At 32.4% G+C, this 55,289-nt stretch carries 50 protein-coding genes, 1 tRNA gene and 1 pseudogene; 29 read left to right on the plus strand and 23 right to left on the minus strand.

Going from position 1 to position 55,289, the window contains the following annotated elements; genetic code table 11:
- From AC2A1C_RS11150 to AC2A1C_RS11165, 4 genes are all read left to right on the plus strand, one after another.
- Positions 1 to 675: DUF6973 domain-containing protein (locus AC2A1C_RS11150; protein WP_484025791.1), on the plus strand; the 675-nt coding region annotated here is incomplete at its 5' end.
- 1 nt (position 676) lies between these two features.
- A complete protein-coding gene (locus tag AC2A1C_RS11155) occupies positions 677 to 1,597 on the plus strand; it encodes a hypothetical protein (protein WP_484025792.1) in 921 nt (306 codons plus the stop codon).
- Positions 1,598 to 1,795: 198 nt separating this feature from the next.
- Positions 1,796 to 2,221, plus strand: coding sequence for a hypothetical protein (locus tag AC2A1C_RS11160; protein WP_484025793.1), 426 nt, complete (start codon positions 1,796 to 1,798; stop codon positions 2,219 to 2,221).
- A gap of 39 nt (positions 2,222 to 2,260) precedes the next feature.
- Entirely contained in the window at positions 2,261 to 2,572 is a 312-nt protein-coding gene (locus AC2A1C_RS11165) for a hypothetical protein (protein ID WP_484025794.1), read from the plus strand.
- Between the two features lie 75 nt (positions 2,573 to 2,647).
- On the opposite strand, the gene AC2A1C_RS11170 is transcribed toward AC2A1C_RS11165, so the two are convergent.
- Positions 2,648 to 3,277, minus strand: coding sequence for a TetR/AcrR family transcriptional regulator (locus AC2A1C_RS11170; protein ID WP_484025795.1), 630 nt, complete (start codon positions 3,275 to 3,277; stop codon positions 2,648 to 2,650).
- Positions 3,278 to 3,367: 90 nt separating this feature from the next.
- Here AC2A1C_RS11170 and AC2A1C_RS11175 point away from each other — a divergent pair, with 90 nt between their 5' ends.
- The 4 genes from AC2A1C_RS11175 to AC2A1C_RS11190 all read left to right on the plus strand — a co-directional run bounded on the left by AC2A1C_RS11175 (position 3,368) and on the right by AC2A1C_RS11190 (position 5,911).
- Positions 3,368 to 3,991, plus strand: a complete 624-nt coding sequence (locus tag AC2A1C_RS11175; RefSeq protein ID WP_484025796.1) for a TatD family hydrolase — start codon at positions 3,368 to 3,370, stop codon at positions 3,989 to 3,991.
- Entirely contained in the window at positions 3,988 to 4,713 is a 726-nt protein-coding gene (locus tag AC2A1C_RS11180) for a tRNA threonylcarbamoyladenosine dehydratase (RefSeq protein ID WP_484025797.1), read from the plus strand. The genes AC2A1C_RS11175 and AC2A1C_RS11180 overlap by 4 nt, the downstream gene beginning before the upstream one ends.
- A gap of 142 nt (positions 4,714 to 4,855) precedes the next feature.
- On the plus strand, positions 4,856 to 5,236 hold the full coding sequence (gene rnpA, locus AC2A1C_RS11185; protein ID WP_484025798.1) for a ribonuclease P protein component: 381 nt from the start codon (positions 4,856 to 4,858) through the stop codon (positions 5,234 to 5,236).
- A 54-nt stretch (positions 5,237 to 5,290) separates the two neighbouring features.
- Positions 5,291 to 5,911, plus strand: coding sequence for a DUF4126 domain-containing protein (locus tag AC2A1C_RS11190; RefSeq protein ID WP_484025799.1), 621 nt, complete (start codon positions 5,291 to 5,293; stop codon positions 5,909 to 5,911).
- 29 nt (positions 5,912 to 5,940) lie between these two features.
- Here the strand turns inward: AC2A1C_RS11190 and AC2A1C_RS11195 are convergent, their stop codons facing one another.
- From AC2A1C_RS11195 to AC2A1C_RS11255, 13 genes are all read right to left on the minus strand, one after another.
- Positions 5,941 to 7,812 carry a hypothetical protein gene (locus AC2A1C_RS11195; RefSeq protein ID WP_484025800.1) on the minus strand — a complete coding sequence of 624 codons (1,872 nt, stop codon included), beginning with the start codon at positions 7,810 to 7,812 and terminating at the stop codon, positions 5,941 to 5,943.
- A 1-nt stretch (position 7,813) separates the two neighbouring features.
- Positions 7,814 to 8,305, minus strand: a complete 492-nt coding sequence (locus tag AC2A1C_RS11200) for an LptE family protein (RefSeq protein ID WP_484025840.1) — start codon at positions 8,303 to 8,305, stop codon at positions 7,814 to 7,816.
- Between the two features lie 53 nt (positions 8,306 to 8,358).
- Complete coding sequence (locus tag AC2A1C_RS11205; protein WP_484025801.1) at positions 8,359 to 9,051, minus strand: DUF4013 domain-containing protein; 693 nt, start codon at positions 9,049 to 9,051, stop codon at positions 8,359 to 8,361.
- A gap of 2 nt (positions 9,052 to 9,053) precedes the next feature.
- Positions 9,054 to 10,334 (minus strand): sigma-54 interaction domain-containing protein, encoded by a 1,281-nt coding sequence (locus AC2A1C_RS11210; RefSeq protein WP_484025802.1) that lies wholly within the window; start codon positions 10,332 to 10,334, stop codon positions 9,054 to 9,056.
- A gap of 29 nt (positions 10,335 to 10,363) precedes the next feature.
- Entirely contained in the window at positions 10,364 to 11,161 is a 798-nt protein-coding gene (locus tag AC2A1C_RS11215) for a tetratricopeptide repeat protein (RefSeq protein WP_484025803.1), read from the minus strand.
- Positions 11,133 to 11,645, minus strand: coding sequence for a hypothetical protein (locus AC2A1C_RS11220; RefSeq protein ID WP_484025804.1), 513 nt, complete (start codon positions 11,643 to 11,645; stop codon positions 11,133 to 11,135). The genes AC2A1C_RS11215 and AC2A1C_RS11220 overlap by 29 nt, the downstream gene beginning before the upstream one ends.
- A 48-nt stretch (positions 11,646 to 11,693) precedes the next feature.
- On the minus strand, positions 11,694 to 13,127 hold the full coding sequence (miaB, locus tag AC2A1C_RS11225; RefSeq protein WP_484025805.1) for a tRNA (N6-isopentenyl adenosine(37)-C2)-methylthiotransferase MiaB: 1,434 nt from the start codon (positions 13,125 to 13,127) through the stop codon (positions 11,694 to 11,696).
- A 136-nt stretch (positions 13,128 to 13,263) separates the two neighbouring features.
- Complete coding sequence (locus tag AC2A1C_RS11230; protein WP_484025806.1) at positions 13,264 to 13,986, minus strand: energy transducer TonB; 723 nt, start codon at positions 13,984 to 13,986, stop codon at positions 13,264 to 13,266.
- The gene (locus AC2A1C_RS11235) at positions 13,987 to 14,472 is read right to left on the minus strand and encodes an energy transducer TonB (protein ID WP_484025807.1); all 486 of its coding nucleotides are present in this window, start codon (positions 14,470 to 14,472) and stop codon (positions 13,987 to 13,989) included.
- 69 nt (positions 14,473 to 14,541) lie between these two features.
- Positions 14,542 to 15,741: a diaminopimelate decarboxylase gene (gene lysA, locus AC2A1C_RS11240; RefSeq protein ID WP_484025808.1), complete on the minus strand. Its 1,200-nt coding sequence runs from the start codon at positions 15,739 to 15,741 to the stop codon at positions 14,542 to 14,544.
- 63 nt (positions 15,742 to 15,804) lie between these two features.
- Complete coding sequence (locus AC2A1C_RS11245; protein WP_484025809.1) at positions 15,805 to 17,031, minus strand: 3'-5' exonuclease; 1,227 nt, start codon at positions 17,029 to 17,031, stop codon at positions 15,805 to 15,807.
- Positions 17,032 to 17,292: 261 nt separating this feature from the next.
- On the minus strand, positions 17,293 to 18,018 hold the full coding sequence (locus AC2A1C_RS11250) for a hypothetical protein (RefSeq protein WP_484025810.1): 726 nt from the start codon (positions 18,016 to 18,018) through the stop codon (positions 17,293 to 17,295).
- Positions 18,019 to 18,026: 8 nt separating this feature from the next.
- A complete protein-coding gene (locus tag AC2A1C_RS11255) occupies positions 18,027 to 18,413 on the minus strand; it encodes a helix-turn-helix transcriptional regulator (protein ID WP_484025811.1) in 387 nt (128 codons plus the stop codon).
- Between the two features lie 156 nt (positions 18,414 to 18,569).
- Here AC2A1C_RS11255 and AC2A1C_RS11260 point away from each other — a divergent pair, with 156 nt between their 5' ends.
- The 3 genes from AC2A1C_RS11260 (at position 18,570) to AC2A1C_RS11270 (ending at position 21,412) form a co-directional block, all read left to right on the plus strand.
- Positions 18,570 to 19,715: a hypothetical protein gene (locus AC2A1C_RS11260; RefSeq protein ID WP_484025812.1), complete on the plus strand. Its 1,146-nt coding sequence runs from the start codon at positions 18,570 to 18,572 to the stop codon at positions 19,713 to 19,715.
- 465 nt (positions 19,716 to 20,180) lie between these two features.
- Positions 20,181 to 20,447, plus strand: a complete 267-nt coding sequence (locus tag AC2A1C_RS11265) for a hypothetical protein (protein ID WP_484025813.1) — start codon at positions 20,181 to 20,183, stop codon at positions 20,445 to 20,447.
- A 134-nt stretch (positions 20,448 to 20,581) separates the two neighbouring features.
- Positions 20,582 to 21,412 (plus strand): GLPGLI family protein, encoded by an 831-nt coding sequence (locus AC2A1C_RS11270; protein ID WP_484025814.1) that lies wholly within the window; start codon positions 20,582 to 20,584, stop codon positions 21,410 to 21,412.
- 105 nt (positions 21,413 to 21,517) lie between these two features.
- Here the strand turns inward: AC2A1C_RS11270 and AC2A1C_RS11275 are convergent, their stop codons facing one another.
- Positions 21,518 to 23,044, minus strand: a complete 1,527-nt coding sequence (locus AC2A1C_RS11275) for a helicase HerA-like domain-containing protein (protein WP_484025815.1) — start codon at positions 23,042 to 23,044, stop codon at positions 21,518 to 21,520.
- Positions 23,045 to 23,261: 217 nt separating this feature from the next.
- Here AC2A1C_RS11275 and AC2A1C_RS11280 point away from each other — a divergent pair, with 217 nt between their 5' ends.
- From AC2A1C_RS11280 to AC2A1C_RS11290, 3 genes are read left to right on the plus strand one after another with little or no spacing between them, the layout of a single operon-like run.
- Positions 23,262 to 24,680 (plus strand): MBL fold metallo-hydrolase, encoded by a 1,419-nt coding sequence (locus tag AC2A1C_RS11280; RefSeq protein WP_484025816.1) that lies wholly within the window; start codon positions 23,262 to 23,264, stop codon positions 24,678 to 24,680.
- Positions 24,681 to 24,685: 5 nt separating this feature from the next.
- Positions 24,686 to 24,985 (plus strand): thioredoxin family protein, encoded by a 300-nt coding sequence (locus AC2A1C_RS11285; RefSeq protein WP_484025817.1) that lies wholly within the window; start codon positions 24,686 to 24,688, stop codon positions 24,983 to 24,985.
- Between the two features lie 6 nt (positions 24,986 to 24,991).
- A complete protein-coding gene (locus AC2A1C_RS11290; protein ID WP_484025818.1) occupies positions 24,992 to 25,402 on the plus strand; it encodes a YybH family protein in 411 nt (136 codons plus the stop codon).
- On the opposite strand, the gene AC2A1C_RS11295 is transcribed toward AC2A1C_RS11290, so the two are convergent.
- Positions 25,403 to 26,161, minus strand: a complete 759-nt coding sequence (locus tag AC2A1C_RS11295; RefSeq protein ID WP_484025819.1) for an amidohydrolase — start codon at positions 26,159 to 26,161, stop codon at positions 25,403 to 25,405.
- A 110-nt stretch (positions 26,162 to 26,271) separates the two neighbouring features.
- Here AC2A1C_RS11295 and AC2A1C_RS11300 point away from each other — a divergent pair, with 110 nt between their 5' ends.
- From AC2A1C_RS11300 to AC2A1C_RS11315, 4 genes are all read left to right on the plus strand, one after another.
- The gene (locus AC2A1C_RS11300) at positions 26,272 to 26,712 is read left to right on the plus strand and encodes a DUF6646 family protein (protein ID WP_484025820.1); all 441 of its coding nucleotides are present in this window, start codon (positions 26,272 to 26,274) and stop codon (positions 26,710 to 26,712) included.
- A gap of 39 nt (positions 26,713 to 26,751) precedes the next feature.
- The gene (locus AC2A1C_RS11305) at positions 26,752 to 27,216 is read left to right on the plus strand and encodes a hypothetical protein (protein WP_484025821.1); all 465 of its coding nucleotides are present in this window, start codon (positions 26,752 to 26,754) and stop codon (positions 27,214 to 27,216) included.
- A 112-nt stretch (positions 27,217 to 27,328) separates the two neighbouring features.
- Positions 27,329 to 28,810 (plus strand): RIP metalloprotease RseP, encoded by a 1,482-nt coding sequence (rseP, locus tag AC2A1C_RS11310; protein ID WP_484025822.1) that lies wholly within the window; start codon positions 27,329 to 27,331, stop codon positions 28,808 to 28,810.
- 73 nt (positions 28,811 to 28,883) lie between these two features.
- Positions 28,884 to 28,957, plus strand: a tRNA-Asn gene (locus AC2A1C_RS11315).
- Between the two features lie 234 nt (positions 28,958 to 29,191).
- On the opposite strand, the gene AC2A1C_RS11320 is transcribed toward AC2A1C_RS11315, so the two are convergent.
- Entirely contained in the window at positions 29,192 to 31,441 is a 2,250-nt protein-coding gene (locus AC2A1C_RS11320; RefSeq protein ID WP_484025823.1) for a M12 family metallo-peptidase, read from the minus strand.
- A gap of 753 nt (positions 31,442 to 32,194) precedes the next feature.
- Between AC2A1C_RS11320 and AC2A1C_RS11325 the strand changes: the two genes are divergently transcribed.
- From AC2A1C_RS11325 to AC2A1C_RS11375, 11 genes are all read left to right on the plus strand, one after another.
- A complete protein-coding gene (locus AC2A1C_RS11325; RefSeq protein ID WP_484025824.1) occupies positions 32,195 to 32,527 on the plus strand; it encodes a helix-turn-helix domain-containing protein in 333 nt (110 codons plus the stop codon).
- 95 nt (positions 32,528 to 32,622) lie between these two features.
- Positions 32,623 to 32,946 carry a helix-turn-helix domain-containing protein gene (locus AC2A1C_RS11330; RefSeq protein ID WP_484025825.1) on the plus strand — a complete coding sequence of 108 codons (324 nt, stop codon included), beginning with the start codon at positions 32,623 to 32,625 and terminating at the stop codon, positions 32,944 to 32,946.
- Positions 32,947 to 33,222: 276 nt separating this feature from the next.
- A complete protein-coding gene (locus AC2A1C_RS11335; RefSeq protein WP_484025826.1) occupies positions 33,223 to 33,840 on the plus strand; it encodes a hypothetical protein in 618 nt (205 codons plus the stop codon).
- Positions 33,841 to 33,990: 150 nt separating this feature from the next.
- On the plus strand, positions 33,991 to 35,688 hold the full coding sequence (locus AC2A1C_RS11340) for a beta strand repeat-containing protein (protein WP_484025827.1): 1,698 nt from the start codon (positions 33,991 to 33,993) through the stop codon (positions 35,686 to 35,688).
- A 340-nt stretch (positions 35,689 to 36,028) separates the two neighbouring features.
- A complete protein-coding gene (locus tag AC2A1C_RS11345) occupies positions 36,029 to 36,610 on the plus strand; it encodes a Crp/Fnr family transcriptional regulator (protein WP_484025828.1) in 582 nt (193 codons plus the stop codon).
- A gap of 511 nt (positions 36,611 to 37,121) precedes the next feature.
- Entirely contained in the window at positions 37,122 to 38,858 is a 1,737-nt protein-coding gene (locus tag AC2A1C_RS11350) for a hypothetical protein (RefSeq protein ID WP_484025829.1), read from the plus strand.
- Positions 38,859 to 38,876: 18 nt separating this feature from the next.
- Positions 38,877 to 40,178: a hypothetical protein gene (locus AC2A1C_RS11355; protein WP_484025830.1), complete on the plus strand. Its 1,302-nt coding sequence runs from the start codon at positions 38,877 to 38,879 to the stop codon at positions 40,176 to 40,178.
- A gap of 18 nt (positions 40,179 to 40,196) precedes the next feature.
- Positions 40,197 to 41,459: a hypothetical protein gene (locus AC2A1C_RS11360; protein WP_484025831.1), complete on the plus strand. Its 1,263-nt coding sequence runs from the start codon at positions 40,197 to 40,199 to the stop codon at positions 41,457 to 41,459.
- A 21-nt stretch (positions 41,460 to 41,480) separates the two neighbouring features.
- Positions 41,481 to 42,407 carry a hypothetical protein gene (locus tag AC2A1C_RS11365; protein ID WP_484025832.1) on the plus strand — a complete coding sequence of 309 codons (927 nt, stop codon included), beginning with the start codon at positions 41,481 to 41,483 and terminating at the stop codon, positions 42,405 to 42,407.
- 133 nt (positions 42,408 to 42,540) lie between these two features.
- Entirely contained in the window at positions 42,541 to 46,416 is a 3,876-nt protein-coding gene (locus AC2A1C_RS11370; protein WP_484025833.1) for an Ig-like domain-containing protein, read from the plus strand.
- An 82-nt stretch (positions 46,417 to 46,498) separates the two neighbouring features.
- Positions 46,499 to 47,050: a hypothetical protein gene (locus AC2A1C_RS11375; RefSeq protein WP_484025834.1), complete on the plus strand. Its 552-nt coding sequence runs from the start codon at positions 46,499 to 46,501 to the stop codon at positions 47,048 to 47,050.
- A gap of 130 nt (positions 47,051 to 47,180) precedes the next feature.
- Here the strand turns inward: AC2A1C_RS11375 and AC2A1C_RS11380 are convergent, their stop codons facing one another.
- The 6 genes and pseudogenes from AC2A1C_RS11380 to AC2A1C_RS11405 form a co-directional block, all read right to left on the minus strand.
- Positions 47,181 to 47,828: a response regulator gene (locus tag AC2A1C_RS11380; RefSeq protein ID WP_484025835.1), complete on the minus strand. Its 648-nt coding sequence runs from the start codon at positions 47,826 to 47,828 to the stop codon at positions 47,181 to 47,183.
- 4 nt (positions 47,829 to 47,832) lie between these two features.
- Complete coding sequence (locus AC2A1C_RS11385) at positions 47,833 to 50,865, minus strand: ligand-binding sensor domain-containing protein (protein ID WP_484025836.1); 3,033 nt, start codon at positions 50,863 to 50,865, stop codon at positions 47,833 to 47,835.
- Between the two features lie 91 nt (positions 50,866 to 50,956).
- Positions 50,957 to 51,104, minus strand: a pseudogene (locus tag AC2A1C_RS11390) (IS1595 family transposase); the annotation flags it as partial.
- A gap of 767 nt (positions 51,105 to 51,871) precedes the next feature.
- Positions 51,872 to 52,525: a response regulator gene (locus tag AC2A1C_RS11395; protein ID WP_484025837.1), complete on the minus strand. Its 654-nt coding sequence runs from the start codon at positions 52,523 to 52,525 to the stop codon at positions 51,872 to 51,874.
- A gap of 18 nt (positions 52,526 to 52,543) precedes the next feature.
- Positions 52,544 to 53,872, minus strand: a complete 1,329-nt coding sequence (locus AC2A1C_RS11400) for a sensor histidine kinase (protein WP_484025838.1) — start codon at positions 53,870 to 53,872, stop codon at positions 52,544 to 52,546.
- Complete coding sequence (locus tag AC2A1C_RS11405; protein WP_484025839.1) at positions 53,862 to 55,181, minus strand: ATP-binding protein; 1,320 nt, start codon at positions 55,179 to 55,181, stop codon at positions 53,862 to 53,864. The genes AC2A1C_RS11400 and AC2A1C_RS11405 overlap by 11 nt, the downstream gene beginning before the upstream one ends.
- Between the last annotated feature and the right edge of the window lie 108 nt (positions 55,182 to 55,289).

Consider the following 55,289-nt stretch of genomic DNA (forward strand, 5'->3'; position numbering starts at 1 on the left):
ATCGGAAATCAAGATTTTAGTAGACAATTATTACAAATTTTAGCGGAAAATAATTATAAAGTTCCACAATATACCACAACAGATTATCCCGGCAAAAATAAAGGAATGCCTTTTAATTGGTGGAACGACAAAACATATCTTAAAAATAATATATTGTTAGGGTTTAATGCAAGTATAGAGGGTCCAAATGCTGCTGAACTCACAATGTGTGCACTATTTCCAAGTGCTGCTTTAGCAATTTATAGTAATAGAAGTACTGCTGAAAATACTACTTTTGCGGTCTTTCCTAGCGTACAAATGGCACACAATAATAAAGCTGATGCTTTTAGACATGCTTTCTTTAACGCATTAAATACAAGAGATGTTTTCACTCAAACTTCCACAAGTAACCTATTTGTCCCAGTTCCTGCTACTACAATTGTGCGGTTATTTGGAGAAGCTCATGAAAGTGAAGTTCCACAAAACTTGCTTTTAGAAAAACAAATGGATTTATTTAATAATCAAAAAGGAATCAATTTTTGCTCTAACTGTACTCCTCTTACTAATCCGACTGACATGATAAAAAATAGTATTATGTATATGGTGACAAATGGACAACTTAGACATATTTGGCCATTGAATCCAGATACAACTTTGACACCTACTTCAGCATTATATCCAACAAATCAACACTAAAATGTTTCATAAAGTCATTTCATACATTTTTATATTATCTATCATTTCATGTAATGGGCAGGAAAATATAGAAATATTGATTAATAACAATTCTAATCATAAAATAGATTCAATAGTTATTTCAAAGCAAAAAGGGATTAGACAATCATTGTCTTTAAAGAATATTTTTCCTAAAAAATCTGCAACTCTTGCTATAATGGTAAATACTTCAGAAATGTCTGATGAGGGTGTGTTTGGATTAGATTATTATATTAATAATGAGAAAAAAAAGGCCAATTGGGGAGGGCATGATTGGAGAAGTTTTGCAAGAAAAAAAGACACCATTAATGTTTACAATAATGGTGTAAGTTATGGGAAACAAATGCTAATAAAACCTCAAGAATTTACAATCTATTTGTATAATGAAGATAAAAATAAAAAACTGGATTCCATATTAGTAGATGACAAGAAACTTATAAGAATTACCGAATTATCACCTAGAAGTAAAGAAATAATTCTCAATTATCAGGTTTTCGAAAATGACCCGACATTGTCTATTATTTTCTCGGGTAAAGAATATAAGTATCAAATAAAAGATCGGAGCATATTTGATGATTGGAATAGTAATCAGTTTTTTTTATATTTCCATGATAATAAATTTACCACAGAATATAGCAAAAGCTGGCAACCTTTGGAATTTAATATTTCAATAGATAAAAATATTTCCGAAGATATTTTAAAAATAGAATCGAGTTGTAATTGTATTGAAAAAATATATTATAATAAAAATAATATAAACTTTAATATAATTTTAGATTACGATAAATTTATGAATAGTCCATTAATAAAAATAAAAACTGACAAAAAAATATATGAAAAAAAATATAATAAAGAGAAACTATTAGAGTCTGGTAATACTCAAATTTTGGATGATTTAAATTAAAGATTATTGAAAAGTGGTAAAAGATGGTATTAAACTTATTGTGACACTTGGCCAACTAGAATATCTATCACCAATAAATTATACAGGATATCAAAAAACAAATCCGCCAAGTCCTTTTTGGGACAATCCGAATACTTCTTTGCCAGGAGACGGACACCATGGAATATCTTCTAGTACTAAACCAATACCAACAAATCAATGAAAAAAAGATTAATTTTCATCGTACTAATTATTAGTTTTATATTAATAATATGGTACTTGCTTTTTAGAGCAAAAACACACGATATTACAGTATATAATGAATCAGGTATAACAATTGATTCTGTTGTGGTTTATACCGATAAAGAAATTAGTTTAAAAAATAGTAAGATTATTCCAAAAAAGATTAAAAAATTTGTTATAGATATTTCTGATTATAAAATTATGGGAAAAGAAGGTGCATTTTCAATAAAAATATATCAAGGAGATTATTACATTTTCTCGGCTTTTAATTATCATGATAGCTTGGGAATGTTACCTGAAAACAATATTTATGTTTATAAAGATTTTATTTCTGAAGGAAAAATGAAAAATCCAACTCCACCGACCTATAATGCACAAAGAAAATTTAAAATAAAGAAATAATTTTGAATTGTTCTTTACTTTATAAGCAAATATTAAAAAATGAAAAATACACTATCTATATTTTTTGTTTTCATTCTTATTTCCTGTACTCATTATAAAGAAGTGACAATCTCTGATGCTTCAAAAGATACTATTATCAACATTGAATCAGAAAATCAATATCCTAGTGTTATTGTTTTAAAGATAAAAGGAGAGATTGATGATACCTGTAAAGTTTTTGGAACCAAAATATTTGGAGATAATCTTGATAAAAAACTTTTTTATGATTCTTACAGCAAAAAAACACAAATAAGATATGAAGCATATAAAGCCAAAAAAGGAAAACTAAAAATACTTTATAGCTATGATTAAACAATGAGATAAATATTGCTAAAAAAATATACAATTGTAATATTAAAACTAAACCCCACAGATTTTTGTTGGGGTTTAATGATCTGGATTATAACCCAAAAGAGCAAAAATAGTGATCAGAAGATTGGCTTTTATTTTTTTTTCGGCTTCTGTAAGGTAATTTTCTTCCTTTCCTGGAACGTACAGTTCATAAAAATTTTTATTCCGTATCACAAAAAGAGCCGAACCTATAATAATGGTAAGAACATCTTCCGGTTTGGGCGCATTAGTAAAAACACCTGAAGCTACTCCTTTTTTGATGACATCGTCTATTTTGCTGGTGAAGGTATTATAAAAATCCATTAGCTCTTCTTTCAAATGTTCTGTATGACGAAGCTCTTGCGTCACAAATCCATGGAAATAACTAAAACGAAAAAGCTGCCCAACAACAAATTTTACAAGTTCCTTTATTTGCATTTCAGGTTTTCCTTCTTTAATGGTTTCGGCAAACTCTGCAAAACTTTCCCTTGTTTTCTGTACACGATATTGGTACAAATAAGACATCATTTTCTCCTTGGAACCAAAATAATATGAAATCATCGCCACATTGATCTTAGCCTGAGAAGAAATATCCCGAACAGAAGTTCCTTCAAAGCCTTTTTTAGCAATCAGCTTCTCTGCAACATCGAGGATATGAATTTGTTTTTCAGTAAATTTTTTTCTCATTAAAATCCGTATTGAAAGTAAAATTAACAAATTTTAAGAAATAAACAAACAAATGTTTAAAATATTCTTCATTTTTTGATACCTTTGGATATGCAATTATTTGATTTTCATCACCATCATTCTGAAAAATTCGGGATATATAATCTTCTTTTGAATGAAGGGACTCCTTCACATCTTTTTTCCTCAGGAATTCATCCAAAAGACATTGATGAAAACTTTGAACTTCTTTTTGAAAAAATTAAAAATAACTCTTTGTCGGAAAACTGTCTCGCAATTGGCGAATGTGGTTTGGACGGAATGATAAAAGTAGACCAGAAAATTCAGGAAAAGGTTTTTGAACAACATATTCTTTGGGCAAATGAAATCAAAAAACCTGTAATCATCCATTGTGTGAGAAAGTTTTCGGAACTTTTACAATTTAAAAAAATAGCAAAAATTCCGCTGATTATTCATGGATTCAATAAAAAGAAAAATATTGCCGAACAATTGCTGAATCATGGTTTTTATCTTTCTTTTGGAAAAGCGGTGCTTCAAAATGTATCTTTGCAGGAAATTGTACAAGATTTTCCTTTGGATAAACTATTTTTGGAAACTGATGATGCTGATTTTGACATTCAGGAATTGTATCAAAAAGTAGCTGAATTAAAGGCAATTTCCATAGAAAATCTTCATTCTCAAATTTTAAAGAACGTAGAAAATATTATCCGAATATGAGCAAAAAGTGGTTGGAAAGAACCGAACTTCTTATCAAAGAAAAAGGCATTGAAAGACTTCAGAATTCCAATATTTTGGTGGTTGGTTTAGGCGGAGTTGGTTCTTTTGCCGCAGAATTTTTAGCAAGAGCCGGAGTTGGAAAAATGACGATTGTAGACGGTGATACTGTTGATATTACCAACATAAACCGTCAGCTTCCTGCACTGCATTCCACAGTTGGAAAACATAAAGTGGAAATTGTGGGAGAAAGACTTTTGGACATTAATCCTGAATTGAATTTAACTCCAATCAATCAATTTCTAAATCCCGAAAATATGGAAGAAATTCTGGATTCTGAAAAGTTTGATTATGTCTTGGATTGTATTGATAGCGTAACTCCAAAATTAACGTTGATAAAAGCTGCTCGAAAACGAAAAATAAAAATTGTAAGTTCTATGGGAGCCGGCGGAAAAACCGATCCGAGTAAAGTAATGGTTCGTGATATCAGCAAAACGCACAATTGCTTTCTTGCCAAACAGGTTCGAAAAAGGCTGAAAAAAGAAAACATTCATAAAGGTTTCCGTTGTGTATATTCCAATGAGATCCAGAAAGAAGAAAGTCTGAAAATGACCGATGGAAGCAATTTTAAAAAATCGTTCTACGGAACTATCAGTTTTATTCCTGCAATTTTCGGATTGTATGCTGCTGCGGAAGTCATTAATTATCTTTTGAAAAACGATTAGCGACAAAAGATTTTCTGCATTTGCAATTTTCGGAAGAACAAAAAACAATAATATGTTTCCTTTTTCTTCTTTTAATTTGCTCTATTTTTGATATTTTCTTTGTTACTTTTGTGGTTAGTAAAAACTAAGAATCATTGATTAAATGAAACAATTCGGATATTCCAGAAACGAAAAATTAAAACAAAAAAAAGAAATTACCCTTCTTTTTGAAAAAGGGAAATGGCGGACATATGGAAAAATCCGAATGATAATTTTTAAAAATCCCTCTACTGAAAGTAATTCTGACCAACCTGTAAATCCCAAAATAGGAGTCTCAGTTTCTAAACGTTATTTTAAAAAAGCAACCGACAGAAACCGAATAAAACGCTTGCTAAGAGAATCATATCGCCTCAATAAAGATAAATTTAAAGAAACTTTCGGTGAAAATATTTTAGTAATGCTTTTCTGGAATTCTCCCGAAAAACCTCAAAACTATAAAGATATGGAAGCTGAATTTTTAAATCTCTGTAAATCAAAAAAATAAAAATTGTTTTTTTGCATAGTTTTTGTAAATTTAGCTTAATTAAAATTTTTCAAAATGCCTGAAGATATATCGTATTGGTCGTATGCACTAAGTGCATTCATCGGAATTGGTTTGGCGGCAGCTTCCGGATTTCGTGTTTTTCTCCCTATGTTTGCCGTGAGTCTGGCTTCGTATATGGGATGGATCAATCTTCCTGAAAATTTCCACTGGCTTTCCGGCATTCCAACTCTTATCACAACGGGAATTGCAATGATTGCAGAAATTTTAGCGTATTACATTCCTTATGTCGATCATCTTTTAGACACCATCAATATTCCGCTTGCAACAGTTGCCGGTTCGGTTTTATTTGCAAGCCAGTTTACCACAATGGATACATTTCCGCATTGGGCATTAGCTTTGATTGCGGGTGGTGGAACTGCAGCCGCAATAAGTTCGGGATTTGCCGGGACTAGAGCTGCTTCTACAGCAACAACCGGCGGTTTGGGAAATTCCATAGTAGCCACAACAGAAACAGCAGGAGCAGGAATCATGTCTATTTTGGCAATGGCAGCTCCGGTAATTGCAGCCATTGCTGCTATAATTCTCGTAATTATTGTGCTATTTTTAGGAAGGAAAATTTGGAATAAATTTCGGAAATACAATTCAGATGAAATTCCCGAAACGAAATTAGAATAAACAAAAAAACTTCCAAAATGGAAGTTTTTTTATTTGGTATTATTTGATCTTAATTCTTTGATTTTATTAATCTTTTCATCGAAAAAATCCGCTCTTTCTGGATGTTTTTCTTTTAAGGTTTCAAAAGCTTTTATTGCTTTAGAATACAGTTTTTGCGTAATATAAAGATTTGCAAGAGTTTCCGTCATCAAATGAGAGATGTCCCCAGCTTTTTCCTTTACCACATAGTTGGATTCTTCTTTAAGTTGCGAAATTTTCGGTTCCGTTTCGATGAATTTTTCAATAGCTTCATTTTTTATTTTTTCCGGAGATTTTGGAGTAAAACTTTTATCCGGCTGCTTTGTTCTGTCAATTTTCAACCAACTTTGCCATGTGTTGATAAACTGCGGAATATTACTTTGTGAAGACTGATCTTCTATAGAAGTTTGAATTTCATTTTCCGAAGTCTCGATTATTTCTTCCGATTTTGGTGTAATTGCAATAGAATCACTTAAAAAAGACACATTGAAAACCGGCCTGTCTTTTTCTGAATTCTCAATTTTTTCCTCCAGTTTAATCTCTTGTTTTTCAACAAATTTTTCAGAATTTTCTTCTTTTTTATTTAGTGTTGAATCCGGAATATTGGACTCAAAGTTCATTGGTTTCCAAGAAGATTGTGCTTGTTCTGCTTTTTGTTCGAAAATATCTGTTTGAACTTCTGATTTTATATTTTCTGAAATTTCAGATTTTTCAGGTTTTGATTCAGAAACTTGAGTGTTTTGTGATTCTTCAGGTTTCCCTTTTGGAAAAAAATCATGGGTTTCAACAAAATTAATTTCATGATTTTGTGGATGATCTTCTTCTAAATCTTCACTTTTAGGCTTTTTATTGGCCTTCATTTTAGCTTCTACTTCTGCTATCAACCGCTGCATTTCTTCTTCATGACGGCTCAATTGAGGCTTCGGAACTTCATATTTTTCTGCCAAAACATTTGACCTTAACTGAACTTCCGGCATGAATTCTTCCGTTCCGTGAAAACTCAATTCGGAACTATTTTCAATAATTTCTTTTTGGGATACAATATGCTCTTCTTCAATTATTGTTTCCTCTGAAAAACTTTCGGCATTTTCAGTTTCTTTAATCTCAGAACTTACCACTTCTTCTTTTTCAGAGTTTTGCAATTCAGTTTCGGAGAGATTTGGTTTTAGATGAATATTTGGTAAAAATTCGTCAAATCCATGAAAACTAAGCTCCATATCATCTCGCGGAGATATTTTTTCAGTCAGATTACTTTCATCAACAATTGTTTCCGTCGAAAAATTTTCTGCTTTTTTTGTTTCTGCAAATTCCTGATTTTGTTCAATTTTTTCGATATTTTCAGTCGATGCTTCAAAATTATTTTCCTTAGAAGTTACCAGAATTCCTGCTTCTTTTGTCGCTTCCAAATCAATTTTTTCAGCAGCGTTTTCGAGGAAGTTTTCTTCGCCTTCAAAAAGAATTCGATTCAATTCACCTTTTATATAAACAGGTTTTGGTGGATCATAGCTTTTACTTTCAACAGATTTTTTTAGATCAAATGTTGAAATTTTCTTGATCTCTTCTTTCGGTTCAGGAAGATCAATTATTTCCTTCGCATTTTCGGATTCTGAGACTTGGGATTCTATAATTTTTTCCTGTTTTTCTTTTATCTCATTTTTATTGATGAATTGATACAGGATTTTTTTATCAGTAGTATAAGCTGCTGTTTTGGAAAGCTCTTTCTGGTAATTTTCTGGATTGAATTTATGAATTCCGTAAAGATACAGCGCTCTGATATTCTGAACGTAGGGATAGTTTTTTATTTCCGATTCGAGAGTTTGCAAATCGTTTTCAGAAAATTGTTCAGGAGCTTTTATAAGTTCTAAAATTCGGGAATTCATCATTTTACCAATTGGCTACAATGTCGTTAAAAATTTTATTGATAATTCTTTCGTTTACAATTTTCACCTGTGATGCTTCAATCTGGCTTACATCTAAATCGCTACTGAAAGATGCTTCATCAGAATAAGAGCGATCAAAACTTTTATCCGGCTCTACTTTATTTTCATAATGCACTTTTACCGTGATGGTAAGTTTGTTTTGCGCAGCCTGAATGGTATTATTGTTCGTACTTGAGACTCCGCTGGAAATAGTTGTAGGCGAAATAGTGTAATCCGTAATTTCTCCTTCCAACAAAATATCAGGATTTTCTTTAGTTCCTTTTAAAGTAGTTCTTTGCAGAAAGCGATTCTGAATATCAATAGAAAATTGCTGTGCAAGATTCGGGTTATAAGCTGTATTATTTATAAAATCATTGATTTGAATTGTTTTAGTTTCGGGACTTAATGATGAACCCGTAAAACTATAACATGATTGCAAAAAAGCACCAATTCCCATCAAAAGAATAATGGAAGTGGTTTTAAAAATATGTGATTTCGATATTTTCATTATCAAAGTGTTTGCACTCCTATTTCTTTGATTTCGTCATAATCTATTTGCTGTACTGCATCTTCATAGGCGAAATAAGTACTGATATAGTAGTAAGGAAGTGTGGCAAAAAGACCAATATAGCATAAAATTACACCAAGCTGACCAAGAAAACTCGCAACTATTACAAAAAGCAAGATATTCCAAAAATTTCCCTTACTCATTACTTTGGACATATTCCAAGCTGTTTTAAAATCTTTCACATTTTTCAATGAAATTAATGCTGGAATATAAAATGCTTTCACCATAAAATAAAAAACTACCACCATAATTGCAAAAACATATAGCCCAAAGAAAATCCCAAATATTGGTGATGGCTCCTGAGAGTTACTCATAAAAGGAATCATAAAAATAACAGGAATGTAAATCGCAATGAACAATCCAACTAAAATAAGCTGTATTATGAGATAAGGCACAAAATCGTCAAAGTTAAAAATTTCGGAAACCTCAGCTTGTTCTCCTCTTACTTTTTTTCTACAATATTTATAGAAATTTCCAACTGCCAATAATCCACATAAAGGAATAAGAGACATCAAAAAAACCACTAACATTGCAACAACATTATTTCCAAAATCTTTTTTTAAGAAATCGAAACCTTTGCTTAAATAGTCATTAAACTTGAAATTAACAGGTTTAATGTTAAAAGTGTTTTCCATTTTCAGTCTTCTAAATTATATTGTTTTATTTTTCTATAAAGCGTTCTTTGAGAAATTCCCAATTCATCAGCTGCTTTATTTCTTCTTCCTTTATGTTTTTCCAAAGCCTTTACAATAAGATCTCTTTCATTATTTTGCAAAGAAAGAGATTCCGGTCTTGCTTCTTCCAATTCTATATCCTCTACATCATCATATTCATCAGCAGGATTAGTAATAATTGTTGGATTCTGAACTTTCGGCTCCTCAAAATACAGCAAAGAATTTGGATTAGAGACAGATTGATTTTCAGGAGTGTATATTCTATTAATTAAACTTTTTTCCTGATGGCTCAAATCTGCAGTTCCTCTGTTTTTTATCAGTTCCGAAGTTAAGGATTTTAAATCATTTATATCATTCCTCATATCAAAAAGGATTTTGTACATGATTTCCCTTTCAGAACCAAATTCGGAACTAGAATTACCGGAAGTATTTTTCTGAATGACAGCCGGAAGCTGAGTATTCATTGGAATATATTCCACTAATTTTACAGAATTAATTTCGCGGTTTTGTTCTACAACCGTCATTTGTTCCACCAAATTTCTCAATTGGCGGATATTCCCCGGAAAAGAATAATTTTCCAAATATTTAACTGCATCGTCAGTTAAAAACAATTCCGGCATTCTGTATTTTTCTGCAAAATCTATTGCAAATTTTCTGAACAAAAGATGAATATCTCCTTTTCTTTCACGCAAAGCCGGCATATCAATTTGAACGGTATTCAAACGATAATACAAATCTTCACGGAAACGACCATCTTCAATAGCTTTCATCATATTGACGTTGGTAGCAGCAACAATTCTTACATTGGTTTTCTGAATTTGAGATGAACCCACTTTCATAAATTCACCACTTTCCAAAACTCTTAACAAACGAACCTGAGTTTGCAAAGGCAATTCCCCAACTTCATCAAGGAAAATAGTTCCACCATCTGCAACTTCAAAATATCCTTTTCTGGTGGATGTGGCACCTGTAAAAGCTCCCTTTTCGTGGCCAAATAATTCAGAATCGATAGTTCCTTCCGGAATTGCTCCACAGTTTACAACGATATAAGGTTGATGTTTTCTTCTGGATTCAGCATGAATGATTTTCGGGATGTGTTCTTTACCTACACCCGATTCTCCAATAACAAGAACAGAAATATCTGTTGGTGCAACTTGTATTGCTTTTTCTATAGCTCGGTTCAGTACAGAATAATTTCCTATAATTCCGAAGCGATTTTTTATATTTTGTAGCTCGTTGCTCATAAATAAATTTTAAAGATTATTGATTTCATTTACAGTTCCTCAATCTGTTTTCTGTAAACTTTATTAAAATGATGGGTATAAGCATCCTTCATTATCTTTCCCTCATCATAAGTTTTTAAAGCCAAATTCTTTAAATCCAAATAATCCTTATTTCTAATTTTTGAAACTTTTGCCTTGAAATAAATGTTCTCAGCAAAATCATAAATTTTGCCTTGTTTTTCAAAATTTTCTAAGGCTTTGTCATAGTTTCCTACTTCAAAATAGATAGCTCCAAGTTGATAATAATCGTAAAGTCCGTTTACATAATTTTTTTGGACAAAAAGCTTTTCCAACAAATCAATTGCTTTATTTTTCTGATTTAGAGCGCTTAAACAAAATGCTTTTGCAACATAAAGATTGTAATCTCCATTTACAGAATTTCCAATATTGTTAGGATAATACTTTTCTAGCTCATTAAAATCTGAAATTGCTCCTTTGTAATCTCTCAGAAACTGATATTTACACCATCCTCTATATCCGAGATGCATTTTCGGATTGAGTTCTACGGCTTTATCGATCAATTTTTTCCAAGTAACAAAATCTCCTCTTTTAAGATAAGGAACCGCTTTTTCAAAATAAGCATAGTCGTAATTTGGGCAAATCTCAATAGCTTTATCAAAAGCTAACTGTGATAAAGAATACCCTTGTAGATCTCCCGCTTGATTAGAAATTTCACAGGCTTTTCTGCAATTTTCATCCTCAAAAATATTACAATTGACTTGTGAGTATAAATTTGAGTAAATAATAGCAAGGAGCAAACTAAGGTAATATTTCTGCAATTTTTCCATTTTCGATTTTATAAGTTAAATATTGGTAATAATCTGCTTTTCTTCCATCAAGTTCTTTAGGAATCCAGCCGTTTAATTTTTTAGTAAAAGAAAGAAGCTGGTCTGCTAATTCTTGATCAAGGTTTGTTTCTTTATAATCACTGTTCATTTGCTGAACTCTGAATAGTCCTGTTTTTCCCTCACAATTTACCACAAAACGAATTGTTATATAAGCATTTATATCCTTAGAAGAAGATAAATTTAATTTTTCTAATTCTCGAATAATTGCAATTTTCTCTCCTTTGTACTGAATTCCGGACGTGTTTCCGTAATAATATTGAATTCCATAATCTTTATCCTGACATTTTCTAAAATTTGAATCGTCCAGTTTTTTATCAAACGTAATATCTCCAACATGAGCAGAATATTTTGAAACAGTTGTTTTTTCGGATTGACAACTGAATAAAATTTGCAAAAGGAATAGCATGTAGGTTACTTTGTTCATAATTTTATTTTTCAAACTTTGTCAAAGATTTGAAACTTTACCAAAGCATTAAACCGTTTTCCCTAAAAGCGTGCCTTGTGTATTATCGTGTACAAAAACATCCACAATGTCACCAATTTTCTGCCCTTCTAATTTATCGAATACACAAACCGCATTTTGCGAGTTTCTTCCTTTCCATTGGTTTTCATTTTTCTTGGAAGTTCCTTCAATTAAAATTTGATGAACTCTACCAACATACGATTTCATGCGTTTTCTGGAAAGTTCTCCTTGCAAAGCGATCACTTCAGCCAAGCGCTTTTGTTTTACCTCAGCAGGAATATTATCTTCCATTTTTTTGTGAGCAGGAGTTCCCGGTCTTTCAGAATAGGCGAACATATATCCATAATCGTACTCCACTTCTCGCATCAAACTTAATGTGTCTTGATGGTCTTCTTCGGTTTCTCCACAAAATCCGACTATCATATCTTGAGAAAAGGCAATTTCCGGAACAATTTCTTTGGCTTTTTTAATTAATTCCAAATATTCTTCACGAGTATGTTGTCTATTCATAGCTTTAAGCATATTGTTGCTTCCGCTCTGAACAGGAAGATGAACGTATTTGCAAATATTTTCGTGTTTTGCCATTGTTCTGAAAACCTCCAAACTCATATCTTGAGGATTGGACGTAGAAAATCGGATTCTCATTTCAGGAACTGCATTTGCAACTAAATCAAGCAATTGTGAAAAATCTACAGCAGTAGCTTTCTGCATTTCGGTAGCTTTTACAAAATCTTTTTTTGGCCCACCTCCATACCAAAGATAAGAGTCTACATTTTGCCCCAAAAGTGTAATTTCTTTGTAGCCATTGTTCCAAAGATCTTTACATTCTTCAATAATGGAATGTGGATCTCGGCTTCTTTCTCTCCCTCTCGTAAATGGAACTACACAAAAAGTACACATATTATCACAACCTCTTGTAATGGTAACAAAAGCTGTAACGCCATTTCCACCTAAACGAACCGGATTGATGTCTGCATACGTTTCTTCTTTTGAAAGAATGACGTTGATAGCGTCTCTTCCGTCTTCGGTTTCTTTTAAAAGATTAGGCAAATCTCTGTAAGCATCAGGACCAACTACTAAATCTACCAATTGTTCTTCTTCTAAAAATTTGGTTTTCAAGCGTTCTGCCATACAACCAAGAACACCAACAGTAAGATTAGGCTTTTCGGATTTCAAATTTTTGAATTGAGAAAGACGCATTCTTACCGTTTGCTCTGCTTTTTCACGGATGGAACAGGTATTCAGCAAAATAAGGTCTGCTTCTTCTGCTTTCAAAGTTGTGTTATATCCTTGCTCGTTAAGAATGGAAGCAACTATTTCAGAATCAGAGAAATTCATCTGACAACCATAACTTTCCAAAAATAGCTTTTTAGAATTTTCCGGCTTTTCTGCAATAGCAAAAGCCTCTCCTTGTTTGGTCTCGTCTATATATTTTTCTTGCACAATAATTCGGTTTAAAATTCAATATTCAAAGTTTACAACTCTGAATTTTTAGAACTCAGAACTTTGAATAATTCGTTCGCAAAGATACAAAATATTGTGACAGAATGGCAGGAATTAGGTTGCTTAAACACAAGAATTATTGATCAAAATTTATGGATAACCTATAATTGCTTTCTACAGGAACTGAATTTCTAGTGGCAGGTTTCCATTTTTTCAATTTTTCCATTGCTTTTAATACATCATCTTTTATTCTGAAAAAAATAGGATGATTAATTCTCACATCTTTCATATTCCCATTCTTGGAAACTTTAAATAATACAACAATAGTTTCCCCTCTCAATTCCATCAAATAATTACTAAAAACAGGCTCTAGAATTTTCTGTAATCCAACATCAAAGGCGGCGTTTCCACCGGGATATTCTGCCTCTTTATAGTCCAATGTTAGAGATTCATCAATTTTTATGTCAAAAACTTCATGAGGAATTATTTTATAATTTGCAATTACCGGATATGATTTTCCTTTATGATGAATCGGTTCCCACCCATTTAAATATTTGAAAGTACTTCGTACAAAATCAAAGGCGCATTTATTTTTTTTGATGTTTATAGTATCAGAATCTTTTATAAACTTAATTGTATTATCGGGGTAAACTATCCATTTTGCAGTATATTCTTCGTCTTTATTTTTGCAGGGTTCTACGTTGTTTTCAATAGCTACTTGTTGTAATTCTTTTAGAAAATTCAATTCTCCTTTATTATAAAAATATTGTCCAGGAGGATATTGGTCATATATAACCGTTTCCTGCGAAAAAGCAAAAAAATTAAAAATCAGAAAAAATAGAATACTTATTTTTTTCATTTATAAATCTGAGCTAATAGAAGAAAAATTCATTTTCAACTTCATTTGAGAAGTAATAGGTTTTCCGTTGCATTTTGCAGGAGTCCAGTTTTTCTTGATTCTTCTTACCACATATTGCATATCATCAAAGAATATTCCGCTATTCTGAACTTTTGGTGCTCCTTCTACATCTATTACTCTTCCTTTTTCATCAATAGTAAGAGTAAAGGCAAATTCTCCGTTCAAAGTATAAAAATCCGAATTTAGAAAAGTATACATGTATTGCTTGAGCAAAGATTTGTAAGCTGAAACACCTCCCTCAAAACTTGCCGCAGAAAAATCTTTACATTCTTTTACGGAAATTTGAATAAATGGTTCTTTAATATCAATCTTCAAGAGATTTTTGTTGTTCTCAATGATGAAAGAATCATCTCGATCTTCGATATCGGTTTGTGCAAAAGAAACCGTAAACATCAGAACTCCTAAAAATAAAAATAGTGTTTTCATAAAATTTAGTCTTTATAGATAAATTTACAATAAGATATCATAAAGAAATTATTTTATTTTCTTAAAAAACTATAATACTTCTACCTGATTTCTTAGTAAATCTTCGAATTCATCCCTTTTTCGGATAAGATGTGCTTTTTTATCGAGATACATTACTTCCGCAGGTTTTAGTCTGGAGTTGAAATTAGAGCTCATTTCAAAACCATAAGCTCCTGCATTTCTAAATGCCAGAATATCTCCTTCACGAACTTCATTTATTTTTCTGTCCCAAGCAAAAGTATCGGTCTCGCAAATATTTCCGACTACAGTATAGATACGTTCCGGACCTTTTGGATTGGAAATGTTTTCAATAATATGATACGAATCGTAAAACATTGGACGAATCAGGTGATTAAATCCCGAATTCACACCTACAAAAACAGTTGCAGTTGTTTGTTTGATTACATTTGCTTTTACCAGAAGATAGCCACAGTTGCTTACCAAAAATTTTCCGGGTTCAAACCAAAGCTCAAATTTTTTCCCTGTTTCTTTAGAATAATCGGAAAGCGCTTTTTCCACTTTTTTTCCGAGAGATTTCACGTCTGTTTCCATTTCACCTTCTTGATACGGAACTTTGAAACCACTTCCCATATCCAAATATTTCAAATTTGGGAAATGTTCTGACAATTCGAACATAATTTCCAAACCTTGAAGAAAAACATCCGGATCTTTAATTTCGCTTCCTGTATGCATGTGAAGACCTTCTACATTCACACCAGTACTTTTCATGATTCTTTCAATATGACGAAGCTGATGGATGGAAATTCCAAATTTGGAATCGATGTGTCCCGTAGAAATTTTATAATTTCCTCCTGCAAAAATGTGCGGATTGATTCTCACAAAAATCGGATATGAATTCCCAAATTTATTCCCAAATTGCTCCAAAATCGAAATATTATCAATATTGATATGAACTTTCAAAGCCATTGCTTCTTCAATTTCTGCAAGATCAACACAATTGGGCGTGAACAAAATTCTGTCCGAAGAAAATCCGGCTTTGATTCCCAGCTTCACTTCATTAATGGAAACACAATCCAAATTAGCACCTAACTTATTGACGTACTTAAGAATATTGATATTTGTTAAAGCCTTTGCAGCATAAAAAAATTTGGTTTTTTTAGTGAATGAAGAAGTCAATTTTTCGTATTGTTCTTTTATACTTTCCACGTTGTACACATATACAGGCGTACCAAAATCTTCTGCAATTTTTAGCAATTCTTTGTTCGTCATTTTTATAGATTTTTTAATGCTATAGAATAAAGCATTTTGAGAACGCAAATGTAGGAATTTTTTTTAATTTTCTGGTAAATCCTGAATCTCAAAATCACCTCTTAAAAGCGCCAATTTCAAATCGTTCTGAAGATCGACAGTTGAAACAGGAATGCTTATTTTCAGTTTATTAATCTTAGATTTGGATTTAATTTGAGAGTAAAATTCGTAAAATCCAAAAGAGGTTAGTTTTCCGTTTTCAAGAATCAGAAAAACTTTTTCTCCTAAAATTCTTCCCGGTGCAGACCAGATTTCGTTTCGTTTTTTAAGATTAATCGTCTTTGTAAATTCTTTTATATCAGCATATTCCTCTTTTCCTTTGATGAAATTTACCGCTTTCAAACCTTGAGTAAAAGAACGGAATTTCAACAATGGTTTTTCTTCACTTTGAAGGCTGTTTTTCTCTACTCTATATTTTCCATTTTTGTAAAATAAACCGAAAGGAAGTTTTTCAATTTTTTTGATTCCTTTAGTTTTCATCAAAAGTTTTGCTACAATATCACTTCCTGCAAATTCATAATTAATCTGTTCGCACTGATCTTGGACAGCTTCCCAACGTTTTGATTTAGAATTGAATAACTTCTTTGCAAATTTATTAATATCATCTACAAAATCACTGAAAAGTATTTTTCCTTTTTCGTTTTGGAAATAGATGATTCCTCTTTCATTTGGCAAATCTTGAGTCAATTCCCGAACTTTATTGATGTAAGTTTTAGCATTTGTTTCTTCATGCTGAGCTTGGATTATTTCATTATTTTTATCCTTGATCATCAAAAGTTTGAATAGCTCTAAAGTAGCTCTTGCATCACCTGCAGCTCTGTGATGTTCTGTCAAAGGAATTCCGAGAGATTTTACCAATTTTCCTAATGAATAGCTTTCTGCTTCGGGAATCAGTTTTTGCGCTAACGGAATGGTATCTAAAGTATTGATTTTAAAATCGTAACCAAGTCGTTTGAACGATTGGCGAAGCATCCGATAATCGAACTCAATGTTGTGTCCAATTAAGGTTGTTCCATCTGTAATTTCGACAATTCTTTTAGCAATTTCATGAAATTTGGGTGCGGTTTTCACCATTTTTGTGGTAATTCCTGTTAATTTCTGTACAAAAGCAGTGATTTCACTTTCTGGATTTACTAAAGAAATGAACTGATCTGTAATTTCATGACCGTTGTATTGAAAAATAGCAATATCAATAATGCTTTCTTTTCTATAACCCGCTCCATTGCTTTCTATGTCGATTATTGTGTACATTATTTCTTTAGAAAAAAATTTAGCTGTAAATTTAGTATTTTAAAGATTATATTAATAAGGCTTGTGCAAAGTTGTGCACAAGCCTTTATTTTATAAGCCCAAAAGTTTTTTTACTTGTGACTATCTTTAGTCTGATAGAGACAAGGTTTTATTTTGTTGAGCCATCGTTTTATTCGATTAAGCCATTGCTTTGTTCGATTGAGCCATTGTCTTGTTTGATAATAACATAGATTTGTCCGAACGAGACTTTATTTTTTTGGATTATCTCCTTTTGAATTTTATTTTTGCGATTGCTTTGTATTGTGCAGAGTTGGTATCAAGAATTGTAAATATATAATCTTTGGCTTTATAGGCAATGTCTACAAGGTTATCTTCGGAGTTATATAGTGTTGCATTTCTCATACTTCGGGCATTGTTAAGTGGAATAAAGGCATCTGCAACGGCTTGAGTTTTTGCGAGCATTTGTGCTTTTTTCTGCTGATACGTTTCAACCTTATATTCTTCTTCATTTGGATTGTAGTCCGGCGTGTTTTGTAAAATCGCAATGAGAGCATCCATATTGTTGGTACGCTGATCGTAACTCAATTGTGATATTGAGTAACCGGTTTGTGTTTGCTCCGGATCGGTGGGTGTTTCTACCGGTGTTTTTCTTACTCCTTTTAGTTTACGAACAATAGTCATAAAATCTTCTAACTGTGCTTGCGTAACATTTTCAGTAGCCTTGTATGCTTTACGGAGTTTTGTAAGATCACGATTGAGTGGCTTGAAAACAGCTTCTCTTTCGTTAACAGCAGTAGAATAAGGTGCAAGTAGATTGTTTACATTTTCCTGTTGGGTGAAAGCTGTATTATATATGTTTTGTAAATTGGAAAGTAGAATTTTTGTATTAGTCGGGTTGTATAAGTCGCCTAATGCTATGATGTTCGTGATAAGCAGATTAAGATTTGCAATATTTTTTGCGTGCCCTACTTCGCTTGTTGATGCCATATTGTTGTTTATTTATTTTGAAGTTTTTCTAAATTTTCTATTTTTTCTTTTAATGTTTCTATTTCCTTTTTTAGAAGATTGATGTAATCCTGTTGATTTTCTAAAACAAATTCTGGAATATTGCAATAGTTGTTGTTGCTTCCAATATTGTAGCTACTATTACCCGTTACATTTTCAAAATGTTGAGAAATTACTTTTTCATCACCATCTTCTTTTATATCTTCTACTTCTACATTTAGAAGTTTTGCTATTTTTTCCCATTCTTCATCTGTAACTGGTATGCTTCCGTTTTCTTTACGAGAATATCTTGTTTGATTAATATTTAGATATTTTGCAACATCTTGTTGTGAAAAATTTTTGTCTGTACGTACTGTTTTTAATTTTTCTTTTATCATAATATTTTTTTACAAATATAAACTTATTCATACTTATTCGCATAACTTTGAATAAAAAATATTTTTCATATTAAATTGAATTCTATTAAGTTTGTTTCAAGTTTTTCGAAAAACGCTAAATAAACTTACATTAATTTTTTAAAAAACAATTCATTTATGAAGAAAACAGTTTTATTAATTTTACTTTTTATAATTGGAATTATATACTCTTGTAATTCGGAGGACAATACAAGTAATTCTCAAACTTTAACAAAGAATAATATTTTTTCGGAAAATGCTAAATTTTCGCACGTTACAGGATATTTAAATTTCACAAACGGTGGAAAATTAAACTTTTCATCTGATCAAATTAATAATTTATTAATGCAATGTTCCATTGATATAAACCAATTTCAAGAAATCAAAGACATAGTCATTTATACAACTGGAAGTGAAAATAATACATCAAGCGTTAATATTAATAAACTTGAAGGAATTTCTATATATGCTGTAAAAAATGGAATCTTAAATCATTCTTTTTATAAAAAGATCAATGATGCATTTTTAAATGTTCCCGAGTTATCTCATAATTGTAGAAATATTACATATGCAAATACTGTTTTTATTATTTCAAAAACAAAAATCAAAGAAAAAGGACTGTCTGTTTATTTGATAAAGAATCCAAGTTCTTACAAAGATTCTGAAATACAAACGTCTAAAGAATTTGATGACTATATTAATCTGTATTATGGTGAGCAAATCAAGTTGAATAATAAATTGAGTCAGGAAGAGATTAATTTTTTAGTATCTAATATAGCACCTAGAGGTCAATGTGGGCTTTGCGGAAATTTAAGAGGTTCATGCGATTTAGGTGCTGGTTTATGTGATCCTCCACTTTGTCAATCGAATTTTACAAAAAATACTTTGGAAGAAAGTAATAATAGTTTATCTGCAAATATAGATTTGAATAAAATTTATCCTGTAAGAGATAATATTTTAGAAAACTCTCTTTTTGGACTTAAGTATGAAAATTATTACTATGATACTAGCTTTGGTGATTTAGATATAACATTATCAGAAGCAATTTCAATAGCAGAAATTTTGCCTCAAATTTATTCAATTTATAATAGTATTGCTAATAATGAAGGACAGAAAATTGCTATTGATGATGAATTACGGTTAAAAATATTTCAAATAATAGATTCAATAAAGAATCATAACCAAAGTAATACAAATTTTATTAAGATTTTGGATGATATAAAAGATGACACAAATTTTTTAACTAACAAAACAATAAGTGAAATTAACAATATTATATATTAAAGATCTTATTTTGATAATTATTATAGCATTTGTGGTCTACATCACAAATGCTTTTTCTGCTTTATATATATTTAATAATACTATTTTTTTTGGTGTAACTGCAATTTTAATATCTTTTTTTATTAAATTTTTAATTCTTAGGATTCTTTTAGAATTCATAAAAAAAGATTTTTTTATGCACATATTTATAGCATATAATTATTATTTCTATGCTTGGTTATTTGTATTAGTCTTACATTTTCTTCTCAGATACTATCAACTTTGTAATAATACTACTGTTTCTATGTTAAAGCATAATTCAAACTTGATACTCTCAATTTCAATAATGATGCTGTGGAATTTATTGCTTCCAGAAAAATTCAAAGATTTTTTTTGCTTTAAAGAAAAAATATTTTTCTTTGGAATATCTGTAATAATTAATTTGTTTTTTATAATTGTACGGATATAATTTTCAATTAAAAAATTATGAAAAAAACAATTTTATTAGGGGCGTTTCTTACATTAGGAACTACCTTAGGTTTTGCAAATACAAAAGGAAACGTAGAAAAAGTAAATTCCGAAGCAAAAGAAGTTACAGTTAATAAAAGTACTAAAAAGGCTAAGAAAATTGTCCAAAAACAATGTGGAGTTTTTCAGGCAAGTTGTACATCTGCATATACTTGTCAAGATTGGACTAGTGCTCAATGGATTCACTGGATGGAACAAATTCAAGAAAATTACTGTCAACTATAATTTCAGTTTCATAGCGTAATCATTTCTTCATACTCAATAAGAACGAAGTTCTGATTATTATATTAATCAACTAAAAAATCGTTCAAATAATAAATTTTGTTTGAGCGATTTGTTATTTTTATAAAAAAACAACAATGAATTTTACAATAAAACAAACGGTAACAATTTTATTTTTAATATTTTCCTCTGTATCATTTTCTCAAACAGCTATAAGTGATTCTTTAAGGGGAGAATTTACTTATTTACTTCAATATAAGCCCAATACTCTAAATCGAGATAACGTTTATAAGGAGCTTTTTTCATTACAAATAAGTGATAAGCGTACATTTTTTATCAGTGAAAACAGATTGAAATTCGACTCTATTATTACAACACAATTTAGCAATAGAAAGAATAGCACTTTTAATGTTGATATGAGAAGTTTGCCCCCATCAAAATTTAAATTTTTAATTATCCAAACTAGTGATAATTCACAATTTTACGAAGCAGCAGGAATGACACTTTTGTCATATAATACACCTGCAATTAGTAATTGGAAATTGTTTGATGAAACGGAAGTAATTAATTCTTTTGTTTGTAAAAAAGCTGAGATTAGTTATAAAGGAAGAGATTGGACTGCGTGGTATTCTGCCGAAATTCCTTTTCCTTATGGTCCCTACAAATTCAGTGGTCTCCCAGGCTTAATTGTGAAAATAACAGATAAAACAGGCGATTATGATTTTGAATTGGTGAAATCAGTATCAAGTTCTGATTTGAAGGGAAAGACAATAACAATAAATGAAGCACGATATCAAAATGCTAAGATAGTAACGAAAAAAGAATTAGCGCAAGCAATAATAAATGCCAAAGAAAATGCTAAATATGAATTAGAAAGAATGGGTACTGTATTTTCAGATAATCAGAAAAGACAAAAAATAAGTGAAACAGAAAAAATGGGGTATAACCCTATTGAATTAGAGGATTAAAAAACTTCCTACAAAACATATAGAATAAAATATAGACAGAACATTTTTGAATGCCCGAAATTTTTTTACACCTTATATGCTTACTACTTCCTATACCTTTTAATATTATCGTCTCCTTCCACCTAATCCAAACATTCCCAAAATCGCTTTTGCACCTTCTCTCATTAAAGTACTTGTAAATGTTCTTCCAGCTTTACTATTGAGTACTTGTTCAAACATTCCCGGTTCTTCTTTTACGGGTTTTGTTTTTTGTGTAGGTGCAGCATTTTGTACTGCCTGTTCCATTCGGGAAGTGAGCATTTCGTAGGCAGAATCTTTATTTACAGGGTTTTCATATTTGGCTACCAAAGCTGATCTGGATGTTAGTTCGTTTACTTCTGCATCCGATAAAACATCCATTCTTGATTCCGGAGAAATAAGATACGTGTGAACCAAAGGAGTCGGAATTCCTTTTTCATCAAGTGCAGTTACAAATGCTTCACCAATTCCCAAATTCTGAATAAGATTGGAAGCGTCATAAAATTCCGTAATCGGATAGTTTTCTACTGCCTTATCAATTTCTTTACGATCTTTTGCCGTAAATCCACGCAAAGCATGCTGAATTTTCAATCCTAATTGGGACAGAACATTCTCCGGAACATCTCCCGGAATTTGAGTGATAAAATAAATTCCCACTCCTTTGGAACGGATCAGCTTTACCATTGTTTCTATCTGCGAAAGCAATGCTTTTGATGCTTCATTGAAAATCAAATGTGCTTCATCAATGAAAAGTACAAGTTTGGGCTTTCCGGAATCTCCTTCTTCCGGAAATGTCATATAGATTTCAGCAAAAAGAGAAAGCATAAACGTAGAAAACAACTGCGGTTTGTTCTGAATATTTCCAACTCTTAAAATATTTACCACGCCTTTTCCTCCACGAGTCTGAAGCAGATCTTCCACATCAAAGCTAAGTTCTCCAAAAAACTGAGCTGCACCTTGTTGTTCCAAAGCAACAATGGAACGCAAAATAGCACCTAAAGAAGCAGGAGCAATTGATCCGTAATTGTTTGACAGATCTGCTTTTCCTTGTGGATGATCCGTTACATATTGCAATACTTTTTTTAGATCTTCAAGATCAATTAATGGCAAACCTTTATCATCACAATATTTGAAAACAATGGACATAATGCTTTGTTGCGTATCATTCAGTTCAAGAATTTTGCTCAACAAAACAGGTCCAAATTCTGTGACAGTTGCTCTTAATTTTACGCCTTCTTCTCCGGAAATGGTCATCAATTCTACCGGAAAAGCCTGCGGTTCATACGGAAGTTGGGTCTTCGCATATCTTTCATCAATGATGCTGTTTCTCGTTCCTGATTCTGCAATTCCGGAAAAATCTCCTTTAATATCCAAAACCAAACTCGGAATTCCAGCATGAGAAAGCTGCTCTGCAAATACCTGTAACGTTTTTGTTTTTCCTGTCCCTGTTGCTCCTGCAATAAGACCATGTCTATTTATTGTTTTCAGAGGAATGGTAACATTCACTTCCGGAACTACCTCTCCATCAAGAATTCCTTTTCCTAAAATAATATGTTCCCCACTTGGATTATATCTATTATTAAGTTCCTGAATAAATTTTGCTTTGTCTGCCATTTTTCTATTTTGAAATTTTTACAAAAGATAAAGATAAAATTTTTTGATAAAAAAAACAGTTATAATTATATTTTGAATAAATAATCTTTAGAATTAAATTCAATATTTTTGTAGCAGTGAAATGCAACTCAGTTCAAATGCAATAAAAAATTTGTCTAATAGAAAAAGCCAATAGCATTATTCTGTTGTTTTAGACAAAAATCATCAAATTTACACTATGAAAATTGAACAAATATATACCGGATGTTTAGCACAAGGAGCATATTATATCGTTTCCGAAAATGAAGCTGCAATTATTGATCCTTTAAGGGAAATACAGCCCTATCTTAATCGTCTGGAGAAAGATAATGTGAGGTTAAAATATATTTTTGAAACTCATTTTCATGCCGATTTTGTATCAGGACATTTGGATCTAAGCAAAAAAACGGGAGCTCCTATCATTTATGGACCCACCGCAAAACCAAATTTTGAAGCCATTATTGCTACTGATGCACAGATATTTGAAATCGGGAAAGTAAAAATTAAAGTTCTTCATACTCCCGGACATACATTGGAAAGTTCTACTTTTCTTCTTTTGGATGAAAATGGAAAAGAACACGCAATATTTTCCGGCGACACCTTATTTCTTGGTGACGTAGGAAGACCCGATCTTGCACAAAAAGGAAAAGAACTTACATCAGAAGATCTTGCCGGATATTTGTATGACAGCATCCAAACCAAAATTTTTCCTCTTCCCGACGACGTTATCGTATATCCGGCACATGGAGCCGGTTCTGCATGCGGAAAAAAAATGCAGAAAGAGACGGTAGATACTTTGGGGAATCAGAAAAAGACCAATTATGCGCTCAACCAGCCCAATAAAGAATCTTTTATAAAAGAGGTTTTGGATGGTCTTGCTCCTCCTCCAAAATATTTTGGAATGAATGTGGCCATGAACAAAGGAGGCTACGAAAGTTTTGAAAAAGTTAAAAGCAAAGGATTGAGCCCAATTTCTGTTGATGATTTTGAAAATGTAGCAGAAGAATCCGGAGCTTTGATTTTGGATACAAGAAGTGCTGCAGATTTTCATAAAGGATTTGTTCCTAATTCTATTAATATAGGATTAAAAGGTGATTTTGCACCTTGGGTAGGAGCTATGATTGTAGATGTAAAACAGCCTTTGCTTTTGGTTGCCGATTCCGGTTCCGAAGAAGAAGCAATTACCAGATTGGCAAGAGTCGGTTTTGATAATGTAATTGGATATTTGGATGGCAGTTTTGAAAAATGGAAAAACTCCGGGAAGGAAACCGATGAAATCAAAAGAATTTCGCCGGAAGAATTTGCTCAAGAATTTACCAAAAATTCCAAAATAATTGATGTAAGAAAACCAAGCGAATATGAAGCGGAACATATAGATGAAGCCTATAGCAAACCTCTGGATTATATAAGTGAATGGATTGGAAATATGGACGATTCCGAACATTTTTTCCTTCATTGTGCCGGTGGCTACAGAAGTATGATTGCAGCCAGTATTCTTAATTCCAGAGGAATACGAAATTTCACGGAAATTGAAGGGGGCTTCAACGGAATAAAAAAAACGGAAAAAGTACCCACTTCTGATTTTATCTGCCAAAGTAAAATTTTTAACGAGAATTAAAGATCATGTCTCAAAAATTTCAAGAACTTATACAATCTGAAAGACCTGTTTTGGTAGATTTTTTTGCAACTTGGTGTCAGCCTTGCAAAGTACAATCTTCTGTCTTGAATACAGTGAAAGAAAATGTAGGCACTCTTGCTAGAATCGTGAAAATAGACGTAGACCAATTTCCGAAAATTGCAGCGGAAAATGGAGTTCGTGGTGTTCCGACTTTGGCTATTTTTAAAAACGGAGAACTGCTTTGGAAAGAAAGCGGAGTGCATGATGTAAATACTTTAACAGAACTTTTGAAACAATTTGCTTAAAAATTTATGAAAAGATTTCTTTTGATACTTATCGTTTTACCCGTATTATATTTTGCGCAGGAAAAAGAGATTCTGAAAGTAATGAAAGATCAGCAAACCGCATGGAATAATGGCGATCTTGAAAATTTTATGAAAGGATACTGGAAAAGTGATTCGCTAATGTTTATCGGTTCTCATGGTCCTACTTACGGCTGGCAAAATACTCTGGATAATTACAAAAAAACATATCCCAACAAAGAAAAAATGGGGACTTTGGAATTTTCTGAAATAAAAGTAAAAATGCTTGGAACAAACTATGCTTCTGTTTTCGGAAAATGGAAACTGATCAGGGAAAAAGATTCTCCAAACGGAATTTATACTTTATTGTTTCAGAAATTCAAAGACGGCTGGAAAATCATTTCAGATCATACAGAATAATTATAGCTTGATTTCAAAATCATCCCTGTCTTTCAGAAAAGGAAACTTTTCACGAAATTTATGGAGCTTTTCCAAACTAATTTCTGAAAAAACCAAATTTTCTTCACGACTAGAAATTTCTTCTCCATCTGCAAAAAAGCATCGGGAACTTTCTTCGTAATTTAAATTGTTTCCGTCAGTTCCTATTCTGTTCAGTCCAAAAACATAGGCCTGATTTTCAATTGCTCTAGCTTTTAATAAATGTTTCCATGCTTCTACTCTTGTGTCCGGCCAATTGGCAACATATAAAGCGATGTCATAATCATCATTATTTCTGCTAAAAACTGGAAAGCGTAAATCATAACAAACCTGAAGTAAAATTCTAAATCCTTTATAATCAATTATTTTCCTTTTTTCTCCAGAAGTATAAATTTTATCTTCTCCGGAATACGAAAACAAATGTCTCTTATCATAAAAATCGAAACTTCCGTCTGGTTTTACAAAATAAAATCGATTGTAAAATTTTCCGTTTTCCATTACCGAAACACTTCCTGCAACAGCGGCATTTTTTCTTTCAGAAAAATTTTTCATCCATTGCAACGTTTCATTTTTTCTGTCTGCAATTTCTTCCGCATCCATACAAAATCCTGTAGAAAACATTTCCGGTAAAAGAAAAATATCCGCAGAAACATCTGAAAATTCATTTTCTATTGTATCAAAATTTTCAGATTTTTTTTTCCATTTAATAATAAGATTCAATCCTGAAATTTTTAAATCCATTTCAAATTTTCTTTTAGAATTTTAGATATTTTTTACATTTAAATCAAATAATTCTCCTATTCATACCGTTTTGGTCTTATATTTGAAATTGAGAATTTATAATTAAATATATGAAAAAGTTTTTAATCGCAGGGGTTTTATTAGTTTTTAGCAATTTTAGTTTTGCACAGGCATGGAACGGAAATGGAGATCAAAAAGTACAAATTGGTCTTAGTGCATGGGGAAATGGAACAGGAATAACAGGAACGTATGATTATGGAATCAGTAATTTACTCTCAGTAGGTGGTGGTGCCAATTTTTATTTTGAGAATTTTAAAGACAATGATAAAAAAAATAATTTTTTCATTTTCGGGAGACTCAATGCGCATTTACAGGATGCTTTAGGACTTGATGAAAAATGGGACGTCTATCCCGGCGTAGATGTAGGGGTAATTAAAAATACTTTTGGATTGGGTGCGCATATCGGAGCGCGTTATTTTTTCAATGACAAGTTTGGAGCATTTGTTGAAATCGGAAATAATGGAAGTATTGGTGTATCCATCAATCTTTAAAAAAATAAAATAAACCAATCCAAACTAAAATAAATCATTATGAAAAATCTATTTACAAGGATGGCCATTCTGATGGTTGCAGTTTTGGGAATTACAAAAGTACAAGCACAAACATATAAAACAGGTGCAGGTCTTTTGGTGGACGTAGGCAATGGCTCTACTTTGGCGGGACCACATGTAAAACATTTCTTTTCAGGCAATAGTGCCGGAGAATTTAGCGTCTTATTTGGAGATAATGCTACTACAATCCAAGCATTATATCAATACAATAAAAAAATTAGTGGAGCGCAAGGACTAATGTGGTATATTGGTATGGGGCCGGCTATAAGTTTTGGAGATGGGAATTCTACATTTTCCATTGTTCCGACTGTAGGTTTGGATTACAAAATTTCCGGAGCACCTCTTGATTTATCTTTTGACTGGAGGCCGAGAGTTTCATTTTTCGATAATGACTCCGATTTTGCTGCCGGAAGATTTGGACTTGGTTTACGTTTTACTTTTTAAAAAATATTTAGAAATTTTGACAAAAAGACTCTCTTTTATGAGAGTCTTTTTCTTTGGCATAGTTTTGATAATGCTTACATTTGCAAAACTTTAAATTTTTTAAAACGTATTAATGGAATTAGCATTAAAAATATTTCAATTTATTCTGAGTATATCAATACTAGTATTACTTCATGAGTTAGGGCATTTTCTTCCTGCAATATGGTTCAAAACCAGAGCAGAAAAATTTTTCCTGTTTTTTGATCCTTGGTTTTCTCTTTTTTCCATGAAAAAAATAAATGGAAAATGGCAATATAAATTTTTATCAAAAAACCTACCTGATACTGAAACTGTTATTGAAAACGGACAGCAAAAAGAGGTTCCAATTGATGTTTCTAAACTTCCGGATAATGACTGGAGAAAGCATCCTGAAAACACCAAATACGGAATAGGTTGGCTTCCAATGGGAGGATATGTAAAAATTGCCGGAATGGTAGATGAAAGTATGGATCTCGAACAATTGAAAAAACCAGCACAAAGTTGGGAATTCCGTTCAAAGCCGGCTTGGCAAAGATTAATCATCATGTTAGGAGGTGTTACTGTAAATTTTTTCCTTGCGTGGTTGATCTATTCTTGTCTTAGTTTCTTTAATGGGGAGGCTTATACGGATTTAAAAAAATTTAATGATGGAATCAGTGTTTCGGATGCCGGGAAAAAAATGGGTTTTAAAAATGGTGACAAAATTATTAGCATTGATGGAAAACCAGCTGAAAGATTAGAAAATGCTTCTATTAATCTCCTTTTCAGTAATAATGTAACCGTTTTAAGAGTTGGGAAGCAAGTTAGTTTCCATGTGAATGAGGACGGAGTAGCTGATGTTATTCGCCAGAGAGAAGCTAAATTATATATTGTACCGAGAATTCCGATGGTCATTGATTCACTTGCAAGTGAATCTTCAAAAAACTCAGGGCTTCTTCCCAATGACAAAGTTTTATCCATCAATGGTCAAAAAGCACTATACATGGATGAAACCGGACTTATTCTGGAAAAAAACAAAAATAAGATCGTAAAGGTAGAAATTGCCAGAAATGGAAAGACTGAGATTCTGTCTATTCCTGTGAATTCGGAAGGAAAATTAGGTGTAAAAGTAAAAACGAATATTTCAAATTTCACAACTACTAAACAATATTCTTTTTTAGAAGCTATTCCGAGAGGTTTTACAAGAACTATTGATGCTCTCACCATGCAAGTGAAACAATTCAAGATTATGTTTAATTCCAAAATTCAGGGATATAAAAATGTGGGAGGCCCAATCGCAATTGTAAATTCTATGCATGTAGATAAAAGTGCAAATGGTGATTTAGCTATCAATTGGACTGTTTTCTGGAGCTTTACGGCTATGTTTTCTGTTTGGTTGGCTTTTCTCAATCTTATCCCTATTCCCGGGCTGGATGGTGGACATGTTATGTTTACTCTTTGGGAAATGATTACAGGAAAACCTGTACCACAAAAAATTCTTGAAAATGCACAAATGATTGGTGTTATTTTCCTTTTAGGATTAATGGTTCTAATCTTCGGAAACGATATTTTTAAATTAATCTTTTCAAAACATTAATTTTTTATAAAAAATATTTGCGTACAAAAAAAAAGCTTTTTATATTTGCACACGCTTAACAGGAAAAGCAAATTCCTCCTTAGCTCAGTCGGTTAGAGCATCTGACTGTTAATCAGAGGGTCGCTGGTTCGAGCCCAGCAGGAGGAGCTTTAAAAAACACTTACATTAATTTGTAAGTGTTTTTTTTTGACTCTATTTACATTAACTACAACATGGCTCAATTGGATCAATTCCAAAACTTGGCGACTAAGCTAAAGTTTAGCGATGAAATCTAAATCAGCAGGAGAAAAATATGACTAAATTGTAATATTGAAACTATTTTTAGGATTTATAGCGGATCTTTTATTAACCTTCTCATAATGAAGCTACATCAAACAAATACTATTTTTTTATAATTTTTTTGCTAAACTTCACTCCATTACTTCCAGCTATATTGATTAGATATATTCCTGATAGTTCTTTGCTGATATTTATTTCCGCTTTTGAACTTTCTGAATATACATCTGATAAAATTAATTTACCGCTTGAAGAATGAATTTTTACGGAGTAATCCCCTAAAAAAGTAGGTACTTCTATGGTAAAAATTCCTGAATTTGGATTAGGATAAATTTTAATATCATCTTCTACAATAATCCCATTGTTATTGTCTGTATTTTTTGCTTTACCAGTAGTAGACGTGAATGTATTTACTATAAACCGATAACAGTTGGTGGTATTAAATGCTCCATTCATTCCATAAATTTTTAAATAATATGTACCTACAGGTAAAGAATTGATGGTAATATTTTCCTGATTAGACCCTAAATTATATCCACCTCCCAATACAACTCCTGATGAATTTAATAACTGAATATCATAATTGGTTACCAAATAGTTTAAAGTAACACTAATACCTGAAACTGCTGTTAAGTTAAATTTGAAAAAATCAACATCAATTGGACTATCTATTCCTGTAGAATATGTTTTATTCAATGCTATATTTTGAGCAAGAGTCATTGTATCATTATTTTCAGAAATACTTATACAAAAATTTGCAAAATTTGGTGTTGTAAAACTAGATTGCGCATAAGAAGAGTATCCTCCGTCGCAATTGGAACGAATTCTCCATTGGTACAGTTTGGCTGCATGCAAATTAATTAAATCATAGTAATTACCGATTGCTGAAGTGGTTGCTGTTGTCCAAGCAGAAGCTCCATTTATTTGGTATTCAATAGTGTAATCATTAATTCCTGAAGTAGGTGTCCATTGTAATCTAGCACTTGTCTGTGTAATGTTGATTACAGAAAGATCAGTTGGTGCAATACACGTCATATTGCAATCTATAACACAAGCCGCATTATTTACTGCATTTTGAATAACTACAGCCGGTTGAGAACCGAATCCTTTTGCAAAATTAGCAGCACAATAACTCATAATGGTACCTCCGTCAGTTGGAGCTGCAGGTTTTTCACATCCTCCTTCTGTTGTAAAACAGCCGTCCAATGCAGTGTTATTACCATTCCAAACACAGGCATGAGTATGTCTGGATCCCATTAAATGCCCGAATTCGTGAGCAATTACATGCACATTATATGAATAACTGGGTACAAGAACTACATCAGGGTTTAAATTTCCAGATACACTAAGACAAAAATCAATACCATTAGTATTGCATAAACCATTATAGCCAGACGCTATACCACCACCAATATATCTAAAAGTTAATAACTGTCCGATATGCCCGTTTATACTATATGTTTGTTGCTGAAATTGTGATAGCAATGCATTGGTAGATGTACCTGTGTAGGGATCTTCTATGTCCCAAATTTTTACTTCAGACATCGTAGTGGTAATACCATCGTTGCTGTATACAGTAGCAACCTGATTGTATAAATTGGTAACGTATTGTAAAACATTACTGATACTTCCTAAATTTTGGAAAATATCATATTCTGTTTCAAAATACAACCGCACACATTTGAACGAAGGAGATGTAATAGTTGCAGATCCTGTTTTATTTAATTTAGAATATATACTATATTCTTCGGCTGTTAAAGGTTCATTGAGTGTTGCACAATTTGTTTCAGGTCTTATTTTTAAATCTTTATCATTATAAATCACCATTCTATCATCATTTTTTAGTTTACCTATAACAAAGTTTCCTTCTGAAGTAGAAATAAATCCTGCAATTTCATTTTCATAAAAACTAATGCTTACTAAACTGTTTTTTTCTCCTTTTACAATACCTCTGTAATATTCTGCTTTTAATTTTGAGGCATCAAAACTTTTCCCGCTTCCTGTTTTTACAGATACATCTCTAAGCTGTTTAGAAGAATTGACTAAATATAATATCCAGGATTCTTTTTGATTTTTATTAACTTTTAAAGCAATAAAATCCGGAGAAGTATTAATAATTTCTAAAGCTTTTATTGTACTGTATTTCAAGACAGAATATTCTGAAACGCTTTCATTGATTTTCGAAGAATTGTATTGAGTATCTATAGAAAGTATACCTTCAATGATTTGGGGTTTTACTTGTCTATTAGTTCGCTCATTTACCTCCTGAGCTACAAATTTAATTTGATTTACTTGAGCTTTTACGATAAAGCTGATAAAGAAGATGAACAGTAGTGTTCTTTTTAAAGTTTCCATAAAGCAATTTTTCTAAAGGTTGTAAGAATTAAATTTTTCAATTTCCGTTTGTTATCGCTTGTTTTACTTGCCCATAACATAACCTTTTTATGTCTGATTGCTCTTTTTTGGAATAAGCCCTTATATAATTTTATTCATTAATCCAAAAAAAGCAACGTCTTGGGCATTCGTTAATAATTCATTTTCCATAAGCATAAAAATTATTTGGTTAAACTTTTTGTGAAATATCAATTGGCATTAAAACCATACTCAAATTTAGCTCTTAACATTCCGTCAAAAGAAATAAAACGAAAGCTCTTTAGTATATTTTTTAATTTCAAAAATGCACTAAAGTGTAATTTTTATTTATATAATTCTATTATAAGGATTACTCCGGACGAATAAAGAAGGAGCATTAAAAATGTCTGTTTTTCAAGGTATAAGATTTAATACTGATTAATAATCTTGCTCAATAATTTCTGTTCGAGAGAAACTTTAATAATTGTAGTTTTTTTTTAACATCCGTGTATTAAACTTAGTACAACTAAATTTTGCCTCATAGTAAGAGCTAAAATATCTTTGCAATTGAAATTCCATGAAATACTTATTAAATAATCTTTAACTGACATATAAACTTATAGTTAATACAAAGTGCATTATAATTTCAAAGACATCGATATAGGAAAATTGATAAAAGAGCGTATTATAGAAAGTAAAGTAGAAATGCCTCGAATTTGCAATTTTTTCAAATGTTCTGAATTAGAAGTCAACAAAATGCTCTCTAAACCCTCTATAGATAGTGATTTACTTTTAAAATGGAGCAAGCTCTTAGAATATGATTTTTTCAGGATCTATTCTCATCATCTTATTTTATATTCTCCTCATACAAGTAATAGTAATACTACAAGTAATGGCAATACTACAAAAATTAAAAGTACTTTGCCACAATTTAGAAAGAGCATATATACTAAAGAGATAATTGATTTTATCATAAATCTTTATGTTTCAGGAAATAAGACCAGACAGGAAATAATAAAAGATTATAATATCCCTAAAACAACTGTTTACAAATGGATAGAAAAGTATGCTGAGAAAAGCAAGGACTGAAAGAAGATACAAGAATAGCAAACAAAAATGGATTTTTAGAAGGGCTTACTCAGAAAAATAGCATTCATATTACAAAATATACTTAAAAACAACAAATGGAAAATTTAAAACCCAACTATAGAAGAATTTATAAAGATATAATTGCATTGCAATATCCTAATAAAGAAAACAGTTGTGCTTCTATTTTAAAAAAGAAACAATTATCAGTACAGGATATTATAGAGCTTAACGCAATTATTTTTGGAAATCAGGATAAGGAAGCGATCTCTTTTAACCAAAAATTCAGATCTTATGATAGATCTGATATATTCCAGATTTTAGATTTTCAAAAGGAAAATAATTTAAACAACAGTCAATTGGCCAGACATTTCAGACTCAGTAGAAATACTATTGCCAAATGGAAAAAATCTTTTTATTAAAGTAGTTTTTCCTCTATTATTTTTTTGACCAACGAATTTGCCATTAAAAAGTAATAAAATTTTATCAAAAATTTAGAATAGCATATTTATTTCTAAAAAATATTGATGTTTCATGTTGTGTCTTGTAGAAAAAAAACTACAAGCATATCATTATATTACTATAGATTTCAAAAGCATTAAGCCCCCTATTAACTCTAATTTTGCAAAATAAATACATTATATACAAGTATTTATAAAACAACAGGTTCTGAGTTTTTTAGAACAGGTTTTAAGATAATGTACAAAATTTTTAATTTATCATCGGTAATGCTATTGTTACTTTCCTTTCTGGTTAAGGGAAGGGATATTAATTATAGCATCAATACATACCCTGCTGATGAAGAAAAAAGTATAATATCCGGAATTGAAAACATCCATATCAGCGGTGGTTCATTTATATGCATTAAAGAGAAAAAAAACTCGGAAAAATGTATTGGAAAAAAAATTGAAACCTCTGAAATTGTAATAGGTTTTAACACTACCAAAAACAATAAAAAACAGCCCAAAAGCAAAAATAAAAAACCTGAAGAAAAACAACAGTCAGGTATCCAAGAAAACTTTCGTAAAAAGAATACTCAAAAGCAAAAATACACCCACACAGATTCAAAAAAAACCATAAATAAACTCTACAATAATCCCAACAGCAGTTCATTATTAGAAACACGGACAAACAGTTTGGCTTTTGTGGTGCCGGTTAATAATATATATAAAACAATCTGTTTTTCACATTATTCTTATGATGTCGAAAATTACCTTTTTGAACATAAAAAATTGCAAAACTGGTATTTATATTTTTTTAAATACAATATTCTTATCTCTCGATTTTCAGAAAGAGCTCCTCCATTTTTAGTGTAAAAAACACATAAATTTTAAAGACAAACAAGTAGATATACTGCTCTGCTTTGTTCATTTATTTCTGATTTCTGACGCTAGGAATCAAATTATATCATTTAGGGTAAAATAACCATTTACTCTCTTAATAACATTAATTATAATATTCAAAAAATGAAAAAAATAATATATTCTTTATCAACAATAGCTGTAGGTTTTATACATGCACAAACAGGAAACGTAGGTGTCAATACGCCTACGCCTCAAAAGACTTTACATGTTAATGGCTCTTTACAAATTACTAATGAGCTTAATGTAGGAGGAAATGCTACTACCGCAGGATCTGCAGGAACTGCAGGACAGGTTCTTACATCGGGTGGTTCTGGTGTCGCTCCTACTTGGACAACTATTTCTGGGAGTGGTGCAACCACCAATACATTAACAAACCCTACAAATACTATCACCAGTACGGTAAACGGGGTAGTAGCTACTACCTCTGCGGTAAATACCGTTAGCAATACTGTTTCTGGCGGTAATGTTACTACAACCGTAAATGGTGTTGCAGGGACAGCTGTACCTATTGCCAATGCATTGAGCTCTTCTGCAAACACTTTGTCTTCAACAGTTGCAGGAGGCACGACACAAACCGCAAGTATTGTTAATACAAGTACGGTATCTAACCCTACGAGCAATACTATTGGTACCACGATAAACGGTGTAGCTTCCACTACTAACGGGACGATTATAAATACCAATGCAATTTCTAATCCTACCACTAATACGATAAGAACCACAGTAAACGGAGTAAACTCATCTACAGATGCCACTATTGTGGGTAGCGTAAGCAATACTGTTTCTGGCGGTAATGTTACGACTACAGTAAATGGTGTTGCAGGGACACCTGTAGCAATAGCCAATACCCTTACCACTACGGGAAATACAGTAACCTCAACAGTTGCTGGAGGAACTGCACAAACCGTAACAGTACCTAATATATACACTGCGGATGGTACATTAACAGGAAACAGAACCGTAACACAAGGGGCTAATACACTAACATTTACCTCTACTGCAACCAATGGATTTTCGGTAGATGGCACTACATTTTCTGTAGATGCGGCTAATAACGCTGTAGGGATAGGAACTTCTGCGCCAAATGCCAATGCATTGCTAGATCTTACTTCTACTACCAAGGGATTATTATATCCTAGACTTACTCTTACAGCTACCAATAACGCATCTCCGCTTTCTGCACACGTAGCAGGGATGAAGGTATATAATACAGCGACCAACACTTCTTCTTCTGGAAACGAAGTATATCCTGGGGAGTATGTGAACGATGGAACCAAGTGGGGAAGAACAATGAGTACTAATGATGTAAACATTATTGCAGGAGCGGATGGGGCAGATGCTGTTCCTTCTACAAATGTTACTATTACTTCTGGAGGTGTTTTAACCACTTTGGCTACCTATACCTTTACACTTACCAGACCCTCTTTGGTTACCTTTAGCGCAAGTGTATCTATACGAATTGCTCAAGATGCTACTTTTTTAACGAGCCTTCTGGATGGGCAAAACAGATTGTATCGTAACTATTGGCAGTTTACGTCACTCCCAGCAGGCTCTACTTTGTCCACAACAGCAGAATATGGAGCAAGTGCTGGGACTTATGCAAATACTGTAGCTGGTTCGATGACTGGTTTTATGTACACAACCCCTAATGCAACTCTTAGGCTAATAGCGGGAACCTATACCATAATCTTAGGAAGTAGAGCACAGCAAGGTGCGGGAGCAGCAGCAGGCTCTGCGGTAATACAATTTGGAGGAACCGCTAATGACATTGTAAGCATAACCGCTATACCTATAAGATAGTAACTATTTATTGACTCGTCTTTTTTTTTTGTTAATATGTAAAACCAATGAAGCTTCAGTACATTAATTTTCTAATTCATTAGAATTAGATTTCAAAATTAGTTGTTTTCAACAAATTACACTTTTTTGAAATTTTTACAGAAGGTACACAAAGGTCAAAACGTTTAATATCATCTCTTGAGAGATCAAGAGATGATATTTTACAATATGAAAAATAGAAAGATCAACCACTCCAATAGATTACGCGCAATATTCTGGTAACCAAGACAATATTATTTTTAATGCCTTAATTATACATGGGCATCTTTTCGATTGCAATTTTAACACAAGTACTACACAAATGAGCCACCATGAAAAACTAATTCATCTTCTTCAACAATATGGAACAATTTCACAGACAGAAAAACAAGATATAGAAAAACATTTTTTATTTTCTAAAGCAACAAAAAAAGAAATACTAATTGATAGTAATTCTCCTTGCAATAAACTCTTCTTCATCAATAAGGGATTACTGAGAGCTTATTTTATTAACGATAGTGGAAAAGAAATTACTAGAATGATTGCTTGGGAAAATAGGTTTTTAACAAACATTGTAAGTTTTAAAAATTTTGAAGAGAATAAAGAAACTATAGAGTGTATTGAAGATGCAGAAATTTTATACATCAGTAAAGAAAATTTTGATATCCTAATGAACTCTTCACAGAATCTTAAAAGTGTATACGGTGATTTTTTAGAAAAGTATCAAGCATTGAATTTGCAGAGATTTCATCATCTTAATAACGATGATATAAAACAAAAGATACTCTTTCTGAAGGAAGAGTTTCCATGTTTAATAGGTAGGGTAAACCATTCCATTTTAGCATCCTTTTTGGCTATTTCAAGAGAAACATTTGCAAGAAACAAGCAAGGTATTTTGGAATGATTTTATAACAAGAAAAATATTTAAATAATGGTAAGCAGTGTGATTGAAATCACACATATTCAGTGTATTAATCAATATATTTGTACCCTATTTAAGGTATATGACCACTGAAAATCAACATAAGTAAAATATGCGAATTCTAAAAACACAAAGATGATAAAAAATTTATTAATTAACCTCTAAAACACACAAATGAATCAAAGAATTTTTTCTAATATAGTTCATATTACATAGGGGAGTTATCCTTTCAAGCAAATCAATAATTATTTTTTCCTATAAAATAAATTTATTACGATTTGTGCACAACTTTCTTTTATGCATCCTTAAAAAGATACAGGTTTTAGCTTTTAATATTTTGTTAAAACTTTAGCATTTCGTTTTTCTCAAATAAAAAAAATCTTGAGAAACGTTATCTCTTGTGTCTAAAATTACCAGTCTGTGTCTAAGTATTTTTTTTAAATAGTTAAAAATGAAAACTTTTTGAACAAATGAATTAAATAAAATTAAAATAATGAGAAAACAAAAATTCAAAAAACAAATGATTAGCTCTACCATTAAGCGCATAATGATGATTTTGGTATTATCTTGTACACAGCTTTTTTTTGCCCAAAAAGCCTTAGAATTAGCTAATGGTGCGGGAAACCCAACAGGAATGGGACCTGTACAAAGCGTTACAGTTACTTTTCAGGAAAATTCGGACAATCCTACAGGAGATACTTTTGTACCGTATAGCCCTACTACTACGGCAACGTTCTCCTTTGAGAACCAAAAATACACATTGTCAAAAACACCTTATAAAGGATTGAGTTTTGGTGCTAATAGTATTAATCCTACTCATACTGCAGGACAAGATTATATATTTCAAGCCTCATCCACTTATCCAGATAAATATACATCCTATAACAGTGCTACTGGTACGGGGATTAGTGCAAACAATATGCAGGTTGATTTAACGGTAACTTTTTCGGCACTTCAACAAGCCAATGCCCCGTTACCAACTCCTACAAGTACTACGAGATATTATTATGGTGATTTGGTAGTAACATTTAATAGACCAGTCAACAATCCCATACTACATATGGGAGGTATGGGTTCTTTAAGTAATTACTTAAACTATACTGAGTTCGTGTTAATATCACCAGGTCTATCATTAACCAGATTATCAGGAACTACTGATTTTGCAGTTTCTTCTAATAGAATTTATAATAGCAATTCTACAAACTGGCAGGTGTTTAATAATGGGTCTGTACGCATTAATGGTACAGGAATTACACAAGTGAAATTTAGCTTATATGAAAATTCTCATCATGGCGGGCTTGTTGGTTTTGATTACTGGGTACCTGCAGGCTATGATTATGTAGATGCTATTGGTTTAGGTTTTTCGCTCCAATGTTGCACTGCTCCAACAATATCTACCACTTCAGCCACGTGTAATAGTAATGGTACTGCTAAAATTACCAATTATAGTTCATCAAATACATATTCTATATCGCCTTCAGGACCTGTAATCACTTCAACAGGAGATATTACGGGACTTGTTCCTGGTATTAGTTATACTGTAAGCTACTCCAATAAGGAGTGTAGTAATGTTACATCTAATCCCTTTAGTATAGGTGCATCAACAGCATTGGTAAATCCAACTCTTTCTGCTACTTCAAAAAGTAATGTATGTCCAGCTACAACGGTTGATCTAACGACAATTACAGCGAGCAATACCCCTTCTGGAAGTATTTTAACTTGGCATACAGGTCTGCCTGCAACAGCAAGCAATAGAATTACAGGAACTGCTGTAGCTGCAGGAACATACTATGCATCTTTTTATAACGCTACCACAGGTTGTTACAGTGTTGCACCAGTTGCGATAACGGCAATAGTAAATATTTGTGGCGGAGCAGGGACTATTGATTGTACGAAAACAATAATAACTCCTGCACCAGTAGCTGGAACGCCAAGTCAGGTAGGTTTAATCGTAACCGTAAATGTAACTAAAACAGGTACATTTCCGCTCACGGTAAGTGGTTCCGGAATGAGCTTAGCAAATGAAGTAACTTCCATAACGGCTGTCTCTACGGGATTGCAAACATTTCACATTCCTTTACAATATAATGGTTCGTCTTTAGGAACGCTGAACTTCACAGTAGGAGCAGCAGGAAGCTGTTCAGCAAATCTTACCACTCCTCCGAAAGATGTAATCACTAAATCTTGGACAATAGATTGTGTACCTACAGCAGGACCTAAATTAAAATAATTTATAAAAATTTATTATATGAAAAAAACAATTAACATTCAAAAATTAAAGCTAAGGAGCTTCTTAAGTACCATATTGCTGGTAATCCTACAAGTGGGGTATGCACAAACACAAGTGCCTTTAACGCTTAATTCCCCATACGGTTATGATTCCAGTTTTAATTATAATTCTGGAACAGGAACACTGTACCACAGCAATTTATCTGGAAGTTATGCAGGCAATTGGGCTCGAACTACTAATCCATTACCAACGTCTGATTTTTCTTATAGTTTCACTTTGGGAACTGGCTCAAATGTAGGGTATAATGGTAACAACTATTTATCATTTCAGTTTGGGGTTGATACACAGCAAGTGGTAAGTATGGTAGATCCTGAAGCAAATAATTTTCGAAAATTGTATGATTACTCTATAGAAGTTATACATACTTCTGCAACTTATGGTTCTCCATACCATGGTTTTCGTATAAGAGAAAATCATACAGAGAAATATCTTGCTCCACATAATACCGCTAGTTATGGTATTGGATCTGTTTTTACCATTAGAAAATCTGGAACAAAAGTAACTTACCTTATCAACGGATCAGTTGTATATACAAGTACTGTAGCCGCTACAGGAAGTTCATATTATGGGCATTTTCACTTTAGTAACAACAATCCTGTCTATATTAATAATGTAACCACTCAGGCTGTATCAGTATGTAATGTAGTAAGCACTATTCCTGTTTTATCAAAAACTACTCTAAGTAATACTTGTCCGGCAACATCTGTAAATCTTAATAGTCTAGTTACTTCTACTACTCCAAGTGGGGCAAGTTTAGTTTGGTATAATCAAGATACGGGTATAGCAGTTACAAACCCTACCAATGTAAGCACATCAGGAAAATATTATGCAGTTTACTATGAATCTTCGAGTTGCTATAGTCCAGCAAGTGCTATCGTAACTGTTACCATAAACGGATGCCCAGATGGTACTATAGATTGTAGCAAAACCCAAATTATACCTGCACCAGTTGCAGGAATACCAAGTCAGCTAGATTTAATTGTAACAGTAAATGTAACTACAGTAGGTACATTCCCACTTACCGTAAGTGGTAGCGGAATGAGTTTAGCAAATGGAGTAACTTCTGTAACTACCACTTCTACCGGGGTACAAACATTCCACATTCCTTTAAAATATGACGGAAGTACTTTAGGTACGCTCAACTTCACTGTGGGATCTGCAGGTAGTTGTTCTGCTAATCTTTCTACTCCCCCTAAAGATATTATTACAAAAGGATGGACTATTGACTGTATTCCTACTGCGGGACCTGCTTTAAAATAATAACAATAATATAAAAATATGATTCGATTAATATTTGTAATAACGTTATTCCTTTTAGGCTTTCTTGACGCTAACGCACAAAGCACAGTTAATTTAGTTACTAATTCAAATTTTCAAAACCTATCTACAACTGGCTGGACACAAACATCGGGTTCTAAAGAAAATCCACCATGTTCCGGAGGAAGTTATGTATCAGGAACTAATTCTTTATTTTATATTCCTGTAAATCAATCGTCTAATATAACCTTTGCTGTATGGGATGATGTAAGTGGTGGCGGTGGTACAGGTTTACCCTCGAATGCACTATTTACACAGACAATTCCTGTAACACTTACTTCTGGTGTTAATTATCAATTTTCTGTTGGGATGACTTCAGGAAGTGCTTCTGGATATAAAGGAGCTCATGGACAATGGGTACTTATAAATTCTACAGGAGCTATTGTCAAAACATTTGTTTCGTATAAAACACCTAGAGCAACAAGTACAGTATACTCTGGTGAAACTATTTTGGCGGATACGAGAAATACCAGTTTAACGACTTTTACGTCTCCACAATTTACAGTTGCAACTACGGGAGCTTATCGCTTATCTTTTAGATGGGCGGTAGAAGATCCATGTTTCTATCATAATGAAGATATGTATATAGATAACGTGGCTTTAATGACAAATTGCTCCACCATTAATCCTCCTATAATTTCGGTTTCTCCTGCTACTTGCGATTCAGCAGGTACTGCTAAAATTACTAATGTAGTAGCTGGTAACACTTATACTTTTACACCTTCAGGACCTACTGTAAATACTACAACAGGTGAAATTAGTGGTATGACACCTGGAACAATCTACACCGTAACTTCCAGAAATGGAAATTGTTGTTCTACTACCTCAGCTTCATTTAGTATCGCTGCAGCAATCAATTGTGTTGGAGCAGGTACTATAGATTGTACAAAAACGATAATAACTCCTGCACCAGTAGCCGGAATACCTAGTCAGCACACATTAATAGTAACCGTAAATGTAACTGCAATTGGAACTTTCCCACTTACTGTAAATGGTTCCGGAATGAGTTTGGCTAATGGGGTAACCTCAGTAACAGCAACAAACACAGGAATCCAGACCTTCCATATTCCTTTAAAATATGATGGTTCGGCATTAGGTACACTTAATTTCACAGTTGGCACAGCAGGAAGCTGTACTGCAAACCTCGCAACGCCTCCTAAAGATGTGATTACTAAATCTTGGACAGTAGATTGTGTGCCTACAGTAGGGCCTAAACTAAAATAATAATTAAAAAAATAATAGAGAATGAATAAAAATATAAAATCATTAATCCGTTTAATCTGTTTTTGCTTCATAGCTAATTTTTCCTATGCACAAACAGTAGATATTAGTGCATATAATCCCTCTACAATACCTTCGGGACAAACTTTTGAATGGCATTCTGCAATTCCTGTAAGTAATTCTAATCTAATGATTACAGCAGCTACCCAAGCAGCAGCTTCAGGAATTTATTATGCAGTTTGGAATTATGGAGGAACACCTGCTTGTTACAGCCAGCCTACGCCACTAAAAGTAGTGACCAATAATTGTCCTAATACAACCATAGATTTAATGGCGTCTGTTGATACTTCTACCATACCTTTAGGATCTACAGTATCTTTTCACACTAGTTCTACACCGTCGAGTGCCAATGTAGTATCTTCCACTACAATAACGCCTACTTCTACACCTCAGACTTATTATGTTGCCTATAAAGATGCGGCAGGATGTTATAGCAACGCTTCTGTAATTGTTGCTTTAGCTTCCAACTGTGGTGCACCAGATATGAGAATATTTGCTTCCGCAAGTGATGCTTATTATTTATACGGAGAGCCGGTGGATGTGTTCTTTAGAGTAACTAATATTGGAAATATACCTACAAACGGTAGCCCAATTACAGTGACTGTAAATATAAACGCAGAACCAGGAAATTTTAACTACACGCTTCCTACAGGATGGACGTTGCAATCTCAAAGTGTAGGAGTATATGTATTCACTACCAACAAAATAATGAATCCAGATTCAAGTGGCTTAGGAGGAGATATGATTAAAATTACCTATACCAGTACGGGAATTCAACCAGTTGGAGCTACCATGGCGGTATTTAGAGGTGTAATTACGGGCAATTCTGGTGGAGAAACAAATGTATCCAACAATACGGATACTGTTGCGCTGCCGAAAAGTCAGTTTTAGAAAGAATTTGTAAGACATTAAAATGGTTTTACCGTTCCCTATCAGAATCTGAAATTCTGATAGGGAACGTAACCAAAGATTTGCAAAATTTAAACAAAATTAATATGAAATGAAACACATACAATAATACAATATGAAAAAAAATAGAATAATTACCTCTATTCTATTCTTGATGTTGAACATTTTTTCTTATGCTCAAAATCAGGATTTAGAATTTACTAGTGCCTCGTCAACAGTAGTTTCCGGACCCACTCTAAACTCGGGTGTATTTACCTTTCAGAAAAATACAAACAATCCTACTGGAACTACATATATAGCTCATGACCTTACGGCAACTTTCACGATTAGCAACCCACAGTATAGTACGTCAACGTTTGCTACAACACCCCCGAGTCCGCTTATTTTTGGTAGATCGACTTCTACAGTAGCAATGAATGCAATTTTTGGACAGGTTAATGCTACTTCTACGGTTAACTCAAGTTCTTTTACTGCTTCAGGAGCGCCTACAGGAACGGGGATAGATGTAGCAGATGGAACCAACACCAATACTGGAGTTAGAATCTTTTGTACTGCTGCACCTCTGGTAGGGCAATCTCTTACAGGAAACTACTATATGGGAGATATTACTGTTACCTTTAATAGAAAGGTAAATAATCCCATATTGCATATTTCAGGAATGGGAGGGCAATTTGGAACACATAGTTATACTGGACAGTTTGAATTGAGTGCTATTAATGGAATTTCTACTTCGGGTACGTTGGAAAGATTATCGGGAAAATCCTCTTTTAATGTAACGGGTAACTTTATTAATAATACTGATCCTAATAGTATCACCAGTGGTCAATTTAATACAGAAGGTTCAGTTCGGGTAAATGCCAAAGATGTTACGACCATTACCCTTAAATTTTATATGAAGGGGCATAATAATGGAACCGACTGGGATGCGACAGTAGGTAATGGTGAATACCTTACCTTAAGTCTTTCTACCTTAGAGAGCGATTTATCTGTTACCAAAACGGTGGATGTTGCCAACCCTACAGTAGGGCAAAACGTAAACTTCACCATAACAGCCACCAATAACGGAATATCAAACTCCGACAATACCAAAATAAACGATTTGCTTCCTTCAGGATATACTTTTGTGAGTGCAACTCCTTCTGTAGGGACATATAATAATACAACAGGAGTTTGGACAATTGGGACACTGAACAACGGTGCATCTGCAACACTTACGATAACGGCTAGCGTGAACCAATCTGGTCTTTACACCAATACCGCAACGATAAGTGGAGAGAATGCCGATCCCGTATCAACCAATGATACTGCAAGCGTTTGTATATCGCCGACGCCTACTGTAACGGTAACTCCAGTGTGTGGAGCGCTTTCTACGGCAACAATTAGTAATTACAATTCTAGCAGTACCTACACTTTTTCGCCAACTGGTCCTACGGTAAACACAACAACAGGATTAATCAGTGGTTTAACGGCAGGTACAAGCTATACAGTAACCGCTACCAACGGAACGTGTACTTCCACTTCTAGTTCTTTCAGCGCTTCTGTTACTACAGTTCTAACTCCAACAGTTTCTACTACGGCGGCTACATGTGGCTCTGCAAGTACAGCCACAATTACAAATGTGGTTTCGGGGAATACCTATACCTTTACACCATCAGGTCCTACGGTAAATACGACGACAGGGGCAATCAGCGGACTGACAGCAGGCACAAGCTATACAGTAACTTCTGGTAACGGGACGTGTACTTCAGCTTCTTCTGCTAGTTTCTCCATTACCAATTTATCAACCACAGATAGTGATGGAGACGGTATTGCTAACGTATGCGATTTAGATGATGATAACGATGGGATTACCGATTGTGATGAAAGTGCGGGTAACGTATTGCCAAATTTTACGGCTATTAACAATGGTCAAAATGTCATTACTGCACAAACAGTTACTAACTACATTAGTTATACTGCACAAAGATTAGCTCCTGTAACCTATACAGCAAATACTGACATAGGTTTAGCCTCTGTAAATGTTCAGGGTGTTTCATGTACAAATTGCATACAATACCCTATTGCTGGATATGCAGGCGGGCATCTTTTTTTTAGCTCTAAAAGATTACCAACACCAGAAGCAGTATCTTATAAAATTATTTTTTCAAAGCCAGTTAAGCTTAAATTATCACAAAGTAACTCGAATAACACTAATAATCCTTGGTTTGACATTGGTGAGAGTTGGACAATCACAGCAAATAAGACGTTAACAATTTCTAGTCCTCAAATAACTCTAAGTTCAGCGACTACTAGTTTATGGCCTAACACTAAACTTGTAAATTCTAGTTTTACAGGAACATATTCAAGTTCTATCGTTATTCCTTCAACAAATTACAGTACTACAGGCTCAGAGTTAAATATACTTCAAAATAATTCTAATACTGTAGCTTTTAAGCCTCTCTCTTACCTTGGAAATGTTGCTAAAGCTGATTCAAGATGGGAAATAACAGGGGATGAAATTACAGAATTGACGTTTACATATTTACCCAATAGCCAAGACGTTACAAATGATGGACTTGGTCAAAGATCGCTTTTGCAGATGATTGCATTGTGTGCTGACATTGATACAGATGGAGACGGTATTCCTAATAGATTAGACTTAGACAGTGATAATGACGGCTGCGTAGATGCTATGGAAGGCGACGAAAATGTAACGACAGTACAATTAGCAACTGCAAGCGGTACGGTAACTGTAGGAACTGGCTCTACAGCAAGTAGTCAAAATCTGGGAACAACCGTAGATGCTAATGGAGTACCAACAGTAGTTAATTCTGGTGGGGTAGCAGATATTGGTGGAGACCAAGGGCAAGGTTTAGGAAATTCCCAAACCGTAGGCTCAACAAGTACAGTTACCACGCAGCCAGCAGATCAATCTGTATCTGTAGGAAGCAATGCAACATTTACAGTCACTACAACAGGAGGTTCAGGAACCACCAATTACCAATGGCAGGTAAGTACAGATGGAGGTTCTAATTGGGTTAACATTACCAACGGAGGTGTTTATTCTAATGCTACAACAGCTACTTTAAATATTACTGGAGCTACTTTAGCAATGAATAATTACAAATATAGAATACAAATTTCACAATCTGATTATGTTTGTGGAACACAGTTTTCCAATGAGGCTAATCTTTGTGTAACAACCACACCGTTAATATCAGTAGGTACAGCTACATGTAATTCTGCAGGAACAGCTACCATTACCAATTATGAAAATACAGGAATTTACGATTTTACACCAGCAGGTCCTACAATAGATATTAATACAGGAGAAATTTTGAATATGACAGCAGGAACAAGTTATATTGTAACGGTTACAGACGGTATTTGTGTATCTGTACCATCTGCATCATTTAGCATTGGAGCGCAATTACCGCCCCCTACTATTACTGGGACACCACCTGATCTTGCAGTAGGAGCTACAATCCAACTTACAGGAAGCGGAACTCCAAATGCAACTAACTCTTGGGTGTCTAGTAATCCCGGAGTAGCCACCGTAAATAGTACCGGATTAGTAACTGGAATATCGGTAGGAACTTCTACAATAACCTATACCAATAGTTCAGGGTGTAGTGTACAGGCTTTGATAGTTGTCGCTCCAGATTTTTGTTACCAACCGGCTGTAATAGATGCAGGCAATGTCTATCCTTCTAAACACGGAATCACAGCCTTAGGAAGAGCAGGTGCAGAAAATGATAACTGGCCAATGGTAAGACAAAGTGCTTGGACGGTACTAGAATCTAAAACCAAAGGTTTTGTGATAAACAGAGTGAAATTCAATGCAAGTAACCAACCTGTTGCTGATGACGAAATAACGCTGGTGATTACAAACCCGGTAGAAGGAATGATGTTGTATGATACCACCAACAACTGTCTGAAAGTATATACCTCTAATGATGGAGGTACTACCTTCGCTTGGCATTGCATGACAACGCAGACATGTCCTAACTAAAACTAAATGATAAAGAGATTTCTAATTAGCACAGAATTTTTTCTGCTGCTGAGATCTCATAACAATCAAAAATTCTAATATTATGAAAAAAACAATATTCATATTTTGTACCGCTTTTTCTATTTATGCTTCGGCACAAATGGCCATAGGCAAAGCAGAGATTACCAAACTCTCAGATAATGTCACACAAAATCCAGGGATTTCTTTAGAATTCGGATCAGACACTACAGAAAAAAAAGGATTGGTACTTCCATGGGTTACATCTGCAACATCAGTCACAGGCTCAGTAGACGGAACTATAATCTATGATACTACAGACCATAAAGTAAAATACAAAAGAGCAGGAAGTTGGTTTGATCTCACTGTAGACTCTAATGGAGCGGCAAACACTGTATTGCAAGATTCTAAAACCGAACTAAACAATGCAAAAGTAGCAATAGGAGCTAATGGAGCTACAGACACAACTTCTGGAATATTAGTACTTACTGATACCGATAAGGCAATGATACTTCCAAAAGTAGCAGAACCTCATCTTAATATCAAAAATCCTACCGCCGGAATGTTGGTATATGATACTAAAAATAGGCAACTTGCTGTTTTCAACGGAACAAATTGGTCTTTTTGGCAACCATAGAATTGTAGTTTTTTAAGAATAAAAGTAATAGCCTGCTCAATAAGAAGCAGGCTGTTTTTGTTAAAAAGAAATGTAATATCAAAAAAGGTTTATTTATTCTTTCAAATATCCCATTATACATGGTATTTTACTATTTGTTATTATTGATTTGACCTGTCGAGTATTTTTGGTGAATCATAAGTAAGTCGACTAAATTGCTGGTACCTAATTTTTTATAAATTCTTTTTTTGTAAGTACTGATGGTTGATACATGAATATTGAGTTCGTTTGAAATTTCTAGATTTCCATATCCTTTGAATAAGAGGTTGAAAACATTTCTTTCCCTTTCAGAAAGTTTTTCCAGAGGATTGATTGGTTGTTTGTGTATAGATGCCAGTATAAAATGTTCCACAATTTCGGGAGGGTAAAACTTTCCTGTATCGAGTACTTCTATAACAGCCTTTGCTATTTCGTCTTCGCTGCTGAGTTTGTTGAGGTATCCATTGGCGCCTTCCTGTATATACTGTACGGCTATAGACATTTCATATGATGAAAAAACTAATATTTTAATATCGGGCTGTATGCTTCTAATCTCGGGAATCATTTCCATATACTTGCTTTCAGGCATATTTATATCGAGCATAATGAGGTCATATGTATTTTTTTGAAGTCTATCCAGTACTTCAGGATAATCTTCCACAAAATCCGTTTCTATGTTTTCTATATGGCTTTCCAAAATCATAGCCGTACCTGCAACTACTACAAAATGGTCATCTGCAATGAGGATTTTTCTGTTCATTTCTTTATTTTTTTAGTATAAATTGGAATATGGTACCTTTAGGTGTGTTTTTAGTTATAACAAGTTTACTTTCAATAATTTGAAGTAATTGCAATACCAGATGTAGCCCTATTCCGTATTTCTGTAGTATTAGTTTTTCGTTTTCGATATTTTCCTGAAGCCATGTATAGTATTCTATCTGTTTGTCAGTCATACCTTCTCCTGTATCTGAAATATAGAGTATAATGTTTTCATCTTTATCATATTCGTAGCTGAATCGTATTACTCCGTTATAAGTATTTTTTACACAATTATCTAATATGTTGTGGACGATAACAGACAATACATTCCTGCTGATAAAAGATTCAACTTCCTTATCCACAGTATTCACAATTTTACTGCCCTTTTCTTTTGCTATTTCCTTAAAGAGTTCCTTTTTTTCATTTATCAGATCAGAGACTGAGTAAGATTGGTCATCAAATGCTGTATTATTATTATAGATATCAGCATATTCTTTAAGTGTTTTGGTAAAATGATAAAGCTGTGAAGAAGAATTGTATAGTGAATTGAGTGTTTTTTTCACATACTCTTCATTATAATTTCTCTTGTTTATAATACCGGAAACAGTTATGGCAATAAATTTTACCGGAGTTGTAATATCGTGTGTAATGGTGCCTATCAGTTTTTTTTGCTGTAAGGTTTCCCTTAGCAACTGTTTTTGTGTTGTTTCAAGATTTTTAACCATTTCTGAAAGATCAAGCGTCTTGTCATTAATAATTTTTTTCAGTCTTTTATTATTCTTCTTTAAAAATACTATCCTCCAACGTAATCCTATATAAATAAGGACAGCTACCATGAGCGCAGCAATTAATTTGAACCAGATAGTCTGGTAGAAATAGGGAGGTACGATAATTTTTATTTTTTTGTAATAAAATTTACCTTCATCAGATGCAAGAACCCGCAAGAAGAGTATATATTCCCCATACTCCAGTTTTGTTATGGAATATTTGTTGTATGCATTGTCTATATTTTCCCAATTATCATCGTCTTCTGTAGCTCTGTTGAATTTTGCCTGTATGATAAGATTATCGGGATTTCCGTAATGGGGAACATCTAGGTGGATATCCAACCTGCGGAAATTCTGGTTGAGCCTGATTTCGTCTTTAAAGGAAATTTTTTTTCCGTCCAGAACGGCGTTTTCTACATAAACCCCGTTTTTGGGAAATGTGTTTTTAATTTTGAGAGGGTTGAAAAACACTAAACCATCCAGAGAAGGTAATACAAAATCTCCATTTCCAAGTATATTTCCGCAAGGAGAACATCCTCCGTTAAACTCATTGGTATTAAACCCATCTTCTTTTGAAAACCTATAATAGAAGACTTTATGATTTTTATTTTCAACTGTTTTCAGCAATTCTTTTTTATTGACTCTGTATAGTCCGTTATTGGAGGGAATCCAAAAAAAGCCGTTTTTATCTTCCAGTAGAGTGTGAGGTGTTGAGAGATTTCCCTGTTCGTCATAAGGCATTTGTAGGAGACGGTTGTTTTTCAAAAGATAATAACCTCTTCCTAAAGTAAAAATCCAGAAATTGCCATCTTGTGTCCTTACAATATTACGGATTTGTATATTCTGATTTCCTATAAGGTCTTGCTTTTTTCCTGTTTTCAAAGAAACCTTGTATAGCCCGCTTCTGCAGCCTATAAGTACAGATTCGTCATCATACCTGATAACACTGGTGACTTCTGTTTTAAAATCTATTTTTCTTTCCAAAAATTTAAGATCTGCATCTTTGTATATATATAATAGTGCCGTAAAGTCTTCAGCTCTCAAACAGACAAAATACCGGTTACTTGCAAAGAATAGACTATATAAATCTGATTTATAAGATGATATGATTTCTTTTTTTCTGTAGGAATCTTTTTTTTTGTACCTACATATAGTCCTTTCATTATTATTAATGGTATAAATACTTTTTTCCGAATCATAACACATATAATAAGCGCTCATGCCTTTGTACTGGAAATCATTAACAATGCCTTCTTTTCCATATATCCTTCCTTGTGGTGTTATTACATTGGAGTCTCCTATTGTCAGGGTAGAATAAAAAATATTGTTGTTTGCTTCTATAGGGGAGTTAATCTTATTGGTGGTGAAAATAGAAAAATTTACGATACACAATCCCTTGGTGGTACTGCCTATATAGAGTCTGTGATTTTCTTCATCATAATAAGCACTTGAAATATGTGGAATTTCAGAGTTTTTATATTTATAAATTTCTTTTACCTGAAAAGTATTGTTTTCAAAGGTTACAAGATAGAATGTCTCATTATTTATCAGAAATATCTGATGATTAAGAGGAGACCAAATGATTTTTGAGTTTTTATCACTGAGCAGTGGTGAAAAATGGGTTCTGGTGATTTTTCCCTGATGAAATTCTTTAATAGAGCCTGAATTCTGGTCTATAAAAAATAAGATATCATTGCTGACAAAAAAATTTAATATATCGGTATTAGTGAGCTTGAGGCTGTATTTTAGTTCATTTGGGGAAGATTTTTTTTTGTAGATAATGGTGTTTTCGGAAAAAAAGTAGGTTTCTTTTTTGAGGTTGATATAAAAGCCGTTTCCCGATGTAGGAGGATCCACCAAAAACTCTTCTTTTTTATAGAAGTAATTATATCTAACATTGTACTTGCGGATGATTCTTGATGATTTGTGTTTTTTATCGGCTACCGATACTTTTCTTTGATGTATAAAGAGGCTTCTTTCATCAAACGGATCATTAATGAAAATGCTGTCTTTTTGTATATTCCCGTAAAAATATTTAAAACGCTGGCTATTGGTAGGGAATCTGTTGAATGTATACAGATTGGTACCATCAAAACGGACTATACCATTTTCTGTGGAAAACCATAAAAACCCATACTTATCTTTCAGGATATCTTTTATACTATTCTGAGGCAGTCCGTTGTCAGTGTTATACCATTTTTTATAAAGCCCTTCCTGTGCAGAAGCGCAAAATAGAAAATGAATGAAGAAACAGAATAAAAGTCTTTTCACAAAAAAATAAATGTATTAGTGTAAATAATCTTAATTTACTTTTGATAATAAATGCTTAATTTTTTAATTAAAAATTTTTGAATATCCATTTTTATCTAATTCTACAATATTGTTTTTCGTCAAAATATCGTCGGTTAAGTTTGCAAATAATTTCGTTTTAGATATAGCTGAAGATACTTTTTGATTTTATGATAATTACCAAGAAAATCTCTTTTAGCATTGCTTATGGCGATGTGGACTCATTTTAATGTGACACCTTCAAATTTCACTGCTTTTTGAAATGAGTTCTACAATCTTCTTCCGTTCCAAAATGGGCTGTAAAACTAAATAAATTCATTCCTAACTGCTTGATAAGTACAAATATAATAAAATTTAGACTTTTTTATTAATATTCAAAAAAAATTATATTTATCCATTAATTTTGTTAATTATTTTTGGTTTTTGGTTTTTTTAAATATAATTTCAATATATTTTCTTCCATGCTTTCATTTTTAAATAATACTTACAATTAGAAAAACAACCACAAAACTTACTTTTATAACAGATAATAAGTTTATATTCAATTTTTTGATTAAAGTTCCCCAAATAATATTATTCAATTTTATTGCATTTTGATTTGTTTTACAAAAAAAAGGCTATCCCATTAGATAACCTCTATTGCTTTCAAGTGTTTTAACAAACCCCTTAAAAACCTATGAAAAAAAAATTTAAATCACAAATATTCGTTTATTATGAATGCTGTGCAAAGATGTAATTTTATTACCCCTTTACAAATAAAAGTTTGTAGAAATATTACTACACGCGTGGTTTTTTTAACTACATTTTGTAGTGACAACAGGAGATTTACCATCAATGATCGGCGAATATTTTATTATTGAAATAAACGGAAGCATTGAGAGCTTACTCAGAAATAAATAGAGGATTCTATTGTAATCTATAAGATATTATTTTAGAAAAAGGTTATCCAACTATTGTCCGAACGATCTATAGTAGTAGATATACTAATTTATTTTCTTTTTTGTTCGAAGTATTTTTTAATGGCTTCACTTCTATTTCTTACGTGCAATTTTTCGTAAATACTTTTAGATATTTTTTTTATCGCATCTATAGACAAGCACATTTTATCGGCAATTTCTTTGTTTTGTAAGCCATCGCATATAAAATTCAATACTTCATATTCTCTTTTGTTTAGAGATTCAAGTTCAGGTGATAGCGATTTTTCTTCTGTTTCTTTGAAAAAATTCAGTATTTTTTTTGCGATAGGTGACGAAATAGGAGAACCATCATTATTAATAAGCAATAGCTTCTCTTCTAATGTTTCTAATGCATCTTTTTTTAGCAAATAGCCATCTGCACCAGCCTTTATAGAGCTAAAAATATTTTCTTCTTCTTCATGAACTGTAAGCATAATGACTTTAATATGAGGGTAGCTTTTTTTTACCTTCTCCACAGCATTTATGCCAGAAATACCAGGAAGATCAATATCCATTAATACAATTTCAGGTTCCATAAAATCAATTTCGCTCATAAATGATTCTGCATTTGAAAATTTCCCTGCTAATTCAAACTTATTGCTTTCGGTAAGTAAAATGTAAAGCGCTTTATGAAAGATTTGGTTGTCTTCTACAAATGCAATTTTAGTTTTAGTTTCTATATTCATTGAAATTGGTATTAAATTTTAATTTAAGAAAATGGTTAAACAAAAAGTAGATCCTTGCGGAGAGCTTTCTGTTAATACTATTTCAGAATTAATATGTTCTGCAGCTTTTCTGGCTTTTAGCAATCCAATGCCTGTTCCTGATACGTTTTCTATGGTATTGAGCCTTATAAATGGTTTAAATATTTTTTCTGTGTAAATTGATTTTATTCCTATCCCATTATCTTTGAAATTAATGCAAATTTTGTTTTCATCAAAAATAAAAAAAATGTCTATAGTTTTATTTTCATTATTATTATAGAGATATGCGTTGTCTATAATAGCAAGAATGGTTTTCTCCAAAAGAGAAGAGTCAGAATGTATTTTTATTTGAGAATGTTCGGATGTAATTGTATAGCTGTAATTTTTTTGATGTTTTGTATAGTTTTTTAATATGTTTTCTGTAAAAGAAATAAGTTCAACTTCCATATTTATAGGTATTGTGAGAATAATTTTATTGTACTCAAACATATTGTTGATAAATTTTTCTTCTTCTTGTATACTGTATTGTATAACGGAAAAGTAATGATCCAGACTTTCATAAGACTTGTTTTCAGCAATACCTTGTTCTATTTTGTCGATAAATGTATTGAATAAATAGATGGGAGATTTTAAAAAATAACTGGAAGCATCACTGAATACAATGTAATCTTCGGTTTGCTTTTTCAGCCTATATCTCGATTTTTTCAATTTTTTTGTAAGAGATAATAGTTTTCTGGTTTTTATATTCAGATAATAAAGGTAGGTAAATAAAAGGCCTACAATAATATTTATATTGGTTAAAAGAACAACATAGCTTTTATATATCCCGAGATATTTGTCTGCATGCCAATCATGAAAATAGCTCCTCAAAGAAGTATTATCTATAATAAAAAGTGTAAAAGAAAACAGGTTGATAATTATAAGATACTTCAGCTCTTTTTTTACGAACGCAATAGATGACGCAAATATGCAGGCAAGATAATAATATCCTAAGTAAGGATGCGAAAAATAATGCGAAGAGATAAATATGATAATATTGAAATAAAGAAAAGAAACGACCTTCGATAATAGATATTTTCTTTTACTATTAATGTAGTAAATAAAAATAGGGATAAAAGTTACTACCAAACTATAATTTGCACTCAGGAAAACACCAAGACTATAGTATATCATGGCGCTAATGAACTGATTGATAATATAACTTAAAAGCAAAATGTTTACAAATATTATTTTCAGATTTGTTTCATCATCGTTACCTCTGTATACGCCGATATGTACAATCCGAGCCAACTTCATAAACAAGCTGGATTTTATAGAACTAATTTGCATTGATATCTAATTTAAAAACAGAACCATTAGAGTTGCTATCATGTAAACTTAAAGTAGCATTGGCTTTTATAGCAGCAAGCTTTGCAATGGCTAATCCCAATCCGCTTCCCAAAACACCTTCCAATTCATTTATACGTTTGAAGGGTTCAAATACAGATTCTTTATAATTACTTTTAATACCTATCCCATTATCTTTTACAAAAACAGATAAAACATTTCCTTTATTTTCAGAATAAATAACTACTGACGGGAATTGGCTTTCATTATATTTAAGAGCATTGTCTACCAAATTCTGAAAAACAATCTCCAGAAAATAGGGATTAATATATAATGAAATATCTTCCAGATTATTCACAATACTGGCGTTTTTATATTTAAGCAAAAAAATAGACAAGCAATTATCTAAAAGTTCTTTTACCTGTATTCTGCTGAAGTTTTCCGGAGCATTATAAATATAGGAATATGCTAATAAATCATTAGTATATCTCTCATTTAGTTTATTGCTTTCCCTAATAAGTTTTATATAATAATTATTTTGCTTTTTATCTTCATTGTTTATCAGGTTGTTTTTTATTTTATTAAGAAAGCTATTAATGAGATAAATAGGGGTTTTTAGTGAGTGAGTTGCTGCCATACCAAAAGTTTGCATTTCTCTATTCTGTATACTTAGGGATCTTTTGGTAAGATACAGTTTCATTTTCAAATTTTTGAGCTTTACATCCTGATAATGGCTTATAGACACAAATAAAAAAGTAAGCCCAAACAAATAAAAAACAAGAACAGATAATAGAATAATATTATATACAGGCTTTATTTGAGGAGATAAAATATCAAAATTGATCAGATATTCACTTTTAAAAGATTGCATAAAAAATAAAGCTACAATCTGTACAATAAAAAAAAGCATTGTTTTTATTTCGTTAATAGTAAAAATAAAACCGGCAGTAACTATAGGAATAATGTAAAAATGGTTGAGAGCAATAGGATAGCCATGAACAGCTCCACTTACGAAAAGGAAAACTATGGCATATTCTAAAGAAATAAAACGAGCAATAAAAAAATGATTGTTTTTTACCAAATAAATACTCGAGAAAAAAAACAATGAAAAAAAGAGGTTGAGTAATGCCTGCCAATAAAATCCAAACAATAAATAAGGAATGGTTACAAATTGATTGAAAACAAAAACAGCCAAACTGATAACATTATTAAGTTGAAGTCTATTTTTTAGATAAATATCATCACTATAGTATATTACTCCATTATTAATTAATCTCAGGATTTTTATTTTATATCTATTGAAATTAAACATTATGAATTTTTTGGTTATACATTTCTCAAAATTAGTAGAGCTCTTATACTAAGAAACAGTTCAGAATTATAATTTTTTGAGAGTTATTTGTTATTGTAAAACTAAAAA

It is taken from the genome of Chryseobacterium sp. HNCC26DJ241, assembly GCF_057180505.1.

What these genes read in the sequence shown, in the direction of transcription:
- AC2A1C_RS11155 (WP_484025792.1), top strand. Translation starts at nt 677, where the DNA reads ATGTTTCATAAAGTCATTTCATACATTTTTATATTATCTATCATTTCA.
- AC2A1C_RS11160 (WP_484025793.1), top strand. Translation starts at nt 1,796, where the DNA reads ATGAAAAAAAGATTAATTTTCATCGTACTAATTATTAGTTTTATATTA.
- AC2A1C_RS11165 (WP_484025794.1), top strand. Translation starts at nt 2,261, where the DNA reads ATGAAAAATACACTATCTATATTTTTTGTTTTCATTCTTATTTCCTGT.
- AC2A1C_RS11170 (WP_484025795.1), bottom strand. Translation starts at nt 3,277, where the DNA reads ATGAGAAAAAAATTTACTGAAAAACAAATTCATATCCTCGATGTTGCA.
- AC2A1C_RS11175 (WP_484025796.1), top strand. Translation starts at nt 3,368, where the DNA reads ATGCAATTATTTGATTTTCATCACCATCATTCTGAAAAATTCGGGATA.
- AC2A1C_RS11180 (WP_484025797.1), top strand. Translation starts at nt 3,988, where the DNA reads ATGAGCAAAAAGTGGTTGGAAAGAACCGAACTTCTTATCAAAGAAAAA.
- rnpA (WP_484025798.1), top strand. Translation starts at nt 4,856, where the DNA reads ATGAAACAATTCGGATATTCCAGAAACGAAAAATTAAAACAAAAAAAA.
- AC2A1C_RS11190 (WP_484025799.1), top strand. Translation starts at nt 5,291, where the DNA reads ATGCCTGAAGATATATCGTATTGGTCGTATGCACTAAGTGCATTCATC.
- AC2A1C_RS11195 (WP_484025800.1), bottom strand. Translation starts at nt 7,812, where the DNA reads ATGATGAATTCCCGAATTTTAGAACTTATAAAAGCTCCTGAACAATTT.
- AC2A1C_RS11200 (WP_484025840.1), bottom strand. Translation starts at nt 8,305, where the DNA reads ATGGGAATTGGTGCTTTTTTGCAATCATGTTATAGTTTTACGGGTTCA.
- AC2A1C_RS11205 (WP_484025801.1), bottom strand. Translation starts at nt 9,051, where the DNA reads ATGGAAAACACTTTTAACATTAAACCTGTTAATTTCAAGTTTAATGAC.
- AC2A1C_RS11210 (WP_484025802.1), bottom strand. Translation starts at nt 10,334, where the DNA reads ATGAGCAACGAGCTACAAAATATAAAAAATCGCTTCGGAATTATAGGA.
- AC2A1C_RS11215 (WP_484025803.1), bottom strand. Translation starts at nt 11,161, where the DNA reads ATGGAAAAATTGCAGAAATATTACCTTAGTTTGCTCCTTGCTATTATT.
- AC2A1C_RS11220 (WP_484025804.1), bottom strand. Translation starts at nt 11,645, where the DNA reads ATGAACAAAGTAACCTACATGCTATTCCTTTTGCAAATTTTATTCAGT.
- AC2A1C_RS11230 (WP_484025806.1), bottom strand. Translation starts at nt 13,986, where the DNA reads ATGAAAAAAATAAGTATTCTATTTTTTCTGATTTTTAATTTTTTTGCT.
- AC2A1C_RS11235 (WP_484025807.1), bottom strand. Translation starts at nt 14,472, where the DNA reads ATGAAAACACTATTTTTATTTTTAGGAGTTCTGATGTTTACGGTTTCT.
- lysA (WP_484025808.1), bottom strand. Translation starts at nt 15,741, where the DNA reads ATGACGAACAAAGAATTGCTAAAAATTGCAGAAGATTTTGGTACGCCT.
- AC2A1C_RS11245 (WP_484025809.1), bottom strand. Translation starts at nt 17,031, where the DNA reads ATGTACACAATAATCGACATAGAAAGCAATGGAGCGGGTTATAGAAAA.
- AC2A1C_RS11250 (WP_484025810.1), bottom strand. Translation starts at nt 18,018, where the DNA reads ATGGCATCAACAAGCGAAGTAGGGCACGCAAAAAATATTGCAAATCTT.
- AC2A1C_RS11255 (WP_484025811.1), bottom strand. Translation starts at nt 18,413, where the DNA reads ATGATAAAAGAAAAATTAAAAACAGTACGTACAGACAAAAATTTTTCA.
- AC2A1C_RS11260 (WP_484025812.1), top strand. Translation starts at nt 18,570, where the DNA reads ATGAAGAAAACAGTTTTATTAATTTTACTTTTTATAATTGGAATTATA.
- AC2A1C_RS11265 (WP_484025813.1), top strand. Translation starts at nt 20,181, where the DNA reads ATGAAAAAAACAATTTTATTAGGGGCGTTTCTTACATTAGGAACTACC.
- AC2A1C_RS11270 (WP_484025814.1), top strand. Translation starts at nt 20,582, where the DNA reads ATGAATTTTACAATAAAACAAACGGTAACAATTTTATTTTTAATATTT.
- AC2A1C_RS11275 (WP_484025815.1), bottom strand. Translation starts at nt 23,044, where the DNA reads ATGGCAGACAAAGCAAAATTTATTCAGGAACTTAATAATAGATATAAT.
- AC2A1C_RS11280 (WP_484025816.1), top strand. Translation starts at nt 23,262, where the DNA reads ATGAAAATTGAACAAATATATACCGGATGTTTAGCACAAGGAGCATAT.
- AC2A1C_RS11285 (WP_484025817.1), top strand. Translation starts at nt 24,686, where the DNA reads ATGTCTCAAAAATTTCAAGAACTTATACAATCTGAAAGACCTGTTTTG.
- AC2A1C_RS11290 (WP_484025818.1), top strand. Translation starts at nt 24,992, where the DNA reads ATGAAAAGATTTCTTTTGATACTTATCGTTTTACCCGTATTATATTTT.
- AC2A1C_RS11295 (WP_484025819.1), bottom strand. Translation starts at nt 26,161, where the DNA reads ATGGATTTAAAAATTTCAGGATTGAATCTTATTATTAAATGGAAAAAA.
- AC2A1C_RS11300 (WP_484025820.1), top strand. Translation starts at nt 26,272, where the DNA reads ATGAAAAAGTTTTTAATCGCAGGGGTTTTATTAGTTTTTAGCAATTTT.
- AC2A1C_RS11305 (WP_484025821.1), top strand. Translation starts at nt 26,752, where the DNA reads ATGAAAAATCTATTTACAAGGATGGCCATTCTGATGGTTGCAGTTTTG.
- rseP (WP_484025822.1), top strand. Translation starts at nt 27,329, where the DNA reads ATGGAATTAGCATTAAAAATATTTCAATTTATTCTGAGTATATCAATA.
- AC2A1C_RS11320 (WP_484025823.1), bottom strand. Translation starts at nt 31,441, where the DNA reads ATGGAAACTTTAAAAAGAACACTACTGTTCATCTTCTTTATCAGCTTT.
- AC2A1C_RS11325 (WP_484025824.1), top strand. Translation starts at nt 32,195, where the DNA reads ATGCTCTCTAAACCCTCTATAGATAGTGATTTACTTTTAAAATGGAGC.
- AC2A1C_RS11330 (WP_484025825.1), top strand. Translation starts at nt 32,623, where the DNA reads ATGGAAAATTTAAAACCCAACTATAGAAGAATTTATAAAGATATAATT.
- AC2A1C_RS11335 (WP_484025826.1), top strand. Translation starts at nt 33,223, where the DNA reads ATGTACAAAATTTTTAATTTATCATCGGTAATGCTATTGTTACTTTCC.
- AC2A1C_RS11340 (WP_484025827.1), top strand. Translation starts at nt 33,991, where the DNA reads ATGAAAAAAATAATATATTCTTTATCAACAATAGCTGTAGGTTTTATA.
- AC2A1C_RS11345 (WP_484025828.1), top strand. Translation starts at nt 36,029, where the DNA reads ATGAGCCACCATGAAAAACTAATTCATCTTCTTCAACAATATGGAACA.
- AC2A1C_RS11350 (WP_484025829.1), top strand. Translation starts at nt 37,122, where the DNA reads ATGAGAAAACAAAAATTCAAAAAACAAATGATTAGCTCTACCATTAAG.
- AC2A1C_RS11355 (WP_484025830.1), top strand. Translation starts at nt 38,877, where the DNA reads ATGAAAAAAACAATTAACATTCAAAAATTAAAGCTAAGGAGCTTCTTA.
- AC2A1C_RS11360 (WP_484025831.1), top strand. Translation starts at nt 40,197, where the DNA reads ATGATTCGATTAATATTTGTAATAACGTTATTCCTTTTAGGCTTTCTT.
- AC2A1C_RS11365 (WP_484025832.1), top strand. Translation starts at nt 41,481, where the DNA reads ATGAATAAAAATATAAAATCATTAATCCGTTTAATCTGTTTTTGCTTC.
- AC2A1C_RS11370 (WP_484025833.1), top strand. Translation starts at nt 42,541, where the DNA reads ATGAAAAAAAATAGAATAATTACCTCTATTCTATTCTTGATGTTGAAC.
- AC2A1C_RS11375 (WP_484025834.1), top strand. Translation starts at nt 46,499, where the DNA reads ATGAAAAAAACAATATTCATATTTTGTACCGCTTTTTCTATTTATGCT.
- AC2A1C_RS11380 (WP_484025835.1), bottom strand. Translation starts at nt 47,828, where the DNA reads ATGAACAGAAAAATCCTCATTGCAGATGACCATTTTGTAGTAGTTGCA.
- AC2A1C_RS11395 (WP_484025837.1), bottom strand. Translation starts at nt 52,525, where the DNA reads ATGAATATAGAAACTAAAACTAAAATTGCATTTGTAGAAGACAACCAA.
- AC2A1C_RS11400 (WP_484025838.1), bottom strand. Translation starts at nt 53,872, where the DNA reads ATGCAAATTAGTTCTATAAAATCCAGCTTGTTTATGAAGTTGGCTCGG.
- AC2A1C_RS11405 (WP_484025839.1), bottom strand. Translation starts at nt 55,181, where the DNA reads ATGTTTAATTTCAATAGATATAAAATAAAAATCCTGAGATTAATTAAT.